Raw genomic sequence first — 57,671 nt, forward strand, 5'->3', positions numbered from 1 at the left:
GATGGGGCCTCGCTTTGCGAGGCCCGCGATAGGCGATAAGCCAGAACTGGGGTCAGCCGGCCCCTCGAGCGATCTGTTCGACCTGGTTCAGGTGTTCCACGCGCCGTCTGAGTTCCGCGGCGAAGGTTTCGCGTTGGCTGAGGCGCTCTGGTCCTCCGCCGGCCAGCAGGCCGCGGTTGTCGGCGAGGCTGATGGCGTGTTCGAACAGCACGGTCGAGATCGCCTCAGCGCTGGCGATCCGCTTCTGAAGCCGGTACTGCTCCCCGAGGACGAGACAGGTCTTGACCAGCGCCTTCCTGTCGACGTCGCGCCGGTAGTCGGCCTCTACCAGCGCGTCAGCCACCAGGAGATACGACTCGAAAATCGGACGGAGCACCCAGTGGGCCGCGTTGGGACGGATGGCCCGCAGCACCGATTTGCGGTCACCGGTCGTCAGTGCCTCCCGCCAACCGGGAGCGTGGCCGTCGAGGTCCGCGGCGATCTCCGCACGGAATGCCTCCCGCTCCGAGAAGAAGAACTCGAACTTGAGCATGTCCCGAAGTGCCCGCACCTCATCCCAGAACGACTCGATCGGCGCCGGCTCGTCCTCGGCGGCCGCCACCACGGCCATCTCGGCGATGGCGGTGGTGATGAAGAAATGGACGATGGTGTTGCGGTAGTACGCCGCCTTCAACGCCTGCTCAGGCCCCACCGCGTAGACGGTCGCAGTTCCCCCCTCGACCTTTCGGATCACATCGTGGGCGGCGAGCGCGTCGAGAGCGCGCCGCACCGATTCCGCATCGCCGGAATCGAGCCTTTCCGTTACCGGCAGCCCGCGCCGCTCGACGAACGCGGCGAATTCCCGCAGCGAGTCATGGGTTTCGTCGACCGTGAGTGCCCGGTCGCCTGCACCGAGCAGCGCCAGCGTGACCAGCGAGATCGGTGTGATCGGAGTCACCCGATTGATGCGCACCGCCACCTCGAAGGCGAGTTTGGCGACCTCGAGGTGCGACGCCTCGGGATCCGGCGTCGTTCCCGGCTCGTAAGGATCGAGGGTCGCTGCCAGCGAGATGGGCTCGCCGAAATTGACATAGATCCGCCCGTAGCGCCGGCGCATGCTTCGCAGGACGCGCACCATCCATCCGAAGGACTCCTTCTCCTTCGCTGCGCCGCGCTGCTCTGCGGCGTGTGCCCCCACATCTTGAATCTGGTCGTAGGCGATCGAGGTGGGTACCAGCACGACGTCCTCGCAGGACCCGCGGCGCCATGAATCGGCGACATAGGCGAGCATCCCGTACTTGGGCTCGCGGAGCTTCCCACTACGGCTCCGGCCACCTTCCAGGTACCACTCGAGCGGAAAGCGCTTGGAGAGCAGATAGTCGACGTACTGCTTCAGCACGAACTTGTAGGACTCGTTGTCCTTGAAGGCCCGCCGGATGAAGAAGATCCCATGGTGCCGCAGCAGCGGTCCGATGGGGAAGAAGTTCATGTTGATGCCACCCGCGGCGTGGTTGGGCGGCATCCCGTTCTCATAAAGCACATAGGTCAGCGCCAGATGGTCCATGTTCGACTTGTGGCTCGGGAGATATGCCAGCGAGTGCTGTCGGCCGAGTTCCTCCAAACGGGCGAGCGCCTGCTCGTCATAGACGATCCGCTGGTCATATCCCTGCGTGTAGACGAGCCTGATCAGCGCGGCAACCAGGTCGATGACGAAGGTGCTGGGCGTGGCGGCGATCTCATCGAGGTAGCGAACCGACCGGCGGGCGAGCTCCTCGACGTCCTCCCCGGCCCGGCGCGCCAGGTCGCGCAGCCCCGCCTGGAACGATGCCCGGGTGACGAGGTCCTCGCGGAGGAACCGCGGCACCTTGTAACGGTTGCCATGCATCCTCCGCTCGGCGACCTCCAGGGCAAGGGCGCCTCGCAGGGCAACGAATTCGGCGAATCCATCTCCATCCGGCCGCCCCACTCGCGCCTCCACCCACTGACGCCGCAAGTCGGCCAGTGGAGCCGGTTCACCGGTGATCACTCGAGCTCGGTCAGGGCGGAGCCACACGATCAGCCGCTGCAACAGCCGATTGGGATCCCGCGGATCTCCGAGGGTCACCAGGTCGAGCAGCCGGGGGACGCGACGTCCCCGCAGTGGCGACAGCCAGGCCACCCGCACCGGTACCAGCAGCGGATCGTCGGCTTCGTCTATCGCCCGCTGCAACGCTTCGACACCTCTTCGGGAGCGGCGCCGGGAGGTCGGAACAACCACGGCTCGGCTATCCCCGCCGGGTGGTCGGTGGGTCTGTAGCCATTGGTCTATCAGCCGGCGCTCCACCGGACCGGAAGCGTCGACGAGGAACCATATGGGTCGTCCCCCGGGGTCCGGCCATGGGGTGTCTCCCGGCGGCGGGACGGCGTGGAGAGACATCGCGCGAGTGTACGAGGCGTTCGCTGGACCGGACGGTCAGACGCCGGGCAACGCGAGCGAGAAGACACTCCACTCGCCGGCCCGCGCGTAGGTGAGTTCGCCCTCCATCAGCCGGGCAAGATGCCGCGACACAGTGAGGCCGAGGCCCACAGAGTCGGTGCGCCCTTCCACCTGGTGAGCCCGCTGGTAGGGCTCGAAGATGTGGTCGCGGTGCGACTCGGGCACTCCGGGACCATCGTCGCACACATCGAGCAGCCACATGTCGTTGACGTTCCGCGCCCGCACCACGATCCGGTCACCCCCGTATCGGTCGGCGTTGGTCAGCAGATTCCTCACGACCTGACGGACGCGAATCGGGTCGGCCAACACCTTGACCTCTCCAGTGCGTTGGAGGTCGACCAGCTTGCCAATGCGCCGCCCCCGCAGGACGGAGTCCACCTGGTCCCACAATTCGAACGCCACCCGGTCCACCGGCACCTGGCCGTGGTCAGCACGCGACGCCACCAGCAGGTCCTCGACCAGGTCGCCCACCTCGGTGGCCTGCTCATCGATGAGGTCGACGAAGGCTTCGATCTCATCCCGTTCCATTGAGGGAGCACGGCCCCTGAGCTCGTTGGCGAACCCGACGACCGCAGTGAGGGGTGTCCGCAGTTCGTGGCTCACGATCGCCACGAACTGGTCCTTGGACCTGACCAACTCCCGCAGTTGCTCGGTGGCTCGCACTCGATCGGTGACGTCGTAAGACACCCCGATCACCCCAACGACACTGCCGCCCTCGCGGGTCGGGCTGTAGCGGGTCTCGAGCACCATGGACCCGATCTCATCGGTCGCGGTGAAGGTCTCGCCGGCGAGAGCGCGCCGCATATTGCGGATCACCGACGCCGAGTCGCGCCGCATCTCGAAGATGGATCGGCCCACCGCCTCACCGGCCGCCTCGCCGAGCGCCTCGAGTGCGTGACCCTCAGAGTGGGTGAACACCCCGTTGGCGTCGACGGCGAACAGCAGAATCGGCGCGCCCGCCATCACCGTGCGGAGCCGCTGTTCGATACGCCGCAGCGCATGCTCGGCCCTCTGCTGCTCGGTGGCGTCCACAAAGGCCGCCAGGACCCCCCTGTAATCGGGACGAACGCCAATCACCGGAACCAGCGACCGCATCGTGCCGACATGCTCCAGGCCGGCGAGGTCGGAGACAGCCGCGCTCCATTCGGATTGTCGCTCCCCCCGCCGGATTCCTTCGACCAGCCCGGTGAACGCCGAGCGTCCCCCGGCGGCGGCATCGAGTGAAGGCATCGGCCAGCCGTCGGGAGAGTCGCGCAGCCCGATCAACCGTTTCCCCGCCTCGTTGACGCTGCGAACCGCCACTTCGCCGAGCAACTGATCGACCGCACCGGCGTCGTGTGCCACACCGTGGGTCGTCAACACATCGACCACTGCGCTCAGGTCGAGTTCCCACATGGGCACGGGCGATAGGTCGAACAAGCTGCGGTAGTGATCCTCGCTCTGGCGGAGCAGCGCCTCGCCGCGAACGCGCGCCGAGATGTCGGCGACGTTCACGAACACGAATCCCGGCTGATCGCCCTCGTCGATCATCGACATCCCGACTACACCGTGGGCGGCGCCCTCACCGGCTCCGAACCGGCACTCCTGCTGGATGCTCACCGTCAGCCCGGCGACCAGGGTGTCGAACAGCGCGGCCTGCTCGGCTCGGTCCTCCTGGTGGACGGTCGCCAGCCACGGGTAGCCGACCAGACCCGACTCTTCGGTGCCCGTCAGCTGGCACATGGCGTGGTTGACGCGACGAATGACCCCCTGGAGGTCCACCACCGCCATCGCCACCTGGGTCGTGTTGAACGCGGCGTGCAGGGTGCCCTCGGCCCGGATCAGCCGGTCGACGACATTGTCCCGCTCGGCGCGGAGTTTGAGGACCGGATGGGCGACGATATACGAAGCGAGGCCTACGGCGAGAAACACCAGTGAGTTGACCGCGGCGTCTTCGAGCGGAACCCGGGCGAGCCCCAGGTGGGCCACCGCGGTGTACGAAACCGCCACGATGATGGGAGCGAACCTCGAGTGGCGCCGTGCCAGTGAGAAGGGCATCACCGCGGAGAACACTCCGAGCCAGATGACAAAGCTGAGCGATGAGGCTCCCGAGAACTGTTCGGAGACGAGAACCAGAGTGCCGGCCGCAAGGGCGGTTCGGATGAGGGCGATCTCCGGATCGCGCTGTACCAGGCCTACCGCGGCGAGAGCGCCGAGAACCAGGAGGATCCCGGCCAGGGACCACTCCCAGACACCGGTATCCCGAGCGGCCCAGACCCATGCGGCATTCGCCACGAACAAGGCGACCGCGATCGGCTCGGCCCGGCTCAGCGCCGAGCCTGCCGTCCTCTTAGAGGCGCTGACGACCGTGGCTAACTCCCGATTGCTTCAGGCTTATCGGCGTGCAACCAGGGCGACTGAACGACGGATTGGCCCGACGCGCTACTTCGGGCCCATACGGGCACCGGCGTCGAGCCGGATCACCTCTCCGTTCAAGAGGGGGTTCTCGACGATGTGCGCCACCAGGGCGGCGAATTCATCGGGGTTACCCAGGCGCTTGGGGAACACGTGGATCTGGGCAAGCTGCTCTTTGAGATCGGGACTGGCCGCATCGAGCAGCGGGGTGTCCATGATCCCCGGAGCGATGGTCATCACCCGGATCCCCTGCGACGCCAGGTCCCGGGCAAGCGGGAGGGTCATCGCGGCGATGCCGCCCTTCGAGGCGGAGTAGGCCGCCTGACCGATCTGCCCCTCGAAGGCGGCGATCGAAGCGACATTGACGATCACGCCTCGCTCGCCATCCTGATTCGGCTGGTTGGCGGCCATCACCTTGGCGGCGCGACGAGCCACGTCGAACGAGCCGATCAGGTTCACCCGGATCACGAACTCGAAGAGCTCGAGCGGGAAAAGGTCGCCGTCGCGCGTGATCACCCGATGAGCGGGCGCCACCCCCGCCGCATTGACACACAGGTCGAGACCACCCAACGCCTCGCCGGCGTGGGCCACCGCAGCCTCGACATCCGCCGGCGAAGTGACATCGGCGGCGACGAACACTCCGCCGAGTTCAGCGGCGACCGATGCGCCACTGGAAGACTCGAGATCGAGCACACTCACCGAGGCACCGCGAGCTGCCAGCCACCGGGCGGTGGCCCCGCCGAGCCCGGAGGCCCCGCCGGTGATAAGGGCTCGCAATCCATCGAGTTTCATATGGAATCCTCCCGTATCCGGCTCCAGGCTCCAGCTCCAGCCCCGGCCAGACACGATACCCGGCGGTCCGACGCGTCTGGCTGGGGCGGTGGCAGGGGCCGGGGCTGCCGAGCGCAGCGAGGCTTCCTACACGTGCCCTGGCGGCCGAGGAATGTCCGCGAACGCCCGGCCCCGGTCTTCGAGGATGCCCTCGGCGATCTGTTCCAGCGAATCCATCAGCCACAGGTAGGCGGCCCGGCCTTCGCGGAAGTCAGCTTCCGCCATGCCCTGGATTCGTCCCTGCTCCTGCAGTTCGCGTACTCCACGGAAGTTGTTCCTGGGCTCCGTGGTGTAGACACCGAGCGTCTTTCCGCCACGCTCGTTCACGATCGAGAAGGAAGGCACATCGCTAGGACCGTCGGCGATGTAGATCATGTTGCGAATCGGGACCCGACGCTGCTCCTGACCCATGCGGTTGTTCACATCGATCGTGGGGTTCTTGTTCACGCCCTTGTTGATCTCGAAGAGGGCCCGGGTCTTCGAGGTGTTGTCGATCATGTACGAGACGTGGCTGATCGCCGCCTTGGCCGCATCGACGTCGAGTCTCTCGCGGTAGCCGGGTGGCGCCTGGCGTTCGATGAAGCTGTTGGCCCAGATCCCATCGAGGTGAGAAGCGAGCGGGCTTCCCTCGATCATCGGACGGATACCGGTCGACACGACGTAATGCTCGACCGTGATGCCGTCGGCCATGTATCGCGGATCGGTGGCGATTCGCTCCCTGGTCGCAGTGAGGAAGTCGGGCATGCCCGGAGCGGGGGTGAGATGGCTACCGAGCTCTTTCAGCTTGGCGTTGGTGAGGCCGGAAAACACCCCCGACTCGACATAGGACAGGATGTGGAGCAAATAGGCAATGTCGCGGGCGACGATTTCGCCTCGCTTCGCATGGAACTCGACCAGCCCGTCGACTTCCGCCCAGAAAGTCGGCTCATCGACGCCGTACTCATCGAACAGCACTTCCTGCTGATTGCCCGGGATGAGCGTGCGATCGAAGTCCCACAGGAAGGCGATGACCGTTTGGGTGAACAGGGGTACCGGCATGGCACCCGTCAGGGTACTTCGGGGCCCCCGAACCTCACGCTCTCACCGTCGGGCCACCACGGCTGCAGGGTGAGCGGAGTACCGCGCAATTCGCGATGCGCCTCGCCCATCCGCGCCGCAGGGACGATCACGGTGATCGCCCAATCGCAGGAAGTCACCCGGGAGGGGGCCGCCAGCGCCGCCAGCTCCTGTGAATCGCTGGGGAACCATTCGACCAGGCCGCGCTCCGGAGCAAGGACCGCTACCCCGTCGAGGGCGGGTTCGCCGAGGAAGGCTGCCAACGGCGTCTCGATCACAGATCCCTCATAGTGGAGGTGAATCGAGGCGGCGGTGGTTGCAGCCATCTGGTGGGAGCGATCGGTTGCTGTGAGAACCACTGCCCATCCCCTCGTTCGTTGCTTACACCAGTGTAGTTCGATAAGAGAGCCAAGAGTCAAGAGTCAAGAGTCAAGAACCAAGAGTCAAGAGTCAAGAGTCAAGAACCACGAAGGTCACGCTTCACTCCTAGATCCCCTCTTACTGGAGACTGGAGACTGGAGACTGGAGACTTCCCTAGATCCCAAAGACTCCGGTCTCCGTAACTTCCAGCTCCATTCCCGTCTTGAGTCGATCGAACAGCGCCCGGTCGACAACGACGACCGGGCAGGTGATCCCGTAGAGCTCCTCGGCGACGATGGCGCCGACCAGCACGATGTCGTCGGGGATGGACAGGACGATCGCCGCCGGAGAGGTGCCGAGGCGGATCGCCTCGGCCAGAACGCTGGAGGACGACGATGATCCCCGGCCTCCGGGCATCACCAGCACCCGCCCGGTGACCACCTCGCTGAGCTGGGGATGGCGGGCGTCGATGATTGCTCCCGTACCCGGGTCGAGGCCTCCCCACATCGAAAGCGGCTCGTCGAGCACGAGCGCAAGGCCCGAGGCGACGCCAGGAAGCAGGCTGCGGGTGCTCATGCCCACACCGACTCGTCGCGTTTGATCGTCCCGGCAGCCGCGGACGCCACGCACTCCTCGAGGCTGCCGAATGCCACTTCGACTCCGAGGTTTCCCGGCGCGTAGTAGGCCCATTTGCCCGAATTGGTCATGACCACACCGGTGGCGTCGCGAAGGATCGGCGTGATGTAGGTACAAGTGTCGGTGACGATCTCCACGCCGGCATCCCGCAAGGGGGTCACCAGGCCAGCGGCCGCCGCTTGGGCGAGAACGTCACGGCTGGTGTTCACGAAGAAGTCGACAACGAACCGTTCCCCGACGACGAGCGGGGCGAGCCGCTCGAACTCGGCGAGCGAGAAGTGCGGAGTGCCGACACTCACCGCGGCGAGCGGTCCTTCGGTGGCGGTCGACAGATCGTTTCGCGCCTCCCGCAGCATTGCCAGGTCGATGTCGACCTCGAGTTTCGGGGTTCCACCACCGAGGGCGGCATCGAGCGTGGGAGCTTCGGGCGTGCGACCGACGGCATGGAACATCGCCACTCCGCCCGATGAGGCGGCGGCGGCTCCGAGAGCCTTCAACCCGTCCTCGGGGGCGTCGGAGGGGAGGCCGACGATCGCGGGCAGCAGGCTCCCCGTCATTCGTCCCACCAGGTGGCCGAGGATCGGATAGAGCAATTCGCTGTCGCAGACGCGTTCGGGAAGCGCCGCGATGCGGAAGACCGCCTCCGCCCTGCGGTGCTCGTCGAGGTGGAGACCCGCTTCCGGCACCCGGCCGGTGATGGCGGCGCAGATGTCGATGAAGTCGCCATACCGATCGGTGCGCGCCCCGAGCACCGAGTTGGCGAAGACGATCGCGTTCGACTCCGCCCAAGCGATGTGCTCGCCCTGCGCCGGACGGGTCGACTGATAGGGGGCGCAGGTGAAGGTCGGTCTGCCCCCCATCGATACATAGACCCGCATCAGGCGCCGACCGCGTTCGGCGAGCAACCCGTCCCCTCTGAACAATGCGGGGTGCAGCAGGTCCAGCGAGGAAACGTTGAGCGTGGTGGGAACCACTACCCGGCCGCCGCTCGCCGAGAGTCGTTCGGCGAAGTCGAGCCCTGCCTCGCCGTGATACAGGCACGAGTCGATGTGGGCACCGGTGACGTCGATCATCCGGGAGGCCCTCGCAGCCTCCGCCATCCTGACCAGGATCCGCATGGCGAGAGCGACCGCGTCGCCCCGCTCCCCGCCGAGCATGGCTTGGTCGGTATCCGTCAGCCTGAGCATGTGGTCAGATCAAGCATGTCGGGAGTATGGCCCAGCAGTGACCTGCCACCTGCCACCTAACTGACTCACTACCGTCCACGAATGTGAGTGACTACGAGATCCAGCGGATCGAGGCCGCCGAGGCGCGGCCGCTGCGGCGGGCGCTGCTCCATCCCACCCAGCCGCCCGGCGCGGTCGACTACGAGGCCGACCATCAGCCGGTGGCACTCCATGTCGGCGCCTTCAAGGATGGGGTGCTGGTCGGAATCGCATCGGTACATCCCCAGCCGATGCCGGGATCTCACAGCACCGGGGCGGCATGGCGTGTCCGTGACATTGCCGTCGAACACGGCCACCGGGGCCGTGGAGTGGGGGCGTGGATGCTCGAGCGGTGCCTGGAGCACGTGTCCACCAACTCAGGGGTGATCATCTGGTGCACTGCCCGAGTTGGGGCCTACGGCTTCTTCGAGCGCATGGGCTTCGCCCGATCCGGCCCTCCGATCGAGGACCCGGCCGAGGGCCCGCAATACACCCTCTATGCCGAGGTTCCGCCGCTCGAGCGGTCCTGGAAGATCGGCTGACGCCGGGCGCCGCGACGTCTCGGATTGATTCGACCAGTCGGGTTGTCAGCTCTTGGTGGGCTGCGGAATGCGGGCGGGCCGGGGTACCGGCTGGAAATGGGTCCAGCAGAGTTCGTTCTTGTTGTACGACGAGATCCGCGTGGTGCAGCCCTGGTGGATGCACACCCGCTGTCCCCCGTACGTCTTGCGGGGTCGGCCCCCAGTCAACTTCGAGATCGAGTGTTGGCTCACGCCCTAACGATGCCATGAACCAGCAAGTTGTTCAAAGTGGCCGGAGGCGCAATGAGCAAAGGGGTGAACGGGTCCGAAGGGGTCTGGGGACTCTTGCGGAAGGCGGAGGGCGGAAGGCCGCCCGGACGACATGGGCCGGCCGGCAGCAGAAAGCCCTCTCTTATGGCACAATTCCGCCACGGAGAAAGGAGGTGGTCCACACGTGATTGACAGTATTCGCAGGACTCCGGAGGTGGTCGGGCGCTGAGCGGCCACGGGGTGGCCGCTCCCGGGTGCTGAACCCGGACGTGGCGACTCCAACCTGGACCACCGGAATCGGGAGGCCCGTGAGCTGGTCCCTCACGGCGGCGATGACGCCGAAGTGCCTCCCGGTTCTTCATTTTCAGGGGCGTGGCGGATTCTCGCCCCCAGGTACAGGGGCACCCCCTGCCACAGCACCATCAGCGCGCCGGCGACCACCAACACCCACCCGGCGATCGGTCGCCAGCGGTCGAAATCACTCTCGGCCCTTCCCACCGTGCCGCGGGCCTCGTCCACCCCCACCCGGTATTCCTCGAAGAGGACCGCCGCCTCGGCGAACTCCGCCTGCATCTGACCGAGGCTCGCCTCGATCTGGTCGAGGCTTTCCCGTACCGCAACCAGGTTCGTGCGCCCCTCATCGAGGAGCCGTCCCTGCTCACGCAGGCTCTCGGGAACCTCCGCCAGTGAGAGGTCCATCTGCCGGAACGCCTCACCCAGCGTCATCTCGGAGTCGAAGCCGATCCCGAATATCGCCAGTGCCTCGATGGTGCGGTCGAGCACGTCGGCGACCTCGATCAGACCCGGAAACGACCCCTGTAGCGCGTCGAAGCTGTCCGCAAGGTCTACGCCGATGACTCCGGACATGTCGGTGAGCGCCGTCTCGAAGTCGATCAGGCCGTTGCGGAAGTCGTCCATCCCCTCATCGACGGAAGCAAGGCCTTCGTCGGCGGCGGAAAGAATCGACTGGGCCGTATCGATGCCTTCGGCGGTGGACTCGAGGACGTCGGCGACGATGGCGGTGCCGTCACCAACATCGTCGGTCAGGCCCAGCACCACGAAGCCGAGCACGACCACCGCGACCCCGACAACGATGCCGGCGATGCCGAGCGCGGTGAACCCCCACCCGAGATAGCGGCCCCCCCATTCGTTGTCAGGCATGCCTAATCGTAAGCCGCCGAGCCGCGCTCCGGGGCTCGGTCAGAATTGCAGCGCGGCCGCGGCCCAATGGAACCCGGCGCCGAAAGCGGTGAGGATGACCAGGTCGCCGGCGCCGATGCGGCTCTCCTCACGCGCCTGCGCCAGGGCAAGGGGCACCGATGCCGAGCCGGTGTTGCCGAAGCGATCGACGTTCACGAACATCCGATCCTCGGCCAACCCGAGCCGGGATCGCACTGCTTCGAGGATCCGCAGGTTCGCCTGGTGCGGAATCACCAGGGCCACGTCGTCCAGTGACTTGCCGATCTTCTCGAGCAGACTCTCGGTCGAGGCGGTCATCCGGCGCACGGCCTCGCGGAAGACCTCACGGCCGTTCATCACGATGTCGTGCTGGCCACCCTTCTCCGCTTCCGCGGTGGTGAAGGGGCGCCGGGTCCCCCCGGTCTCGAGGGTGAGGATCCCGGCACGGCTTCCATCGGTACCCGAATTCGCCCCGATCAGTTCGGCTTTGATGTCGCCCCGGCCGACCACGACCGCCCCGGCGGCGTCTCCGAACAGGACACAGGTGTTCCGATCCTCCCAGTCCATCAGCCGGGAGATGAGCTCGACCCCCACCACCAACACGCGGTCGGCCCCGGTCATCACCCGCGACTTCGCCACGTCGAGCCCGAGTACGAAGCCGGCGCAGCCACTCCCTCCGAGGTCGAAGGCCGGGACCTCACGAGCGCCGAGGCGGTGCTGGAGGAATGCGGCGGTGTCCGGCGTGTACACCTCGGGGGTATCGGACGCCACGATTATCTCGTCGAGATCGGTCGCCGCCAGACCAGCATCGGCCAGCGCCTTGTCGGCGGCGGCGGCGGCGAGGTCGAGGGTCGTCTCGTCGTCGGCGGCGTAACGGCGCTCCTTGATGCCAGTGCGCTCGGTGATCCAGGCATCATCGGTATCGACGAGCTTCGACCAGTCGTCATTGGTCATGACTCGCGTGGGGGTGTACGAACCGAAACCCAGCAGACCGATGCGACTGGTCACTACACCTCTTTCGGCTTCTCCTGGACACGTTACGCCGCCATCGAAGGCCGCGCGGTCCGGCGCGCGAGCACGGATTCGGAATGGCCGCGGGAGCGGGGGAGAATGTGACCCGGTCAGCCGAATGGAACTCGCACTCACCTCTCTCGGGATCTTCCTCTTGCGCATCGGCGATGTGTCGATCGCCAGTGTCCGCATCGTCACGCTCATGCGCGGCCGCATCGTGCTGGCTGCAGTGCTCGGGTTCTTCGAATCGCTGTTCTGGGTGAGCGCGGCCGCGATCGTGTTCACCAACCTCGACAACCCGGTGCGTATCGTCGCGTTTGCCGCGGGATTCGCCGCCGGCACCCTGCTCGGCGGCTACATCGAGCGCTGGTTGGCGATGGGCACCGCATTCATTCGTATCGTCGCCCCCATCGACTCGCCCGCGGTCGCCCCCGCCCTACGGGAGAGGGGGTACGCGGTCACCGTCGTCAATGCCGAGGGCCGCGACGGTGAGGTGCGAGTGACGTTCCTGGTGCTCCCCCGCCGCCAGGCAAGGCTGGCCATGGGGATCATCCACACCACCAACCCGGCGGCGTTCGTGACCATCGAAGACATCCGGATCGCCGAGGTGGCGCGGCGATATCGCGCCAGCACGGTCAGGAAGTAGCCGGCCGGCGGACGGATGCGGTCCGACTCTGGGGGTCGTAGCATCTAGCATCCACGTACAGGAGGAACATGCCGACTCGCGTCGTCATTCTCGGGGCCGCAGGCAGGGACTTTCACAACTTCAACGTCCTCTACCGCGACAACCCCGAGTTCGAGGTCATCGCATTCACCGCCACCCAGATCCCCGACATCGCCGGGCGGAAGTACCCGACTGAGCTCGCCGGCAAGCTGTACCCCAATGGGGTCGCGATCCATCCGGAGGAGGACCTGGAGAAGCTGATCACAGATCACAAGGTCGATCTCGTCGTCTTCTCCTACTCCGACGTCTCCCATGAGCATGTGATGCACCTCGCGGCGCGCTCGGTGGCCAGCGGGGCGGCCTATCACATGCCGGGCGGCGAGACGATGCTCCACTCCAAGAAGCCCGTGATATCGGTGACTGCCGCTCGCACCGGGTCGGGGAAGAGCCAGACCAGCCGCAAGATCCGGGGAATCGTCGCTGCATCAGGCAAGACCGCTGCCGCCATCCGACACCCGATGCCTTACGGGAACCTGGTCAAGCAGCGTCTGCAGCGGTTCGAGACCTTTGCCGACCTCGACAAGGCCGAGGCAACGATCGAAGAGCGCGAGGAGTACGAGCCCTACCTCCTCGACGGCGCGGTGGTATTCGCCGGCGCCGATTACGCGGCCATCCTCGAGGCAGCCGAGGCCGAGGCCGAGATCATCCTTTGGGATGGCGGCAACAACGACACGCCGTTCATCGCCCCGAACATCGACATCTGCGTGCTCGACCCGCATCGGGCCGGACACGAACTGCGGTACTGGCCGGGTGAGGCGAACCTGCGTCGCGCCAACGTGATCGTGATCAACAAGGTGGACTCGGCCAAGCCCGAGGACCTGGAAACCGTTCGCCGGAACATCGCGTATGCCAATCCCGACGCCACCGTCATCGAGGCCGAATCGCAAGTGCGGGTGGACGACCCCTCGACGATCAAGGGCAAGCGGGCGCTCGTCATCGAAGACGGCCCAACCACCACCCACGGCGACATGGGTTTTGGCGCCGGGCTCATCGCGGCGAAGCGACATGGGGCGTCCGCGATCATCGATCCGCGCAAGTACGCGGTCGGTTCGATCGCCACGATGTTCGAGACGTACACCCACCTCGCCGACGTGTTGCCGGCGATGGGTTACGGAGACAAGCAGCGGATGGAACTCCGAGAGACGATCCACGCGGCAGCCAAGGACGCCGATGTGATCGTGATCGGAACCCCGATCGACCTCGCCCGGGTCCTCGACCTCGAGGTTCCCAGCGTCAGGGTCTTCTATGACCTGGTCGAGGTGAAGGGCCCCACCCTGGAAGAGGTGCTCAAGCCCCTGCTCGGCTGACCTCCATCGAGGAATCGACCGGGTCGAACAACACCTGGCGGACTTCGGGCTCACCAACGTGATGCGGTGACCTACTGAGCGCCGCCGACCCCCGTCGGTGGGATGATCGTGGTCACCACCGGCTCCCGCGTCGTGGTGGTCGCGTTCGGGTCGGTGGTCGTGGTGGCACCGGCGACGGTGGTGGTCGTCGTCGCCCCACCCGACACCGCCGACCGTTCCAGCGACCCGCCGATGGCGTAGACCACGCCATCGGTGCCGGTGACGAACACGACCCCGTCGAGCACGGCCACCGACGACACGATGGCGTTGCTCGTGTGCCACCTCCAGAACACCTCGCCGGCGGGATCTTCGGGGTTGAGGGCGAGGGCGAACACCGTGCCCGCGTTGTTGCCGAAGTACACCGTGTCGCCGGCGACGATCGGCGCCGACTGAATCAACGCCCCGGAGTGGAAGATCCACTCGAACGCCTCCGGGTCGTTGTTGTTCAGGTCGATCGCGACCAGGCTCGGACCGTTGGGCACGAGGAGCAGATCACCCACGATGACCGGGGTGGCCGACACCCCGCCAGTGAACTGGTAGACGAACCCACGGTTGGCCGGGCCTCGATCGCAGTCACCGAGGTTACGCGGGTACACCTGGCCCTCGGCGGTGGCTATATAGACGACGCCCCCCGAGATGATCGGGCTGTAGTCGATGTTCCCCAGAGCGGCCGACTCGCAGATCCCCTCGCCCGTTTCTGCGTTGATCAGGTACAGGCGACCTTGTGAGCCCCTCGTCGTCACGTAGACGATGCCCTCGTGGTAGGCCGGCGCAGCACGCACCGGCCCCATCGCATCGCCTTCGAACTCGGAGAAGGTCCACTCGATCTCCCGGCTGAGCGGCAGCATGGAGATGATCTCGGCGGAGTTCGGCCGGCTCGACGCAACGATCACTCGGGAATCCACCATCACGGGAGCGCCGACGATGCTCCCGTTGGTGGGTACCTCCCAGAAGGGTCCAGTGCCGGCGACCAGCGCGTCGCGGAAATAGACGGTCCCACTGGCGTCGCCGAACGCGATGATCGTGCGGGCACCGCCCTGGCCGCCGACTCCCCCCTCGGCCACCCCGCCCACCGCGGGGGTGGCCCGCAGGGCGTCACCGGCCGAGAAGTTCCACAGCTCCGAGCCGTCGGTCATGTCGAGGGCATACAGCGTGTTGTCAGAACTGGCGATGAACGTCCATTGTCCGAAGGTGATGGGCGAAGCCACGATCGGATCGGCGGTGGGGAAGGTCCAGTAGGCACCTTCCGCAGTACCGACCCCTCTGGCCGCCGGGCTGACCCCGGATCGACCGTTGTCGACGCCGTAGATCCAGCTGCCGAGGAACCGATTCTCCGGCGCGGCGAGACGGCGGTCCTCGAGTGCAAGCGTGGTCGTGGTCGTAGTGCCTTCGGTGGTCGAAGCCGCCTCCGGAGTCGTCGACTCGGGGGCAAAGAGGGTCACCATCGTGAAACTGACGGCACCGGCCAGCGCGACTACCGCCGCAGCCGTGGTGATTCGCCGGGCCCACGACGTCACCTGACGCCGGCGCACCAGGCCCTGGGCGCGACGTTGGGCAGGGCTGAGCACCTCGTATCCGGCCAGTCCCGCCTCCGTCACGACCTGGGCCCACTGGGCGGTGAGGGTGTCGGCCGCGGCCTGGTCGTCGACGACCTCCACGCGCAGAGCGGCAGCGACATGAGGCAGTGAGGTCCACTCGTTTGCCCAAGACTCGGGCAAGTGGTGCATAACCCCTTGGGCGGCAAAGGCGACCGCCTGGCCACCGGGGTCGGACCACAGCGAAGCGGCATCGGCGGCCCGGATGGCCACCGTCGGCAGTCCCAGGTCGATGGCCAGGCCCGCAGCGGAGAGGGCGAGCTCGGGATCCTTCTCCCGCTTCGAGCGCTCGATCATCAGCTCGACGGACGGGAGGTTCCACCTTGCCTGGAGCAACTCGTCGGTCAGATCTTCGACGGCCTTCTTCGGCCACGGCGCATCCTTCGGCAGGGCGAGAAGTCGGACGACCTCGATCTCCTTGCGCAGCCGAAGACCGTCGACACCTTCAGGGGTCACTGCCAGGGCGGCACCGGCTTCGGCGGACGCCTCGTCGAGTCGCCCGAGCCCGGTGAGCGCCCGAGCGCGGAGAATCCTGGCGCGGTTCTCCCACGCGGGAAGGTCAGACAAGGCGTACTGCAGGACCCGGTCGGCAGACCCCAAGGCCTCCTCGCACCTCTCGAAGTACAAGGCTCCTTCGGCGCGGGCGATCGCGGCGAGGAACGAGATGACCGGGGCGCCCAAGTCGTAAGCGGACGCCTCGGCGCGCCCTACTGCTTCCAATGCCCCCTTGGGGTGCCCTGAGGCAAAAGCGGCTCTCGCCCAGTAGACCTCTTTGTCGGCGTGGGAAAAGGGTCCTTCGAGTTCGAGGGCCTCGCCGCGGAGCCGGTCGAAGCTGGTCTCGGCGTCTCGTGCCTCGCCACGATCGAGCTGGACCCAAGCGCGATTGACACGCCCGGTGAACCGCTGGCTCTCATTCCCATACTTGGTCAGGATTTCGAGTCCGGTCTCGAGGACCCGGTCCGACTCGCGGGGGAAACCGATGCGGCTCAGTACTCGACCGCGCAAGGTGAGCATCGACCCCGCCTCGGCGGGGGTGCCGGCGGCCCACGCCTCGCCCTCGCCCAGGGCGGCGTAGGTCTCGGCGCGCTGGGACTCCTGGAGGTCGTCGGCAACCACCGTCGTAAAGCGCAGAGCATCCACTCGCTCCAGTCCTTCGAGCCAGCGGACGGCCAACTCGAGGTCTTGCATGGCATCGTGCGAGCGTCCGGTGGAACGAAGATGCCGGGCGCGGATGAGGTGGAGCTTCCCCTGAGTAGGCCGATCGAGCCCGGGGGCGTGTCCTTGGGCATCGAGTGCAAGGCCCGCCAGGTCGGCAGCCGCCCGCGGATCGGCGCCCGCAGCCAGCGCCGCAGAGGCGAGGGGATCGCGCGCCTCCTGCCAGCGTCCGCCGGTCGCATACAAGCGGCCGATGTCGGCCGGGCTACCCCCGCGGGCCGCGATCACTTCGGCAAGGGACGCCGCCAGTTGGCCGTCGCGAACCGCTGATGCATCGCTGTCGTCGGCCTGCGAGCCAGGGGCGAATCCGCCGTCACGGAATTCGAGCTGTTCGCTGGCTACCAGAAGCTCACCCTCATCGACGATCGAACCAACTTCGACGCCGAGTGCCGCCGCCGCTTCTTCGGGTCTCAACGGGCGGGGTGAGAGGCGCGCGAGCGCCCTCAGGTCACGACTGACATTGGCCAACTTGCCCACCCCTTTGGTCCGAGAGGCTCACGACGATCATGGGGACATTACTGATTCGCCGGCCTCGCTGGAGCGGGCGCGATGAAGGGGCGGGGATAAGCCCGCCCCTTCAATCAGCCTTGGGTTCAGCCCCCGAAGAGCTCGGCCCAATGCTGCGCCACCTCGGTGTCGTAGCTATACGAGTAGCCGCAGGCCCACACGAAGCCATCCTCACCTGAGATCAGATACCGCTCACCCACTTCGAGCTGGGTGCCTACCAGGGCGATCGACCCGTCGTCGACCAGGATCCCGGCGTCGAGAGTGATCGTGTCGCCCTCGCCGCCCTTGAACCACTTGTGGACCTCGAAGGTCGCCAGGTTCTGGGGGAAATCGATGTCACCGCTGCCGGGAATCGTCTCCACCGAGACCAGTGTGCCGTCGAAGGCCACATCCAGACCGAGGAGGATCGCATCCTCGTACTGAATGCACATCTGGGCGCCACCGCCCAGCGCTGCGCCGACGACGACTTCCTCGGGAGTCTCGTCCTGCCCGAACACCGCGTAAGCGCCCACCGCCATCGCGACGACTGCCGCTGCCGATGCGGCGAAAGCGACGGGGCGCGCCCACGCTCGCTGTCTCCTGATCGGCTCCTGTTCCATCACATCCATGCTCGTAACCTCCTGGAAGAGGGCCCTTGCCTGGGCCCCACTGGTGTCGTTCGGCACCTCCAGCCGGTTGAGCGGGTCGGCGCGACGCAGTTGCTCGATGGGATCTCCCTCGAAACCTTGTCTGCTCATTCCCGTGTCACCTCTCCCAACTCTGTGCCATTCACCACTCCAGGTGTGCGGATGGCACCCTCGGATTTCACCTGATTCGGATTTCTTGTCCCGCGACGCTCCCATTCGCGGGCGAAGCGCTTCTTGGCTCGGTGCAGCCGAACCGCCGCAGTCGTGGGCGGAATGCCCAGCACCATGGCGATCTCGGGCGAGTCGAGGTCATCCCACACGTTGAGGGTGAGGATCTCCCGGTCGTCCGGCTTCAAGCGGTCGAGGGCCTCGTGGACCAGCTCGAATCCGCCATCAGATCCCGCCGACTGCTCGCAGAGCCGGTCGTGCAGGCGGTCCCGGCGATCGGCCGAGCGGTAATGGTTCGCCAGCGTGCGCCGGGCCACGCCGTAGAACCACGGGGTGGCACGCTCATCGGTCGGGATGTCATCGAGCCGGCGCCAGGCGGTGGCGAACACCTCGGCGACGATGTCGTCACTCTCGGACATCGACCGAGTCCGCCGGGCGACATAGGCGACGATGCGCGGATAGGCGCCGTCGTATAGGGCGCGGAATCTCTCGACCCGTTCAAAGTGGGCCGCGCTGATCGTGTCGCTCACCCTCCTTTGAGTGCGAAACAACGAGTTTGGTTCCCGGGATTGAGCGAGGTCACTTCCGGGTAGGGAAGGGGGAAATCTTATGGGAGGAACCGACATGAACCGCAGCCCGATACGACGCGTCCTCGCGGGACTCATTCCCCTGATTCTCGTGTTCAGCCTGAGCGCCTGTGCGGCGGAAGGCGAAGTGGACGTCACCATCGGCGACGGCGGCGACGGGGGTTCGGTGGACGCTTCTGGCTTCCTGCAGGGGATGCTCGACGGCTTCATCTCCCCGTTCACCGGAATCGCCTCGTTGTTCGACAACTCGGTCGAAGTCTTCGATGACGGCAACGGCAACGACTACACCTTCGGATTCATCCTGGGTCTGCTGATAATCGTGTCGCTGCTCATATCCCTCCTTGGCGGAGGCCGCCGGTACTACTCGCGGAGGTAGGCGCGCTCGAGGTGCAAAGGTCCACGGGAGGCCCGACAAAGCCGACCGTGGACCTTTCGCTCCCCTCCAGACAGCCGAGGCGGCCCGCGTAAGCTCCCGGTCCGACTGCAAACGGAGGACCCATGGCAAGCCGCCCGTCCTCGAACTCGATTGCCCTCGCGGGCGAGTTCGCGGTTCTATCCCAACTCGCGATCAACGGAATCGACGGCGGCCTGACACTCGGTAATACCAAGGGTGTTGACATCCTCGTGTCCGACCCAGACACGAACGACATGTACCAGCTTGAAGTGAAGACGCACTTGGTCGCCGATGGGACTGGCGCAACAGGAACTCGGGGGTACTGGGGCCACAACTTCGTGTGGTTGATGGACAGGAAGCATGAGAGCCCTGGCTCGAATTCGCTCTTCTACTGCTTTGTGCTGGCACGACGTTCAGAGCCGTTCCGGTTCTTCGTCGTTCCGTCCGACGTAACGGCGCACTATGTCCGAGGGCAGCACGCCCTTTGGCTGAGCGGCGACGAGAAGCGTAGAGACAACACGCGGCGGCAGTTTCGCCTTGCCCTTTCGGAGTCTGGATATCCACTGCCTACACCCATCGCCGCCAGGTACGAGGACAACTGGTCGTTCAGTCGGCAGTCCTGGCTCACGGCACCGTCACCCGACGCGATGGATCCACAGATACGAACCGATTGATGTTGCACCCTCACACGTAGAGCGCTACACCTCGGAAGACCATCGCGGAGACCCAAACTCACACAGAGCATGGATCGGCCGCTGGAATCGCAGAACTACGCGGCCACCTTGAGGAACTCGTCGATTGTCTCGAAGAGTCGGTCCAGGTCGTCGGCGCCGAACAGAACGTCGGGGCCCTCTGGGGCGTAGGCCGTGAAGGGGGACTCGTAGATGCGGCGCTTCTCGACGAAGCCGTGTTCAGTGAGGTAGTTGATGATCAGGTTGACGAACTCGATCTGGTTTCTTGTGTACTGGGCCTCATCGAGGAAGTCCGCGAACGCACGCTTCGCGGCCGCGCGATCGAGCCCGACCAGTGACCGGATGAACAGTCCGAAGCTTCCGACTCGCTCAGCCGCCGTGGCGAACAGCTCCTCATCGCCCAGGCCCGCCTCGAGAAGGGTCCGCTGGAGTTGTGCCAGGTCTCCGGCGGCAATCGGCTCGCCGTTGCGGACCTTCACTACGGCTGGGGTGTCGAGGTGTTCCTTCAGATAGTGCTGCACCTTCTTCTCGAATTGGGCGAATCCGCTGCCACCGGCACCGCCTCCAGCTCCGAATATGGCAACCTCGTCGCCCTCACCGATCGCGTCGTCGAAGTCGGAGTACACGACGTTCTTGCGTGCCTTCTCGATCAGCGGGACCAGAAGTCGAAGCCGCTTCCTGACTTCTTCGAGCATCGGGTAGGTGGCATCTACCCACCACTCGTCCTCCTGCACCGCAAGGATCAACTCCAAGTGCTCGGCGATCACCGGGATCGCCTGCTGGTCTTCGAGCAGCCCTGCGATGCGCATGACCATGCCCCTCTGGCGCTCGAATGGATCGCCTCGAAGGAGCCTGAGCTGCGCGTTGAGGACCAAGACGTCGAACCGCTTGGCGTCTTCGTGCTCGGGGTCGAGCTGGTCGGGAAGATCGGCGAGCGAGTCCGCCAGCGAGGCAAGATCCTCCACCGACATGGTCTCCCATGCGTCGGATTCGCGGAACCGTTCGACGAGTTCGAGGTGTGGTCGCACCAGAAAGTTGTCCGGGTTCATCGACGCGATCTTGTCGCGGAGCACCTTCGCCAACACAGATCGCTCGTCGTCGTGGACTCCAAGCGCGTCCAGCGCCTGGATCAGCTCGAGTCGGGTCTTGAAGATCTGCACACTGAGAGGCAACCCGACAGCGGTCTCCGCGGACCCCAGTGGATGGCTGAAGTACTCGAGGTTCTGGCAAAAGTCGAAAATGCTGAAGGCGGTCTTGTGCTGGCCCGGGCCGAACAGATCGGGGCACAACCGCGTTCCGCGACCGATCATCTGCCAGAACTTCGTCTTTGATCTGACCTGTTTGAAGAACACGAGGTTCACGCACTCAGGTACGTCGATCCCGGTGTCGAGCATGTCCACCGAGATCGCGATATGTGGTGACTTCTCCTTGATCGAGAAGTCGTCGATCAGGCTCTGCGCGTACTTGGTGCTGTGCGTCACAACCCGGGCGAAGTTGCCGTTGTCGAGTGCCGGGAAGTGGGTGATGAACCGCTCGTAGATGAACTCCGCGTGTTTCTGGTTCTTTGCAAAGATGATGGTCTTGCCAAGCCGATCGCCCCCGGCAACCTTGAGACCGAAGGTCATCAGGTGTTTGAGCACCTTGTCGACGGTGTCCTTGTTGAACAGCCACTTGTTGAGTTGGGCGGCCCCCACTTCGCCGGGGGGGTCAAGCACGTTACCGTCCTCGTCTTCGCCCCAGTCCAACTCGTCCCACTCGTCCTTCTCGTCCTCGGAGAGATCGTCGTACTTGATTCCCGACCGCACGAACTTCAGCGGTACCGACACCGCCTGAGGCGGAACCAGGAATCCATCATCGATCGCCTGTTCCAGTGAGTACACATCGGTGGGGACGCCTGTCTCGAGGTCGAACAGGTCGTAAGTGTTCTTGCTGACCTCGTCCTTCGGGGTGGCGGTGAGGCCGACGAGCAGAGAATCGAAGTAATCGAAAATACCCTTGTACTTGCGGTACACCGACCGGTGGGCCTCGTCGATGATCACCAGATCGAAGTGGCCGACCCCGAAACGGCGGGTGCCGTCGGGCTTGTACTCGTCGATCTTCCCGATCATCGTCTGATACGTCGAGACGTAGATCCGCCCGTCCTGGTCCCCCTCGGTGACCAGATTGACAGCGGACGAGTGGGGCAACTGGGTCTTGAAGACGTTGACGGTCTGGTTGACCAGGGCTGTGCGGTCGGCGAGAAACAGCACACGCTTCACCCAGTTGGCACGCATCAGTAGGTCGGCCAACGCAATCACATTGCGTGTCTTGCCGGCACCAGTGGCCATGACGATCAGTGCCTTGCGCTGCCGATCATTTTCGAAGTGCTCTGCCACTGCCCGAACAGCACGGCGGTGGTAGTACCGCTCCACGATCTTGCCGTCGATCTCCACCTCCGCGAGCGGGATTCGAGATTTGCGGCGTTGCACCAGCAGGGCCAACTCGTCCTTGGTGTAGAAGCCCTGGACCGGCCGTGGTGGGTAGTAGGTGTCGTCCCACAGCCAGTGGTCATATCCGTTGGAGTAGAAGATCACCGGGCGCTGGCCCGTGGTCGCCTCAAGACAGTCGGCATAGAGCTTGGCCTGTTGCTGGCCAGTTTGCGGGCTCACCAAGGTTTTCTTCGCCTCGATCAGCGCAAGCGGCAAACCGTCATCACCCCACAGGACGTAGTCGACGTAGCCGATGCCCGAAGCCGACGGCATGCCGTGCACCTCGAACTCGCGGTCCCGCGCATCGGTGAGGCCCCATCCGGCCTCTGTTAACAGGGCATCGATCTTGAAGCGCCGGGTCTCCGCCTCCGACCAATCGAACTCCTCCGCAGGAATCGCAGCCGCGGCCTTCTTTGCAGCAGCAATCTGGGCGATCAGTGCCGCTCGCTCAGCTTCGAGATCCTCAATGGTGCGACCTGCCTCAGCCAGACGCAGCCTTGCCTCCTCAGCGTCGGCTGCCTCGGCCTCCAGCCGTTCTTCGAGCTCCTGACGCTCCTTCAACGATGCGGAGTGGCCGACCTCCTCAGGCTTCAGGAGATTGGGGTCGAACCGAAGACCGTGGTCCGGCTTCTGAGCACGGCCGTAGGTGAACGCCAACCAGAAACAGAACTGGAAAAGCGCCGACACCACCTCGACCGCTTCAAGACTCGTCGGCGGCTTTGACTCATGGACCGCCCGATTCCCGGCGCGCTGAATCTTCTTCGCCACACGGAACACATGACCATCGGCGAGCGCCTTGAATGCTGGCTCGTTCACGTACGCGTTCAGGGCAGCCTCGTACGGCTGCGGCAGCTGCCCATCATGCGCGTACACCCACTTGACGCCCGACTCCAACGCCCGCCGCGCATGGATCGCCGCCGCCCCCGGATCAGACAGCGCATATCGCTCCGCCTTCTCGGCTGCCTCAAAGGCAGAAGGGAACTCAGCCCGAAGAAACGAGAACTGCGACTCGCTCACAACTCGCCTCGGAAAGCTCGCTGCTGGAGGGAGGCGAACAGGGTGTCGAGCCGAGACTCCGAATCACGCAGCTCTGCCACCCGCCGATCGACCGAGCTCTTCGATCCGGCGAAGGACCCTTGCAGTGAAAGCGGAGGCACCGGAATCTCAGCCCTGCCGATAATGCCCATGTTGAGACCCGGCATCACAGCGCCCCGCGTCGCTCCTAGCTGGCGGCGGACGTCGGGGTGGATGCTCAAGCAACCCCAAAGGTAATCAGGAAGGCACCGACCCTGGTCGAGGGTTATGCAACATAGGTGCTTCGTATTGATGGCAGTCGGTATGCCGTCAGGTACAACGGCAACTCTCCCGCACGTCGCCATGATGGTCACGAGTACGTCGCCCGGGAACACGGTGTACCGCTTCAGATTCTCGTACTTCTCGTGAGAGATGTAGCGTCGCTCTCCCCACGCGAATCGGTTCTGGACGGCGTTGTCGATGCCAAGGACGGCAACGCCGGCGTCCGTGAACTCCGAGTGGAGAAGCTGGCTGCCGAATGGACCGGTCCGAATCGATCCCTTCGTCGGAGCGGCCAGCTCGTCGATGGTGGAGACAGTCCACTCACTCGTGCCGGCCTTGACGAACATGTCGATGAAGATGGCCTCGGTGAGGGTGTCGAGCTTGGCGATGGCTTGGCGGCGCTTGGCTCGGAGCGCATCTGCCGCGTCCAACACCGCCGCAATCCGCCGCTGCTCCTCAATCGGCGGCAGCGGGATCTCAAGCTCGGCCAGGCCCCCGTTGGTTATTGCAGGCTGTATGGCCCCGGTGCATAGACGGTCCTTCGCAGTTTGAAACTCGCAACTCAACAGGTAGTTGCGCAAGTACGCGGGCTCCAAGTGACCCGCCCGCGCTCGCAAGATGACGAATCCCGTGGAGAGGATGAGCAACTCGTCGCTCGCACTGAACTCTCGGACCTTCGTTGTGCCGCGCATCCGCGCCAGACAGACGTCGCCAGCTCGGACTTGTAAGTTTGCCCGACTCGGTCGCTGGTCATAGGTGACTGAAGCGGACTCCAGGCGTCCGTCATCGTGAAGGTCTCCGGTGGCAACGTACGGACGGGTACCTTGAAAAGGCTGCACCCGATCAGGCGCCAGATCAGCAACATCCAGAAGTGGCACCTTCAGGTGGGTCATCCGAGCATCGCCCTGAGCTCGTCAAGTCCCTCTTTGATGTCCCCTTCCAGCGCGGCCAAGTCATCGAGGATCTCTACCGGCGCCGGATAGTCGATCCCGTCGTACACGATCTCCTTGTAGCGGTTGATGCTCAGGTCGTAGTCGTTGGCCACGATGTCGGTCTTGGGGACGCAGAATGACTGGTCGGTGCGTGCCCGGGCGCGTTCCGACTCGTCGCGGTCAAACCATCGGGCGAGGGCATCGGGAAGGTTGTTGCGGGCGTGCTCGTCCTTGGTCAGCGGCACGTCGGGTACGGCGCCGAGCTTGCCTTCCGGGAGCAGCGGGGTGCGCTTGTCGTCAAGGCTGTATCCGTCGGCTTGGAGGTCGTAGAACCACACATGGTCGGTGCCGCCTGAGTCGGTCTTGGTGAACAACAGGATGGCGGTGGAGACCCCGGCATACGGCTTGAACACGCCCGATGGAAGCGAAACGATGCCGTCGAGTTTCTGGTCCTCGACCAGGATGCGACGCAGCTCCTTGTGGGCCTTGGTCGAGCCGAAGAGCACGCCGTCGGGGACGATGATCGCTGCCCGTCCGCCCGGCTTGAGGAGGCGCAGGCACAGCGCCAGAAACAGCAGCTCGGTCTTCTTGGTCTTAACCACCTGGAGCAGATCCTTGGCAGTGCTCTCGTAGTCGAGCGACCCGGCAAAAGGTGGGTTAGCCAATACCAGCGAATACGCCTCGATATCGCCGGCGTGATCCTCGGCCAGGGAGTCCCGATACTCGACCTTCGGGTTCTGGACGCCGTGGAGTTGCATGTTCATCGACCCGATTCGCAGCATCGTGTTGTCGAAGTCGTACCCGTGGAACATCCCGTTGTGAAAGTGCTTCGACTTCTCGGGATCGGTCAGGGCAGACGGGTCAGTGCGCTCGATGTATTCACGCGCTGCGACCAGGAACCCACAGGTGCCACACGCTGGGTCGCAGATCGAATCGGTAACAGTCGGCGCCGTCATCTCCACCATCAATCGGATGATGTGACGGGGCGTACGGAACTGCCCGTTCTGTCCGGCTGAGGCGATCTTGGACAGCATGTACTCGTAGACATCGCCCTTGGTGTCGCGGTCTGCCATGGGGACCGCATCGAGCCCGTCGACTGCCTTTTGGAGCAGGGCCGGAGTGGGAATGGTCAGGCGAGCTCCGGCCATGTGCCGGGCATGCGAGCTGTTGGCAGCCCGGGCCTGCAGGAATGGGAACACATACTTGTCTACGAGTTGGTACAGATCCTGGGGGTTGCCGAGATCCTTGAAGCGAGACCAGCGCAGATCGGAGTAGGGGCGGCCCTCTGCCATCCCGTCGGGCTTGAACTCCTTACCCTCAGGAAAGATCACATCATCGAGAGGCTCGCCAGTCCGGTTGGCCTTGTTCTCAGCCAAGGTCTGCCGCTCGTCGAGACCTTTGATGAAGAGTAGGTAGGTGAGTTGTTCCATCACCTCGAGGGGGTTGGAGATGCCCCCCGACCAGAAGTCGTTCCAGACGGCGTCGATCTTCTGCTTCAGATCCCCCGTGATCACGTCGTCGCCTCCTCCGCCCCGGCATTGCCTCTGCCTCTACATCGCGCCAACACCAAATCACGCCGTCTTGAGGCTGGCCACCTGGCTCGAAAACTCCGGGTGCCGGCGACGCCAATCGTGCATTATGACCGTGCCGAGAGCCCTCCATCGGCCCGCACTACCCTCAGCCTCGGCACCGGAACGCGTTTCCCGCCAACGAACGCGCGCACCCGCCCTCGTAGGGACGGGCGCGAAACCCGGGATGCGTTGACCGCCTAGCGGCGTGGTCGGGGTCCGGAACGTGGTTCGGCGATTTTCGGAACGCTCAGCACGAGCGCCAGGGCACAGCCAGCCCCTCAGCTCACATGTGGGAAGGTCGACAGACAAGGCCTCGGACATGGCATGCACGGCACTCCTGAGACTGCCGTGCATGTGGATCTCCGCCCACGAACGGTTACGGGCCGGGGATTGCTCGCTTGAGAAACTGATCGAATAGAGGCACAGTGAATGCGGTGTCACCGTGAGCAGGGCTGTAGATCATCCCCTTCTTGATCAACCCAGAGCGCCGCGGGGCCACACTCTCAACCCGCACTCCCAAAGCCTGAGCGATGTCTCCGCTTCGTTGGGGGCCGGGGCCGAGTTCGGCCATTGCCCGAACGTACTCCCGCTCTTTGGGCGTTAGCCGGTCGAGGCGTACCCGAAAGAAATTCGAGTCCAGCGCCGATTCCACCAGTCGCGTCGCAGCTTCAACATCCTCGAACTTGATCCTCTCAACGGACGCCGAGTTCCAGGCGTGTTTGCCCCACTCCTGAAGAAAGTAGGGGTACCCCGCAGCCCGGCGAACCATGGCGGTCAAGGCATCTTCTTCAATCACGACCCCTGCCGCTTCTGCCGGTACCGCAAGAGCTGCCCGCGCCTCGGCGTCCGGTAGGGCGCCGATGAGCGGAAACTCGAACAGCCTCTCCGAGTAGGACTTTGCCTCACCCGCGAGTCCAGGCAGCTGTGGGAGTCCGGCTCCCACAAGTACTACTGGCAGGTTCAACTGGGTAGTCCGGTGGATACCCACGATCAGGGCAGCTAACTCCTCGGAGTCGAGATACTGCACTTCGTCCACCGCGATGAATACCCCGAGTCCGCGGTCAGCGCCAGCTTCCCCTGTCGCGACCAGCAGCTCGGTCAGATCCTCCGAGAGGACCCCCGAGTCTCCCGTTCCCCGAATCGGGTCCACATCGATCCTTATTGAATGACCGTCGGGGAGTGTCAAGGTGAAGCTCCCAAGGACCCCGAGAGCCTTATTGACAGCCCGGGAGACCGGACCGGATGACAACGAAGCAAGGATCGCGCGCACCTTCACGGCCAGAAGCGTTGGGAAGCTGCCGGTTTCCGGAGCTTCGAGGAAGCCTGTCTTGTAGCCTTCGTCGCGGGCGATCTCCTCAAAGCGATTCAGGAGCACCGTCTTGCCCACTCCACGGAGGCCGGTTGGCATCAGGCTCTTGTCCGGAAGCCCGCGCAGCGCACGCCTAATGGTTATCCCGAAGCTGTTGATCAGTTCGTCTCGGCCAACCAGGGCGGGCGGACTGGTCCCGGCGCCTGGGCGGTAGGGGTTTTCAAGCGGGTCCATGGCCAAACCTTATCAAGCTTATTCGGTGGACGGATAAGGTCTGTTGAGATGTCGAAGCCGACATGAGGGAAGACGAGTTCGGAGCCTCGACTCCGACGAGAACACCCTCGATCACTCCGTATGGCAGATCCCCGGGCCTCCGCCGCCCACGACCGACGACTCGCGCGCGAGAGCGCCGGTCCACCACTTGCCGAATAAGGCAGGCGCCACTCCTAAGGCCCGGAAACCAGAAAGAACTATCGGATTCAGATAAGTCCTTAGTAGAGCTCCCGCCACCCCGGAAGACCATCTCGGAGCCATTACCCTCCCCCAGCAGTGGCCTGGGCCCAGTTTCGCGCCACGAAACGCGCCCACCCGCCCTCGTAGCTCAGTGGAGAAGAGCAACGGTTTCCTAAACCGTGTGCGAAGGTTCAATTCCTTCCGGGGGCACCCGCACGCCGTTTCTTGTCACACCCGAGTGGCACATTGCAAGCCATGGAACGGCACTATCTCATCGAGGCGGTCGGGTTTGCCCGTAAGGCGAATCAGGCGTTGTCGCCTGGCCGCTGTTCGGAGGCTGAGGCTCGGGAGATGCTGGGGCGGTATGCCGAGTTGGAGAAGCTCGCCGCGTTCGGCAAGACGGCGTTGGCGGCCCGGCTCGGTGATCCTGGTCGGCTTGCCCGGGCGTCGGGAACGTCGATAGGCAAGGCCCGTGAGGCAATGAAGACGGCCCAGGCGGCGGAGGCGACGCCCGAGTTGGGGGCGGCGTTGCGTTCGGGGGCGGTATCGCTTGATCAAGCGACGGAGATCGCCCGGGCGGAGTCCGCCGCCCCGGGCTCGGCCGGACCGCTCCTGGACAAGGTGCGCGCCGGAGCCCCGTTCCATGTGCTCCGCGAAGACGCCCGACGGGTCTGCCTCGAGGCTCAGAGTTCCCAAGGCCTGGCACAGCGCCAGCACCAGGGCCGATTCCTCCGACACGGGATCACCGAAGACGGATTGATTCGTTTCGAGGCCGAGCTGGAGCCGCATGTGGGGACACCGCTGGTGAGCCGTCTCCAGGCCGAAGCCAAGCGGCTATCCCGCCAGGAGAAGGCCTCCGAGCCGTTCGAGCGATATCTAGCCGATGCCCTTCCCGCGGTTGCCGCTGGTGGCCCGGGCCGGAGCCACACCGAGATGGTGGTCCTGGTCTCCCATGGCGTCGCCGAGCGGGGCTGGCAGGACGTCCGCGACGACGAGTTCTGCAAGATCCCCGGCGTCGGACCGATCGATCCTGGCGTTGCCCGCACGATCGCCGGCGATGCTTTCCTCACCGGGCTCCTCTACGACGGCGAGGACCTCCGCCAGGTGCGTCGGTGGGGTCGGCACATCCCGGTCGAGGTTCAGGTCGCTCTCGGCCTCGGCAACCCGCCGGAGTTCGACGGGGTGAAGTGCATCGACTGTGGCAACCGGTTCTTCATCGAACGCGACCACATCGAACCCCGCGCCAGTGGAGGGGAAACCGCCCTCGACAATCTCACCGACCGGTGCGAACCGTGCCACCACCGGAAGACGGCACGCGATCGCGAAGCGGGAGTACTCGGGTCGCGGCCACCCCCGCGACGCAAACACTCGGGAGTCATGGCCAACGGCCCACCCTGAACCGGAAGTCTGGCCGGGACGAGAACGCTCGATCGAGCCGACACACATCCCCCCAGCCCCGATCAGCGGCTACGAGTCCCGGATGGTGCCCATTGCAGCCAGCGCTGCCAGGAACGGCTCGACCATCGACTCGTCGGTGTGGAGGTGGGCCGAGAGACGCACCTGCAACCGCTTGGAGGCGCGGACGGCCGAGACGCCGACCACCACGCCATGCTCGGAGAAGCTCGCGTGAAGCGCCCGTGCCGCCGCAAAGGGGTCTCTCACGGGCGGGCCGATCGTGAAAGCCGCCATCGACCCGACCATCGACTCGGGACCTGTCGGCACGAGACCGCTCACCTCGTTCACCCGGGCGCGCATCGAGTGCATGACCGAGCGATTGCGGTCCATGACCTCGACCCATCCGCCCGGAAGCATCCCGGCAACCGCGCTGATGGAGAAGGGGACCGACAGGTAGGCCGTCGGGTCCGCCGTCCCGCTCCAGTCGAATCGGGCCCGGAACGATGTCTGGCCCTCCTTGGCGTGCCCGGCGCCGTGGCTGACCACCAGGGGCCGCGCCCGCTCCTGCCAGGCCTGGTTCATCCAGACGAACGCCGAGCCCTTGGGGGCGCACACCCATTTGTGCCAGTTCCCGGTGTAAGCCGCGCACCCGATCGCATCGATGTCGAGCGGGAGCATCCCCGGCGCATGGGCCCCGTCCACGATCGTCTCCACCCCGCGCTCCGCCAGGGCAGCCACGATCTCGGCCACCGGCAGGATCAGGGCGGTAGCACTGGTCACATGGTCGATCATCGCCAAACGGGTCGACGGCGTCACCGCCGCCAGGATCGATTCCACGACCTCCCGGGAGCCTTCGACGGGGACCGGCAGGTGGGCGGTGCGAACGGTGACCCCGCGCTCGGCGGCGATCTCTTCGGCCGCGAGGGAGGCCGCCTCGTACCCGTGATCGGTCACCAGAATCTCGTCCCCCGGCTCGAACACGGCATTGCGGAGCAAGGTGTTGACCCCGTGGGTGGCGTTAGGAAGAAAGGCGTAACCGGCGGGGTCCGCGCCGACGAAGGCCGCCGACTCCTCGATCGCCCCCGCCAGCAACTCGTCGTACTCGCTCGTGACGAACCGCACGGGCTCGTGTTCCATTCGCCGCCGCAACTCGCTCTGGTGGTCCAGCACGGAACGAGGGCAGGCGCCGAAGGAGCCGTGGTTGAGAAATGTGACCGCCGGGTCGAGCGCCCACAGGTCGCGAAGAGTCGTCATGGGGTGATGCTCGCGCGTCGCCGAAGAGAATCAAGAATCAAGTCACCAGTCTCCAGTCACCATCCCCATTCGCCGCCGTCTGACTGGGGACTGGGTACCGGGGACTGGCTCAAGAATCTCACTTCCGCCAAGGGGATTCGTTCCATTGGCGGGTCGCCGTCGTGGTCCCCATGGCCTGCACAAGCGCCACCACCACCAGCACTGCGGCGATGAGCAGCAACCAGGGGAGGGAATCGGATCCGCTGCCGGCGACGCCCTCAGGTGGAAGACAGGCGGCCTGACCGCTCGCCGGCTGGGTCCAGCCCGCGGGGCACGGGCTCTGACCGATGGCTCCGCTGCCCGGGACGAAATGTCCCGGGTCGGCCGGGACGCACGCCTGCTGGCCGGGCCGAGGTTGGTAGGTGCCGGGAGGGCACTCGGTCGCGCTGGTCGCCGCAGGGCCGGACACGAACGAACCGGGGACCGCCAGAAGGCACTCGACTCCTCCACGATCCGGCTGGAAGGTGCCCGGGGTGCACCCCGTCTGCGCTGCCTGGCCCGCCAGCGGAACGGCGTACCCGGGATCGGCCTCGATACACGCCGACGCCCCGCTGGCTGGCTGGTACGAGCCGGGCGAGCAGGGCTGTTGGTTCACCGATCCGGTCCCTGATACGAAGTGGCCCGGTCCGGCGCTTACGCAGCTGTCGGAGAGTCGGTTCGGCTGGTAGGTGCCCGGAGGGCAAGGGATCTCTGCGGTAGCCCCCGACTCAGCGGCGAAATGGCCGGCCGAGGTCTCCACACACCGAATCGCCCCCGACTCGGACTGGAAGGTCGTCGGCTCACAAAGGATGAATTCGATCGCACCGGCCGTCGGCACGTGGCTGCCGGGCGGCGCCTCCTCGCAGTGGGATGCCCCCGCCTCGGGTTGGTAGGTCCCGGCGGCGCACAACCGTTGCGTGGCACCACCCGGCTCTGCCACGAACCGGCCGGGGTCCGCCAGCAAGCAGTAGGTCCCGCCGCCCGAGGGCTGGTAGGTGCCCGCCGGGCATGGCGCCTGGGTCACCGACCCTTCTGCCGCCACGAAGTGGCCCGGGTCCGCCGCATTGCAGCCGCTGGCACCCGTGGCCTGCTGATACAGCCCCGGCGGACAGGGGGCCTGCTGGATCGCCCCTTCGTCGGCGACGAAGTGGCCCGCCGCGGACGCGATGCATTCGGTCATCGCCGCGTCGGGCTGATAGGTGCCCGGAGGACAGGGAACGCAGTCGCTGCCATCGAACCGTTCCCCGGCGACGCAGTCGGCCTGCTCGGCGGCCGAGGCGGGCGGGGGGTCGACGGCAAGCCAAGCCGTCACCGCCAGGATGATGATCGAGGCCCCGGCGGTGGTCCTTCGCATGCGATCCCTAATCGTGCTCGTCGTCGTCGGGGCGGGAGGCCAGATGGAGAAGCATGACCGCCGGCTTGGTGGTCACCTTCACCAGATCGATCAGGCCGCGTCCGACCACTTTCGGGACCCGATGGAACTTGGGCCCACCCACGAATCCCCGGCGGGCGAAGTACAGCCATAGCCCCACCGCCACCACCACCATCGACCCCACCACGATGAAGTAGCCGTACCTGGTCCTCAGCTCCGGCATGTTGTGGAAGTTCATGCCGTAGATGCCGGCCACGAGCGAGAGCGGCAGGATGATGGCCGAGAACACGGTCAGGACCTTCATCACGTCGTTCGCCCGCTCGGCAACCGTGCTGCGATAGGTCTCCAAGACACTGCCGAGCAGCAGCCGGGACCCCTCGAGGACTTCGGCGAGCCGGTTGAAGTCGTCGAACACATGGCCGAGGCGGCGAGCCCCCCGGGGGGAGATCCCGGGAAGGTCGCCTCGGGCGATCACCCGGAAAGCCTCACGCTGGGCGACGACTGCCGACCGCAGGGTCTGGACGTCGCGTCGAAGTGCGAGCACTTCCGCAGGGACAGACGCTTTCGCGGCAAGGGCATGATCCTCGAGTTCGTCGATCCGCTCTTCGAGGCCGTCGGCGATCGGTTGAAACCGGGAAGAACCGGCTTCGGCCACCCTTGCCCAGAAGAGATCTGGGGCGAACTCGGCCATCGCTCCGGTGGCGATGATGTGCTCTCGGCCCCAGATAAAGGCCGGCAGGTCCTCCTGATGGAAGGTCACCAGGTAGTCATCGGCGACGAAGATGTCGTACTCGGTGGTTCGCAGCCGATCGGACGCCTCCAGGGACAGCCCGTGCCCGACCACGAAGGTGTACCCCGAATGGTCTTCGACCTTGGGATGCTGGCTCCAACTCAGAACGTCTTCTACGGCGAGGGGGTCGAAACCAAAATCGCCCCCCACCTGGTGAACCTCTTCGGGGATGAACCCGGTGACATCGAGCCAGACCCAGCCACCAGCGGATCGGACCTCCGCGAGCCGGCCCGGATCCACCTCGACGGCCTCGGTCGCACCGGCAGCAACGTGGAACAGGTGGCGCATGGCTTCGATTATCGGCCCAATGGCCCCGAGAAAGCGGTCTTTCCCCGGAGAGAGCCAGACGGCCGACCCACCCCATCTGGCATCATCAGCGCATGACAGGCACTGATCCGTGGGCGGGTGCCGCCCAACCGCGCCCCGACGCCCCCACGAGCCCCCGCCGCAGCCTGGTTTCAGGCCCCAATCTGCCCTATTTGTTCGTGGTCATCATTGCCCTCTCGTCGCTCACGGGCTTCCTGATACTCCAGAATCCATTTGGAGGCGACACGACGGCTGCGGCGCCGACGACCTCGGTCGCGAGCGATGCGACGACGACCACCGCCCTGGGGACGACCACAACCGGCGGCGACGGGGGCACCTCGACCACTGGCCCCCAGGAGCCCATCGGTGTCCTCGACCACATCGGCCTCGAGCTGCTGACCGACGGCCTGTCACAACCGGTGGGCGCGTGGTCCTTCCCGGGGGATGACCGGGTGTTCGTGATCGAACGCGGGGGACGGGTGAGGATCGTCGACGAAACCGGGCTCCAGGGGACCCCGTTTCTCGACCTGACCGATCGAGTCAACTCGGGTGGCATCGAAAACGGCCTTCTGGGACTGGCCTTCCACCCCGACTACCCGACCAATGGTCGCCTGTTCGTCTACTACACCTATACCGAGTCAGGGGACGATTCGCCCGACTCCCGCATCGCCGAGTTCCGCGCCGCCAACGGGAACGCCTCTACGGCCGACCGCTCCACCGAGAGAGTGATCCTCGAGGTCGAACAGCGGGGGATCCGCCACCGCGCCGGCATGCTCCAATTTGGCCCGGACGGGAACCTCTGGATCGCGTTCGGCGATGGCGGCCTCGGTGACTACAGCGCCCAGGACCTCGAGAGCCACCAGGGAAGCATCCTGCGGATCGATGTCGACACAAACGACCCTTACGCCATCCCGGATGACAACCCGTACGCCGCCGGAGGCGGACTTCCGGAGATCTGGACCTACGGCCTCCGCAACCCGTGGCGCTTCTACATCGACTCCGTCGACAACCTCATCTACATCGGCGACGTCGGCCAGGCGGGAGTCGAAGAGGTCAACGTTGCGTCGCTGTCCGACGCCGGGTTGAACTGGGGATGGCCCAACTTCGAGGGTGACAACTGCTACCTGCCCACCGACGGCTGCGACATGGGGGGCTGGGTCGGCCCTACTGCCTCCTTCGGGCACGAGGACGGGGCATGCTCAGTCACCGGCGGGATCGTCTACCGGGGTGCCGCGATGCCCGAGTTGGTGGGCCACTACTTCTACGCCGACTGGTGCATCGGCTTCATCAGGTCGTTCCGCTACGTCGACGGCGAGGCTACCCAGGAGAAGGACTGGACCGCCGACATTGCCGGTCTCGGCACCCTCCAGATCTCATCATTCGGCTGGGACGGCGACAACGAGCTGCTGGTGGTGGACTCGAACGGCGGGTTGTATCGGGTCGTACCGGTGAGGTAGCCGCCCATGTCATCGCGGCGTACCGCAATGCGCGATGCGCAATGAGCAACGCGGGTCGGCCGCGACGCGCCGCGCATCGCGCATCGCGCATCGCGGGCCGCGGAGCGAGCTTCACACCGGCAGCCCCAGGTCGCGTGAAATGAGCAGTCGCTGAATCTCGCTGGTGCCCTCGCCGATCTCCAGAACCTTGGCATCGCGATAGAGGCGGGACACGGGGGTGTCGTCGATGAAGCCCGCTCCGCCGAAGATCTGGGTGGCATGCCGGGACGCGGTCACCGCTGCCTCGGATGCGTACAACTTGGCGATGGCTGCCGCAGCGCGGTGGTCCATTCCTGAGTCGCGCAACCAGGCGGCGCGATAGGTCAGCAGCCGGGCCGCCTCGATCGCGACGTGCATGTCGGCGATGCTGAACGCCACGGCCTGATTGGCCCCGATCGGCTTGCCGAACGCCTCGCGTTCCTTGGCGTAGGCGAGGCTGTAGTCGAAACAGGCGCGCGCCACTCCCACCGACATGGCGGCAATGGCAATGCGTCCCTCGTCGAGAATCGACAGGAACTGACGAAGGCCCTGGCCCCGCTCACCCAGGATGGCGTCTGCCGGCACCCGGCAATCTTCGAGCCGCACCGGGTGGGTATCAGAGCCGCGCCACCCCATTTTGTGATAGCCCGGCCCCACGATCAGACCAGGGGTGCCGGCCGGAACGATGAACGCGGAGATCTCGTCCTGCCCGGTGAGGGCGGTGACGGTCACCAGCGAGGTGATCGCGGTGCCGGAGTTGGTGATGAACGCCTTCTCGCCATTGAGCACCCACTCGCCCCCGTCCTGCTGTGCCCTGGTGCGGGTGGCCCTGGCGTCGGAACCGGCGTCGGGCTCGGTCAGGCCGAAGGCGGCCAGGGCGCGTCCGGCGAGCAGGTCGGGCAACCACCGCGCCTTTTGCTCGGCGGTCCCGAATCGATTGATCGGGTTGGCTCCGAGGCCGACGGCCGCCTCGAGAGTGATCGCCATGGATGAATCCGCCCTGGCGATCTCCTCGACCGCGATACAGAACGTGGCGAAGCCGGCGCCCGACCCGCCGTACTCCTCGGGAAACGGCAGCCCGAAGAGGCCGAGGTCGCCCATCTTGCGGACCACCTCTAGAGGGAACTCGGCCGATCGGTCCCACTCGGCGGCTCGAGGAACGATCTCGGCTTCGGCGAAATCGCGGACAACGCGCCGGAAGGCCTCGTGCTCGGGTGAGGGGGAGAAGTCCAATGCGGGGCGGAGGATAATGGTGAAAGTGATGCTGAGGTTCACGGAGGACGCGCGGTGGGGGCCCACCGCCTACCGCCAACCGCCAGACGCGCCGGAATATGGCCGCATCTGTTGGGGGAGTCGCGAGTCGCTCCCCTATCCCCCGCCTTCTCTCGGGCCCACTATGGGGCCGGCGAGGCTGGAGAGGGAGCCGTTGATTCCGGCGGCGCGAGTGAGCGGCAGGCCGGTCTCGACGTCCACCAGGACGAAGGTGGTCGCGGGCCGGATGGCCGCCGGAACAATCTGTACCTCCTCGAGCGAGAACCCCCGCCAGGCAGTGCCCTCGACGACGACTCCCGACGGGAGCGGTGGGGCAGTGCGGAGCGGCGAACCGGACATGCACCGCACGGCAGGCCGGCCGATCTCGTCGATCAGCACCGCGGTGCCGCGCTGCAACACCGCCAGCCTGGTTGAGATGCGACCGTCAAGGTAGCCGTGGTCGGTGACCACCGTGTCGCGCAGCAACACCACCGGGGTCAGGGTCTCGAGCACCGTGGGGATCGCGGCGACGTCGATTCCGGCCGCGGTGGCCCAGGCCAGCCCGGCCTGTTCGTTCCGGGAGAGATAGGCCGCCAGCGCACCGACGTCACACACGTCGCCCCGTTCGACCGCGCCGTACGCCCCAGGACTGGTACCGACCCGGAACTGCGACCCCGTCTGGGTGGTGGCGGGCCCCGAGCAGGGGCCGTAGGGGCTCCAGTCGTATCCGCGCAGCGACCCGCCAGCGTCGGGCAATCCGATGGAAATCGCGACCGGACGGGATCCTTCGACGGTTACACACACCGCCGATCCATCGCCTGCTTGCAGCGTGAAACGGCCGTCGTCGTCGCGGCCATCCCCATCGGTATCGGAGAGATCGTCGAGTGCGGCGGTGGCGCCGAGAACGCGTTCGGCCACCCGTCGAATGTCGGTGACCGTCAACTCCCCGCTGGCGTCACGCTCCCGCATCAACTCGTGTCCGAAGTCACCCGCCGCCAGTTCGTCGGCCAACGAGTGACGGCGGTGCGGCGACTCGAGGGCAGCCGCATTGAGCGGGGGCAATGCGATGAGCAGCGGATCGACCGCGAGGTCGACCGCGATGGGGTTGGTGAAAGGTCCCTGGCCCGGGTCGTCGATTGTCTGCAGCACCACCACGCCGATCCCGCGCCCGATGGCGAACTCGACGCCATTCGACGGTTGACGGTCGCCATGGACCGTCAACACCACCACCCCGGCGACGGCGACGGCCAGCCCGAACGCAGTGATCGCGCCGAGCACGCGCAGAAACCCCGCCGACCCGAATTCCCCGTCGCCCATATGACCAAGAGTAGTTGACACGACTACGCATGGTGACAGCGTCCTCCCCTGCCGGCTTCGGCGGGGGGAGGGGGACCGCCCGCAGGGCGGGACGGAGGGGGCAGCGGAGACAGCGTGCGGTCCAACGACTGAGCCTCTCCAGAAACCCAGAGGTCAGCTGCCCCCCTACCCCGGAGGCCGCTACTGTCCCGCCACCGTGACCCACCTCTCCGCGCTGGTCGGGATCGTCGCCATCTCCTTCTCGGCGATCTTCGTGCGGCTGGCCGACGTGTCCCCCACTACGGCCGCACTTTTTCGGGCGGCGTATGCGATCCCATTTCTCTTCGCGGTGCACCTGGCTCGCCGCCACCCCCGGCCGCGACGGGCGCGGGTGTTGGCCTTCTCCGCCGGGGTGCTACTGGCCGTCGACTTGACGATGTGGCACATCGCCATCGAATACATCGGGGCCGGGCTCGCCACCGTCGTCGCCAACGTCCAGGTCGTCTGGGTCGGCATCGTCGCCTGGATGGTCTATCGGGAGAAGCCGACCAACACGGCATTTGCCGTGGTCCCAATGGTGCTCGTCGGCATTGCCCTGATCGGCGGCCTCGGCCGGGACGACGCCTTCGGAGCGCGTCCCCTCCTCGGAGCACTGCTCGCCGCTGGCGCGTCGATCACCTATACCGGATTCCTTCTGCTGTTTCGCGCCTCGAACCGCTCACTTGGCCCCACCGCCGGGCCCCTTCTCGAGGCAACCGCCGGTGCCGCTCTAGCCATGTTCTTGATCGCCCCTTTCGACGCGGGCTTCTCGCTGAAGGTCGAGTTTCCGGCACATGGATGGCTCATTGCGCTGGCGGTCATCGGCCAGGTGTTCGGATGGCTGCTGATCGCCGGAGCGCTGCCCCGCCTGCCCGCTCTGGAGACCTCGGTGATGCTGCTGGTGCAACCAGCGTTGACCGTCTTGTGGGCCCGCCTGCTCTTCGACGAGAACCTCGCGGCCATCCAGTGGACGGGGGTGGCGATCGTGATGACCGGTGTCGCCATCGCCGGAGCGCGCGGTTCCGTCCGCCCTCCGGCGGCTACTGAAGTTGCGGAAACCACACTCCCAGGTCCCTGAAGAACCGGGACCGCGGCAATGCGTCGTGGGCCCCCAACGACCGAGCCCGCACCATCGCCATGTCGTCGACGTGGGGCCCAAATGCGATGACCCGCCCGGCGGACCCGGATAGCGCACGGATGGCAGCGTCGGCGCCGGGTTCCTCCAAGTCGACAAACCCCACCGCCCACGTGACGTCCGGTGGAATTTCGCCGACCACATCGAGCCGATACCCGGCTGAAACCGCCTGCTGTTCGATCCGGGTGCGATCCATGAGATTGCGGGACACGAGCACGGCCGCGGGCCGAATCGAGGCCGCTTTGGCGGCGCCCCACTGAAGGTGGGCACGCCAGGCAGCCTCACCCAGGTCCTGCGACGAAGCCGGGGCGAGTCCGAAGAGGTCACCCGGCAGCGCCACGGCCGCTACCTCGTCTCGAGGGACCGCATCGATTCCATGCCGACCGAGCGCGTCCGTAGGAAACCGCATTGCCTCCTGGAAGAGCTCCAGTGGTGATCGTCCCTGTTGAGCGAACGGCAAGGCGAGCAGCTCCGAAAGCTCACCAGCGAGCCACTCCTCCCCCTCGCCGATCGATTCACCGACCGAGGGCCATCCCGCCGACTCGATCCGACTCTCGACATAGGGCCGATAGGCCGCAACGAACGCGCCGACGAGGGCTTGAGCAACCGATTGCACCAACCGAGCGTAAGCGAACTACTCCGAGATGTTTCCCCGCGAACCGCCAATCGCGCCCGAGCGATTCGACGGCCCACATCAAGCCGACGGTGCGTCGGGTGAGCGCCCTGAACGAGGCGGTAGAGTCACCCTCCAATCCCACTTGAGAGAAGGTAGAAATGCGCCGTCTGATCGTCTTGGCAGCGCTGGTGGCCGTCGTGGCCTCGGCCTGCAAGATCGAGACAAACTTCGGCGTCGTCATCAACGCAGACGGCTCCGGGACCATCAAGGCCGAGGTCGGCATGGACGACGAGGCCCAGCAGTTCCTTTTGACGGAGGGCGGCGACCCCTTCGAGGGCAACGACCTGTCGGAGGTGCCTGGAGCCGTTCAGACGACCGAGACCCGAGGCGATCTCGACTATTGGATCATCGAAGTCCCCGTAGCGGACGTGACCCAGATCGAGGAGGATGTCACCTCCGCCGAGAACTCGCTGCTGAGCGAGTTCGACGTCGAAGTCACCGACACCCTCATCACGGTCCGGGCCACCGCGGCGGCAGAAGATGCCATCGGCGAGGACACCGAAGGCTTCGACCCGTCGGTCCTCGAGGATTCGCTCTCCTTCAACGTCCGCATCACGCTCCCCGGCAAGATCCTGGAGCACAACGCCGACAGCCGCGAGGGCAACACCCTCATCTGGGCAGTGCCCATCCTCGGCGGGACACTCGACGTCCAGGCGCAATCGGATCCGAGCCAGCCCGAAGACGGCGGCGGAGGCGGCGGGATCCCGATGTGGGTGTGGATCGCCATCGCCGCCGCGGTCGTTGCCGGAGCCGTCTACTACTTCATGCAGCAGCAGAAGAAGGCAGGCGCTTCACCGGCGGTAACCGGCGAAATGCAGGCCGCCGCCCCGGCGGCCGACGACCCCTTCGCCGTTACCGCTCCGCCGGCGCCCGAGCCGCCTCCCCCACCACCCGCGAACGAGTAGTGCGACTGGTCGTAGTGGACTTGATCCCGGCCCTCCTCTCGTGGGAGGGCCGGGATCATTCCCGGGACCCCCAGGTGGCCCCCGACGCGGCTACCGCACTCGGCGACCTGTTCATGCGGTTCCGAATGGCAGGGGTGGTCGACGCCGCGTCCGAAACGAGCGGCAGCCAGCTGCGCGATCACCTCGGACGGAACGAATTGCTCGACTATTTCGACATGGTGGGAACGACCGCGGAATTCGGGCCGACGATGTCGCCGCGAGTGATGCGTCGCATCGTCCGGGTGCTCGGGGGTCCCGACGACCGGACCCTTCTCGTGACCGCCCGATCGGAACTGATCGAATCGTTCTCGCGGTCGCGGATCCCTCTCGTGATCACGACGATGGCTGAATTCGGGTCGGTGGTGGAAGTCGTCGACGGCCTCCTCGGCGGGGGCCGGATCAACCCGTGAAGACCTGCACGGTCATCAACCCGAGCGGACCCCGGATGACCGCGATCCCGACCGTCGCAAACTCGCTGCCGAGAATGTTGGCTCGATGGCCCGGGCTGTCCATGAGACCGTTGTGCACCTCGTTGGGCGTGGCCGCCAGCGCAAGATTCTCGCCCGCGAGTCGGTAGGAGATCCCCGCGGCACGAAGCCTGTCGCCGACGCTGCCGGTCCGGGGCGACTCGTGGGCGAAGTAGCCCTCGACATACATCTCGCGCGCGTGTCGCGCCGCCACGCCGGCCAGATCCCCGCTCCACCGCAGCGGCTCGAGGCCGGCCTCGACGCGGGAAGCGTTCACCTTCTCGAAGATCTCCTCCGCCGTGTCACGATCGCGCTCGAGGTCGTCGGGATCGACCGGAGGGATCTCCAACGACTCTCCGGGGCCGATGACCACCTTCCGATCTCCGACCAGTTCCCGGAGGTTCAGCATCGCCTCGACGATCCGGTCGCCGGCGAAATCGGCGAAGACGTCCTGGGGCAGTCCGTCCGGATCGGTGAGGGTCCTGGCGATCAGCGAGTCGTCGAAGTGGCCGGCAACAGTCGGCGGCATGGGCAGGATCACGCCGATCGTCATTACCAGGGTGGCAACGAACACCCCCCACGCGGCAGCCAGGCTCGCCCCACCCGCCCGGTTCACCCCGTTGAGGCCCGGCAAGCGGAACCGCCCCTCGATGAGCCTCGCGGCGATCGCGGCGCCGGCACCGACCACGAAGAAGACGACCGAGCCCCCGATCAGCCTTGCCACGGGCTCGGAGAACCCGAACAACGCTGACAACACCGAACCCACCAGGGGGGCGAGACGGAACGCAAGGATGATCCCGACGATCAGGCCGGCCAAATCGAAAGCCTCGCGTACGAAGCCCCGCGCCCACCCGCGAACGAGCAGGTAAGCGAGCAACAGCAGCGCAAGGAAGTCGATGAGCATCAGGATTCGAGCTCGATGCGCATGCGCTTGTTGCCCTTTCCCTTGCTCTCGGTCTTGACCACCGCCACCCGGCCGACCTCCGAGGTATTCGCCACATGGGTGCCACCGTCGGCCTGCTTGTCGATCGTGCCGATCTCGACGACGCGGATCGGGTCGACGGAGTCGGGGATCAAGTTCACCTTGGTCCGAATGAGATCCGAGTCCGCCAGTGCCTCGGCCCGGGGGATAAAGAGAACCTGAACCGGGTGGCCCTCGGCCAGGGCACCGTTGAGCCTCCGCTCGACCTCCTGGCCGAACTCCACCGACATGGTCTCGAGTTCGAAGTCCATCCGGGCAACCCCGGGCTCCATGTTCCCGCCAGTGACCTTCGCCCCCCAATCGCGCCAGATGACCGCAGAGAGGACATGGAGGGCGGTGTGGGTCCGCATCAGCCGGTAGCGACGCTCCCAGTCGATCGTCCCGGTGACCGTCGTCCCCGGCACCGGCGGATCACCATCGGGTAGGTGAACCACCTGCCCCTCGCGCTTGTAGGTATCGGCGATCCGAACCGATCCACCCGCCCATTCGAGCAGGCCGGTATCCCCCGGTTGTCCCCCGCCCCGCGGATAGAAGACCGTGCGGTCGAGAACGATCCCGTCCTCGGCCACTTCGACGACGATGCCAGCGGCCTCGCGCAGATAGGCATCAATGCCAGCCAATTCATCCGTCATTCGACCTCCTCCAGGTCGCGAAACCAGAATCTAACCGAGGGGGGTGACACGGCGGGCGCGGCGGATCGTCGTCAGCACGATGAGGGCGATGAGACCCAACCCACCAACCGCAAGCGGCCATATCGGCACCGACCGAGATGACGGCTCGGGTTCTGGCTCCGGAACGGTTGTCGTCGTGGTCGTCGGAACTGGGGGCGTGGCCAGCTCGATCTCGACGCTCACCGAACCCGAGGGGGTCTCCATCGCAACCAACCATGGCCCGGGTCCGGCGAGCGGAGTCTCGGGGCACTCGACCATGGTGGGGGCTGAAACGCCCCCCGCAACGATCGAACACGGCAGGGCGGAGCCTCCGTCGACGACCAGCACGAGTCCCTCGTCGGGCACATCCACCATCGCCCGGATCTCCGCTCCACATGCCACCGAGGCGGTGCCGCGCGTCACCGGCTGACACGACATTACGAGATCGGCCGGGTCGGTCAGCGCTTCCCTCCCGGTCCACAGCGCCAGGATCGCCTCGACCCGCCTGCGGTTCACGCTGCCGAAGACGGGCATGGACGTCGAGTTCATGATGGAGTCGGCCGTCGGCCGCACCGCGTCGTCGCCGTCCGAGTAGCACCCGGAGACCTCATACCCGACTCGGACCCGATCGGTGAAGAATGGGTCCACCCACAACGACGTTCGCTCCAACGCCGCGATGTACCGGTACACGAAGGGATCGATCTCGCCTTCGAGATCCCCCCACCAGTCCTCCGCAGTCGATTGGTCGGGGGCACAATTCGGATATCCGTGGGTCACACCCCGCTCTGGCTCGGTGTACTCGTCCCTGAGGTCGAACAGCGAGTGCCCCCACTCATGGGCGAGGGTCGTAGCCTCGCCCAGCGGCCACTCTCGGGGCAGCGACAGATACGCCCCGGCGAGCTCGAGGCCGTCACGTGAGATCGCGGTCGGCCCATTCGGGCTCGTGAAGGAGGTCCACCCGGCCTCCGACCGACCGAACCTGCCCACGGGATTGAGATGAAGTGAAGTCACCGCGACGTCGGGCAGGCCGAGGTCGGGTGCCGGCGGGCCGAAGCCGAACGGTGGGGCCGAGTGGACCAGCGCCCGCGGATCACCCACGAGATCATCAAGCACCCATATGTTGAACCGGTACCGCGCCGAGTCGAGCGGTTCGATCGAGAAGGGCCCGAACTGGATCGTGGCGATCAGTTCGGGCGGGGTCTCGTCCGACACGGGCCTCCCGTCGAATCCGAGGACCCAGGGCCCGTCCCAGGTCAGCAGCTGGCGAGCCAACTCGAGGGCATCCTTCACCGACTCGAAGCCGCTCGGGGCGAACACGATGTTGATGCGGTCCGCCTTCGGCCGATTCCATCCCGGGACCACCTCGAGCAGTTCACCGGTACCCACCTGGAACAACTGCCCCCCTGGCACAGGCACGCACGACTCGGCGGTGTCACCCAGGCAGGGGGTCACGCGATAGCGTCCTGGTGGCAGGGAGGCGACGTCGATTTCGATGATCTCGAACGCGTTGCGCTGTACCGCGCCGACCTCCACCATGTGCAGCACTTCGCTCCCGTCGCGATCGGTCACCAGGGCATACGCGGTGTCGGCGTTCACCGATGACTCGACCCATACTTCGAGGCGATCTCCCTCGATCACATACGGCTCCCGTCCATAGGTCGGGGTGAAGTTGACCCCGTGAGTCGACCAGTCGACCGCCTCGAACGACGCCAGATATGGCGACAGCTCACCGGAAATGAGGACGCGAACCGACCGGTTTCCCGTGAAGTAGTAGGCGTTCAGGCCGAGACACACCAACTCCATGGCTTCGACGACACAATCGGCCTGGTCGTCGTTCGCGTCGTCGAATTCGATGTCCTGATCGGCGACATGCGGCCCGAAATACGGGTCGAGCTGTCCAGGGCGAGCGAGGGGAAAGCGGCAGTCGACGAATTGGCCCTCGAGCACGGTCTCGGGAGAACACGCTCCCTGCATGACGTCATCGATCGTCAGATACCCCTCCACCTCGCCCGCGTCGGCTGGAGCCGGGCCGAGCGATTGGGTGACCACGGCACAAACCAAGACGATGGCAAGGCGAATGGGGAACGTGACCGACCTCCGGGTCGGGAGTGTAGGTCGGGGCTGGATTAGCTCTCGGGAGGGTCGTCGTCGCCGTCCAGGAGCCGGGTGATGAACGTGTCCGGCACCGGATCGTCGTCGATGACGGCTTCGCGCGCCTCTTCCCAGGACTCGCCGAGCATCCTGGTCCGCCAGTAATGGCCGACGATGATCTTCACCGCCGCCATCACGGGCACTGCGAGGAGAACGCCCCAGAACCCGCCGATCGACGCAGCGGCGATCAAGCCGAGCACGATGACGGCGGGGTGGATCCGAACGGTGGCCCGCAAGACGGTCGGGCTGATGAAGTGATTGTCCACCTGCTGGACGATCAGTGCCACCAGCCCGGCCCATAGCGCCGTCTGGAAGTCGGTGGTGGCGAGGGCCACCATCACACCCAGAATGCCCCCGACCCAGGGGCCCACGAACGGGATGATGTTGAGGAACCCGGCGATCATCCCGATCAGGAGCCAGAACGGAAGCCCCACCAGCCAGAAGCCGAAGCTGGTCATCACCCCCACGATGAGGGCAACCAACAACTGACCCCGGAGGAAGCCGCCAACCGCCGCACCCAGGTCCCGCCCGACAAACGAGATCTCGGCCCGGTGGTTGGGCGGGATCAACTCGAGGGTCTTTCGCCTCACCGTTGGCAGGTCGAGCAGCACGTAGAACGCGATCACCGGAGCGAGCGTGAGCAGAAGGATGGTCTCGAGCACGCCGAGGGTCACCTCAGTGATCCGGCCGAGGTGTTCGCGGAAGAACCCGTCCTCGGCGAACTCGTCTTCGAGTCGGTCGTAGTCAGGAAGGTCCACGTTGTCGAGTCCCAGCCCGGCGGCGAGGCTCTCGATGTCGGCGACGATCTCGTCGTAGATCCGGGGGAAGTCGTCGGCCAGCTCGGCGGCCTGGTCGGCGATGCTGGGGATGACGAGAAAGCCGATCAGTGTCAGCAGTCCGGCGAGGACGGCATAGGAGAGACACGATCCCAGCCACCGCGCGACGCCGCGTCGAGCGAGGAGGTTCACGATCGGGTTGAGCACGTAGATGATCGCGATCGCAAAGACGATCAGCGGCACGATGATCCACACCCGGGTGACGAGCCAAATGAGCGTGGCGATGAGGAAGATGGTGCCCAGCAGGCTCCACGCCACGACCCCGACCCGCCGGATCCCCGACCCGCGTTCCCGGCGCACCGTCAACCGCCGCGGTGGCCGTCGCCGAGGACCCGATCGACCCGCCGCTGGCGGGCTTGCTCACGCACTCGTCGCAGCCGACGAACGATGAGAGGCGCCACCCGCTCGGCAGCCGGGTCGTCCATCAGGCGACGCAGCGCCTGGTAATAGCGGGTGCTGCTCATCCCGAGGTACTCACGAATCGCCCGATCCTTCGGACCCGGATACGTCCACCATGATCCCTCGAAATCGAGCACGGCCTTGTCGGCATCTGTGAGCACAGTCAGAGGGTAAGGGGGAGGTGGGACAGAAACGGGGATTTGGTCAGCAGTCTCCAGTCGCCAGTCTCCAGTCGCCAACCAGAAGAAGCCACGGCTCCAGCCACAGCTACAGCCAGACAGTCGCAGGCAGCCTCTGCCTCCCGCCCCCGCCTCCAGCCAGAAAGAGCCCCAGCTTCAGCCTCGGCTCCAGCCAGAACGCCGCAACCGGCCCGGAATTGTCTGGCCAGGTCTGGCTGGGGCTGTAGCGGGGGCGGGTGCTGGGTCGGCAATTGCCAATCGCCAATTGCCACTCTGTTTACTCTGGCAGCGCGCCGGGTTAGCTCAGTTGGTAGAGCACCGCTCTTGTAAAGCGGATGTCGTCGGTTCGATTCCGACACCCGGCTCCGACCGGCTCCGGCCACGACCACGGCTCCAGCCAGAGCTGGTCCAACCGGCTCCGGCCACCGCCACCGCTCCAGCCAGAGACCGCGGGTTACCGGGTTGCTGGAGCCGGAGCCGGAGCCGGAGCGAGCAAAGCGGGTCACCGACGCGTGGGCCGGAGCTGGAGCCGTAGCCGGAGCGTCAGGGTTTGGGCCGTTCGGCCCAACCCCTGACCCGCGCCACCTCGTACATGGCCAGGGCGGCGGCGACCGAGGCGTTGAGGCTCTCCATCGCGCCGATCAGGGGGATCGACGCGATCACGTCGGCCCTCTCCCGCGCGAGCCGGCTGACTCCCTCCCCTTCGGCGCCCAGCACCAGGGCAATGGGTTCGGCCAGCAGTTCGAGCCCGAAGAGGGAGCGGTCGCCGTCGGCGTCCAGCGCCACCACCCACACGTTCAGCGACTTGAGATCGGAAACGGCGCCGGCGATCGACGACACCTCGGCAATGGCGAGGGCCTCGAACGCGCCGGCCGCCGTCTTGAATGCCGTTGCACCCAGAGGGGCGGCCCGATGCCGCGGGACCACGATGCTGGCGATGCCGGCGGCGACCGCAGTGCGGGCAATGGCGCCGACGTTGCGAGGGTCCTCGACATGGTCCAGGACGACCAGTGCCGGCGGGCTCCCCGCGGCAACCGCTTCTTCCAGCGACACCAGAGGAATCGGATCGCAGGATGCCAGGACTCCCTGGGGGGCGTCGGTGGTGGCGGAGCGGCGTACGTCTTCGACGACCTCGACGGGGACCCCACGCCGCTCTGCCTCGTCGACCAGATCGGCGAGCCCCTCGACGCGGCCCCTCTCGACCGTCAGCCGGCGCACCCGACCGGCGTCGAGCGCGGCGCGAACCGCGTGAATCCCCTCGACACTCTCACCGATGCCAGCGCGTGCCATCGGCACCATCCTCCAGGACGATCCCCATGGCCGCAAGGCGGTCCCTGATCCGATCCCCGGTCGAGAAGTCGCGGGTGGCGCGTGCCTCGGCCCGTTTGACGATCAGCCGACCGACGACGTCACGCGGTTCACCGCCGGGAATCCCCACCTCGGCTGCCAAATCATCGAGGCGAACGGCGACGTCGCCGAGCGAGTCGTACGGCTCGTCGATCCCGAGAACGCCCACGATCACATCGAATGCGGCGGTGATCGGCCCGGGGTCCTCGCCGGAATCGAGTAGTCGATTGCCCTCCCGCACGGCGTCGAAGAGGACGGCGAGCGCTTCGGCAGTGTTGAAATCGTCGTCCATGGCGGCCCGGAAGCGCTCGATCACATCGGCATCCGCACCGCCATACTCCCCCGCCCGGCGCCGGAAGGTCCAGAGGCGCGACAGTGACGCCTCGGCATCTGCCAGGAGATCATCCGCGAACTCGATGGGCTGGCGGTACTGCGCCCGAAGGTAGAACAGGCGGACCGCCTCAGGAGTGTGTGAGTCGAGCGTCTCGATCAACCCCACCACGTTTCCCACCGACTTGGCCATCTTCTCGCCGCGCAGCGTGACCATGCCGTTGTGGAGCCAGTAGCGAGCGAAGGGTTCGCGCCCCTCGCCGGCCTCCGATTGGGCGATCTCGTTCTCGTGGTGGGGGAACACCAGGTCGAGCCCGCCCCCGTGGATGTCGAACCCGAATCCGAGGACCTCGAGAGCCATCGCTGAGCACTCGATGTGCCACCCGGGACGCCCCGGGCCCCACGGCGAGTCCCAGACCGGCTCACCCGGCTTGGAAGCCTTCCATAGGGCGAAGTCGAGCGGATCGGACTTGTCGGGACCCGGCTCGATACGGGATCCACTCCGCAGTTCGTCGACGTCCCTGCCGCTGAGTTTCCCGTAGGCCGGAAAGGACCGCACCGCGAAGTAGACGCTTCCCCCGGCGGCGTAGGCATGCCCCCGATCCACCAGGTTCGAGATGAGGTCGATCATCTGAGGGATGTACTCCGTGGCGTACACCAGCGTGTCGGGTGCAGAGACCCGAAGTCGTCGATAGGAGTCGAGGAACTGTGCGGTGGTACGCCGCGCGATCTCGGCAGGAGTGGTGCCCGCTTCGGCGGCCGCGGCAATGATCTTGTCCTCGACGTCGGTGATGTTCGTCACGAACCGCACCCGGTACCCGCTCCATTGGAGATACCGGCGAATCACGTCGAACGCGACCGCCTGGCGGCCATGCCCCACATGGGGAGCAGACTGCACGGTCGGACCGCACACATACAGGCTCACCTCGCCCTCGATCCGGGGCTGAAGGATCTCGAGGGTGCGCCCGAGAGTGTTGTGGACCTGCATTCGGTCGATGGTATCCGAGCACCCGGTTCGCCCGGTCGCGCCGGACCTACCGGATCGTGACGACGGCCACTGCAGCGATGCCCTCGTCCCGCCCAAGGAATCCCATGCCATCGGTGGTCGTCGCCTTGCACGAGACGTCATCGACCGGCAAGCCGAGCACCCCCGCCAGGGAAGCGCGAATCGCCTCGCGGTGGGGTGCAACCCGCACCGTCTCGGCGAGCACCGTCACGTCGACCGCCGTGGCGGCGAATCCCGCTGACGCCACCCGCCCCACCACTTCGGCGAGGAGAGCCATGGAGTCTGCACCCTGATACCGGCTGTCCGCCGACGGAAACATCGTGCCCAGGTCGCCGAGGGCGGCGGCGCCGAGCAAAGCATCGGCGACCGCATGGGCTACGACATCACCATCCGAGGTGGCCGCGACCCCACGGTCGGACGCCACCTCGACCCCGGCCACCAGAACCCGGCCGGTGGCGGTGAACCGGTGGGCATCGAAGCCCCACCCCGTCCTCATGGGAGCAACGCCTCGGCGATCGACAGGTCGCCCGCGTAAGTGATCTTCAGGTTCGACTCCTCGCCGGGCACCATCACGACGGTCCCGCCCCACCACTCGATCAGCAGAGCGTCGTCGGAGGCATCGTTGTCGTCTGCGGCGTGGGCGGCGCGGAGCGACTCGAGCAGGAAGCCCTGGGGGGTCTGCACGGCCACGAGCGCCGACCGTTCCACGGTCTCGACCACCGACTCGCCGTCGACTCGCTTGATCGTGTCCCGCACCGGGATCGCCGGCACCACCCCGTCTGCGTCACCGACCGCGAGGCGATCGATGACCCGGCGAACGAGAGAAGGTGTCACCAGCGGTCGGGCGGCATCGTGCACCAGTACATGGCTCGCCCCGTACGGAACCGCGGCGAGGCCCCTCGCCACCGAGTCGCGACGTCGCAGCCCGCCTTCCAGTCCGCCCGCCCCCACGACGACGACCGACGCGGCACCCCCGGCGAGCAGCGCATCACGGCCCCACTCCCACAGGGCTCGACCGCCGAGAACCACCGTACCTTTGGAGGCGCCGAACCGTGCCCCTGAACCGGCGGCGACCACTATCCCGTGAATGTTCACGAGATCAGTTTTGCAAACAACATGCGGCCGACGGAGGTGCGAAGGGCTCCGGCGATCTCGATCTCGATGGTGGAGCCGACCTCGGCTGCTGCCCCCTCGATCACGATCATCGTGCCGTCATCCGTGTAGGCGACACCCTGCCCCGGCTCGGAGCCTTCTTTCTCGACCAAGACCTCCATCCGGTCGCCGGTGATCGGACCCGAACGGAGTGAATCGCCCAATGCTTGGAGGTCGAGCACTGCGATCCCGCGCAAGCTCGCCACCCTTGCCAGGTTGTGATCGGTGGTCACGAGAACGGCATTCAACTCGGAAGCCAGCGCCACCACCTTGGCGTCGACGTCGGGGAACTCGGGGAACGAGCGCTCATCGGCCACGAGCTCGACACCGGGCACCCTCCGGATGGCCTCCAACACGTCTAGCCCGCGGCGGCCGCGGCGGCGGCGATTCGCATCCCCGCTGTCGGCGATGCCCTGAAGCTCGTCGAGCACGAAGATCGGCGCCACCACCTCACCACGAACCAGGCCGGCCTGCGCCAGGTCGAGTACCCGCCCGTCGATGGCAGCCGAGGTATCGATCACGAACGACGGGGATCCCTCTTCGTTCGCTGAAGTGTCCCGAGACTTCAGACCGGCGGCGGCCAGCAGGTCTTCGGATCGGGCCGCAAACACCCGACCGCCATATGAGGCGACCACGATGACCACGAGAGCTCCTAGCGGCCATCCGACGAAATCCGGAAGCAACAACACGAGGGGAACGGCACCCACCACCCCGACGAGAAGACCGGCGATGAGCCCGAAGGCGCCGGCGAACAGCTGGGGACCGGTCGCCCGGGCAGCGATCTCGGGGGCCCGGTCGAGCCCACGGCGGACCAGCCTGCCGATCAGGCCGCCGGCGACGTATCCGATGCCGGCACCGATGACCGCGCCGAGCACCACGGCGGTGTCGGGATCGGCGGCGGACCCGCCCAACAGCTGCGGGGCAGCGGTTCCCAACAGAAAGCCGGCTGCGGTGACGGCCAGCGTCACAACCAATCGAACGGCCTCGATTATCAAGCCGTGATCCTTACTCGTTGTCGTCCTCTGAATCCACACTCGGAAGGGCCTTGTCGAGGCGCTTCATCGCTTCTTCTTCGGACAAATCGAGCACGAACCGAAGCTCTGAAGAGAGAATCAGCCGAGCCTTGGAAAGCATTCGCTTGAGTGCGGGGGAAATTCCCTTGGTCTGCTGGGCGAACGTGAGGTCGCGGACGACTTCGGCGACCTGATAGATGTCCCCGCTCTGGATCTTCTCCGTGAGCAGCTTGTACCACCTGCTCCAGTTCGCCCCGGCTTCCTCCGGCTCGGTCTTGAACACGGCCAGGACCTTGCGTGCCGCGGTCTTGGAGATCACGGGCCGGACACCCAGGTCGGCTGCCGACTCGACCGGCACCCGGAGGATCAGCTGGTCGATCGCCACCTCCAGCACGAAGAAGTCGGCGCGGCTGTTGTTGAAGAGGCGGCGCTCCTTCTTGGTGATCACCGCAGCTCCGTGATGGGGGTAGACCACCTTGTCGCCCACCTTGAACGGCGACACCACCTTTTTCTTCTTCTTCGGCGCTTCTGCCTTGGGAGCAGGCGCCGCGGCCCGACGGGGCCGAGCAGCGGGCTTCATGACTGCAGGCGCTGCGGGCTTCTTTACCGCGGGCTTCTTGGCGACAGGCTTCCTGGCGACAGGCTTCTTGGCGACAGGCTTCCTGGCGACAGGCTTCTTCGCCACAGACTTCTTCACCGCGGGCTTCTTGGCGACAGGCTTCCTGGCAACAGGCTTCTTCGCCACAGGCTTCTTCACCGCGGGCTTCTTGGCGACAGGCTTCTTGGCGACAGGCTTCTTGGCCACAGGCTTCTTCGCCACAGGCTTCTTCACCGCAGGCTTCTTCACCGCAGGCTTCTTCACCGCAGGCTTCTTGGCAGCCGGCCTCTTGACGGGAGCAGCCTTCTTGGCGGCCGGCTTGGCGGCCCGCTTCTTGGCCGCCGACGACGATCTGGTCTTCTTCGCGGTCATGCCTCTTCCGGGAGCAGGGGAACCCATACTGTACCGTGAGGTAGACCGGCCCCCGTCAACGATCCGCAGCGGTCAACGGTCAACGCGGACCCGACGCGTGGCCAGCCGAAGGCTGGCCCAAGGCGGCCGAAGGCCGCCCGTTGGCCATCGACTATCGAGCCTCAGTCTTCTTCGAGTTCCCAGCCTCGAGTCGAGTCGAGCAACCGATCGAAGTAGCGGCGAAGTTGCCGCGCGCGGGTGCGACCGACCCCCTCCACCTGATCGAGTTCACCGACTGAGGCGTAGAGCAGCTTCTGCAAGCCGCTGAAGTGGTTGACCAACGAGGACTTCACGGCATCCGGCAAACGAGGGATTCGCGACAGCACACGGAATCCCCGGGGACGAACCGGGCTCTCCATGGCTCCAACGTCGAGAAGGGAAGCAACCCGTGACTCCTCCGAGAGGTGCTCGGTGGACAGCCTCTCGAGCAAGGCGAGGGGCTGACGGTTCTTCGGCGGAAACTTCCGCGAGTAGTCGGAGTACACCAACTCGGCAACCGTGCCGACACCGGTGAGCAGGTCCTTGAGCTGGAGCTGAATCAGCCCTCCCTCACCGCCGAGTTCCACGGCATAGTGCTCGAGGTCGGAACCGATCCTCTGCACGAGAGCCGCCCGCTGGAGGAACTGGACGACGTCGCGGTTCACCACGATGTCATCCACCTCGAGTTGGGTGAGGCGGTCCTCGTCGTCGGTCAACCGGCGCCTAAAGCGTTCGAGGGTGAGGAGGTTCTGGTTCGCCTGGGCGAGGAGGGTGGTCGGGCTACGCAGCTCGAAGTGCAGAGCGCCGACATAGACCGTCACGCTTTGACGGCCCTCGCTGACGACGACCACCGCCTTCCCGGTCTGAATCGCCACCCGCTCGGCGGTGCGATGACGGGTGCCCGTCTCACTGGTCTCGATCGAAGCATCCGGGATCAGGTGGACGTTCGCCCGATAGATCACCTCCGCTGCCTCGTCGGTGACCACCGCGCCGTCCATCTTCGCCAATTCGGCGAGCCGGGCAGGCGTGAAGTCGGCACCGTCGAGGTGAAAGCCGCCGGTGCAAATGGCTTCGATGTCGCGCCCGTATCCGAGCACCAGCAATGCCCCGGTCTCCTGGCGCAGGATCAGCTCGATGGCATTCCGCAGCCGGGTGCCGGGGGCGAGCGCCCGAAGGACATCGAGGCTTGGGTCGCGTTCCGCCATCCACCGGCGAGGCTAACAAAGAATCAAGAGCCACCAGCCACCAGCCACCAGCAAGAGAGTCAAGAATCAAGAAGCCAGACTCAAGAGCCAGGGGCGGGCTTGTCTTGATTCTTGACTCTTGACTCTCGGATCAGGCCCAAGTCTCCCAACACCTTCTCGATGCGACCGCTGCCGTTGCCGGTGGGGCCGATGGCGATCGAGAGGCCGAGGCGCTTGGCTTCCGCCGACCGATGCTCGCCGTGGGCGACGGCCCTGATCTCACCCGTAAGGCCCACCTCGCCCCATGCCGCTACCGATCCGATGCTGCGGCCGAGCAGCGACGAGGCGAGGGCGATGCACACCGGCAGATCGGCGCCCGGGTCGCGAACTCGGAGGCCGCCGACGACGCTCACATAGACATCCATCGTGGCGAATGAAAGCCCGGCGTGGCGTTCGAGCACCGCCAGCACCTGATGCACCCGCGCCGCTTCGATGCCCTTGACCGACCGGCGCGGCTGCGGCAGGCCGCCGGCCGCCACCAGCGCCTGCACCTCGACCAGAAGCGGGCGTCGCCCATCAATGGCCGGGAATACCACGCTTCCGGGGACGTCTCCCAACTGGGCCGAGAGCAGCAGACCGGCCGGATCGGTCACCTCGGCCATGCCCGATTCCCGCATTTCGAAGAGCCCCACCTGATGGGTGGCGCCGAACCGGTTCTTGAGGCTGCGGAGCACCCGCAGACCTCGCTCGAGATCGCCCTCAAGGTAAAGCACCACATCGACAGTGTGCTCGAGCAACTTCGGCCCGGCGATGGATCCGTCCTTGGTCACATGGCCCACCAGCACCACCGGAACACCGGACTCCTTGGCGGCATTGATCAACCTCGCAGCAGACTCGCGGACCTGGGCAACTCCGCCGGGCGCGCCCCCGACCTCCCGGGCGGCGACCGTCTGGATCGAATCGACGATGAGCAGGTCAGGCAGCGTCTCCAGTGTCGCCTCGACGATCGCATCGACGTCGCGTTCCGCCGTCAACAGCACCCCGTCGGCGGCGACACCCAGCCGCCTCGCTCGCAGTCCGATCTGGTCGAGAGACTCCTCGGCCGAAGCCACCAGTGACCGGCCACCTCCGGCGACCACCGAGGCCGCCACCTGGAGCAGGAGAGTCGACTTGCCCACGCCAGGCTCGCCTCCCACGAGGATGGCGGCACCTGGGACCAATCCGCCGCCGAGAACCCGATCGACCTCGCCGATCCCCACCGGGGTTCGCACCGGCGCCGACTCGCCGAGGTCGCCCATCGTCACCACCCGGGCGCGATGCCGGGCACCCTTCGCAGACGAGCGCGTTGCCGAGTCGACCATGGTGAGGGCGCCGTCGGCACGGCACTGGGGGCAGAACCCCATCCACTTGGGGCTCTCGTACGCGCAGACGTCGCAGCGGTATCTCATCTACAGAGCAGATTATCGGCGAGGTATGACGAGGTCCCCGGGGTGGGGGGAGCGGCAGCTACTTGCCCGCCGATCGTGACATGGCGAAGACGATCAGCCCCACCGCCAGGGCGAACAGCACCTCCGCCCCGATCACGTTGGGGACGGTCCACGCCTCGGTTCCGGTTATTGCCGGGTGAATCGGTGCGATCTTTGCCATCCGTGGCACAATAACCCCGCCCGGGCGACGCCCTGTCACCCCGGTTACACCAATGGACGACGAATCCCTCGACACCTTCGACGACCTCTTCGAGCCGTTCGGGCTCGGAGGGGAACCCCACGACGGCACCCCCGCCCCTGCAGGCAGGGCCCCCCGGGAGACGGTCCCGGTGAGTTCCAACATGCCTGCCGACGACCCGGCGGCCCTCCGTGGGTCGAATACCTGTGCCTCGTGCGGCAGCCCGAACGATCCGAGCAATCGCCATTGCGATCGATGCGGGGCCCGGATCGTCCGGTCGCAGATGCCGGTGGCGCCTCAGCCAATGCTGCGAACCACTGCAGGGGCGCGGGCGCTGATCGTGCTCGCCGGGGTGGTGCTGTTCGTGGCGATGCTTGCTCTCGTGTTCAACGCGTTGAGCGGGTCCGACGATCCCGTCGTCGGATCGACCAGCACCGTCGGCTCCACCGCCCCGGTGGCCACGATCGCCCCGTTGACGCCGTTCCACATCGAATGCAGCACAGAACTGGCGTCGTTCCCGTGCACGGCACTTATCGACGGCGATCCGGACACCTCGTGGAACGCCGCCGAGGGAGAAGGGATCAACGCCACGATCACCTTCTTCTTCAACCCCGCCGTGCAGATCACCGAAATGATCATCCAGAACGTCGCCGACCAAGAACGCTTCCTGCGCAACCAGCGGATCCAGGGAATCGAGGTGAGCATCGACGACCTGCAGCAGGTCCACGTCGAGCAACTGGCCGACAGCAATGCCGAGCCGCACCGCATCGAGATCCGCAGCCTGCAGACCTCCAGCGTGGTGATCCGCATCACCAGCGCCTATCCGGGACAATCATTCGATGGTAGGGAGCCGTACCCGGAGCTGGCGGTTCAAGAAATCACCTTCTACGGCCGCCCCTCCCCCAGCGCGACGCCGAGCACCAGCACCACGGGGGGATAAGAAGAGAGTCAAGAATCAAGAACCAAGAATGCGCGATTCTTGCTCTTGACTCTTGGCTCTTCCGCTCGCCCCGCTCAGGCGGGGCGGTTCAGAGCTCCTGACCCTTTTCGTACGGTCTGCCGTCGGCGGCGGGCATGCGGAGGCGCTGCCCGGCGAACACCAGGACGATCAGCACCGTGGCGAACGGCAGTGCGTTCGGAAGCCACGACGGCGCGGTCTCGGTCAACAGATACCAGATCAGGAATCCGGCGGCCATGCCGCCGGCAAGGAGGGCATCGACTCGCTTCCCCTTGCGGATCGACAAAACCAGCATGGCCGCCAACCCGACCACGATCAGCAACAAAAGGGCATGGGTCGAGCGACCGTCGAGATCCCGTAGCGCGGTACCGAAGGGATATCCGAACAGGAAAGCCGCAATCAGAATGCCCCCCGGGCGCCAGTTGCCGAAGATCAGTGCCGCCAGCCCGATGTATCCGCGGCCCTGCACCTGCCCCTCCCGGTAGAACCCGGTCAGCTCCATTGCGATGAAGGCACCGCCGAGGCCCGAGAGGGCTCCGCTGATGATCACGCCCTTGTACTTCTGCCAGTAGATATTGACGCCCAGCGACTCGCCCGCGGTGGGGTGCTCGCCGGCGATGCGGAGCCGCAGCCCGAACCGGGTCTTCCATACCAGCCACGCGGTAGCGGGCACCATCGCCAGCGTCAGCAGCGCGAAGATCGTGACACCGGCGACGAATCCCCGCGCGAAGCTGGCCATGTCCGAGAGCCAGAAGATGTCCCAGCGGTCGATCACCCCGAGGATGTCGGGGGTCTTCCACCCAAAGAGGTCCCCTCCGGCGAGGAATGGGAGGGTGACCGTGCCGAGACCGGAGATCGAAGGCGATTGGGTGATCGAGCCGCCCGAGTAGTTGACGAAGAGCTCCGACGACATGAACCGGACAACGCCGGGGGCGAGGATGTTGATCGCGACGCCGGAGACGATGTGATCGACCTTGAAGGTCACCGTGGCGATGGCGTGAACCAGTCCGCCCAGCGCCCCGCCCACCAACCCGTAGGCAAGACCCATCCAAGGACCACCTTGGATCACTCCCCACGCCCCGAACCAGGTGCCCAGCACCATCATCCCTTCGAGGCCGATGTTGACCACCCCGGCCCGCTCCGAATAGAGGCCACCGAGACCGGCGAGCAGGATCGGCATTCCCCAGCGCAGCATCGCCCCCGATGCGTTCTGCGAAGTCAGGCGCTCGAGACCGCCCGGTTCGAATGCCTGCACCGCCGACAACACCAGGATCCCCAACGCGGCGGCCAATCCATAGCGCATCCAGCCGGGAAGGGCGCCAAATCTTCGCGCCATCGTCATGCGCCCTCCTCCAACGCCGCCAGGGCGGCGGCCGCATGCCGGGTTTCCTCGCGCTCGCGGAACCGTCGAACCGACTCATAGGCGACCACCGCGGCGAGCAGGATGATGCCCTGCATGATGATGACGATCTCGCGCGTCGCCGACCCGGTGATCTGCAGGATCGGTGATGAGACATCCATGAACGCGAACAGCATCGCCCCGATGGCTATCCCGACCGCATGGTTCCGTCCCAACAACGCCACGGCAATGCCGGCGAACCCGAGGCCGGGAAGGAAGTCGGCGTCGAAGCGGTGATTGCGGCTCAGGATGTCGACCATTCCCACGAGGCCAGCCATCGCCCCGGAGTAGACCATCGCCATCACGATCATCCGCCTGGCCGACACACCTCCCGCCCGGGCGGCGCCGGGGTTATAGCCGCTCACCCGGAGGTCGAAGCCGAGCCGGGTTCGGTTCAGAAAGACGTGGAAGACGATGCCGGCGACAATGGCGAGGATGACGACCGAGGACAGGTGGCGGCCTCCTGCGATGGGTCGGGTGAAGATTTCGAGAAGTCCGTTGAGGTCGGGCAGCCGCCCCGACGCCGGAATGAACTTGGTGCCCGAGTTGGGGGTGAGGGGGCCGTCACGGAGCTCCACCGCCAGCCAGGCGATGATCCCGCCGATCGCAATGAAGTTGAGCATGATCGTCGAAATGACCTCGTTGACCCCGCGGGCCACCTTCAGCCAGCCCGAGAGCCCCGACCACGCTGCCCCCACCAGCATCGCCACCAGCACGATCATCGTCACGTGGAGGAGAGCCGGGAGGACGATGTTGGCCCCGATCACCGCGGCAAAGAAGGCCGCCAGCTGATACTGCCCTTCGACGCCGATATTGAAGAGGTTCATGCGAAACCCGATCGCGGCGGCGATGCCCGACAGGTAGAGCGGCGTTGCCCGATTGATCATGTCGACGATCGTCTCGAGGCGTCCTCCGTTGCGGATCATGTCCCAGTAGGCCGCCACAGGGTCGCTCCCCGACATGATGAGGACGATCGACGAAAGAAACACCGCAAACGCCACGGCGATTGCCGGCGCCGCCAGCGCGAGAAGCGCCCGCCTCCCCAGGCCGGAGATTCCGCGTCCCGGAGGGCGTGGCGGCTTGGTGGGCGAATGGGGCTGAGGGGACTCGGTCATTCGCGGCCCCCGCCGAGCGCGGCTCCGGTCATGTACGACCCGAGGTCACGCGGGGTCACCTTCTCGGGATCAAGCGTCGCCACGATCTTCCCGCGGAG

The 57,671-nt window shown here is 66.0% G+C and carries 51 protein-coding genes and 2 tRNA genes (1 of these 53 running past the window's edge); 13 read left to right on the forward strand and 40 right to left on the reverse strand.

Features of this window, described 5'->3' with window-relative positions; all coding sequences use genetic code 11:
* Nucleotides 1-52: 52 nt before the first annotated feature.
* From WD184_01075 to WD184_01105, 7 genes are all read right to left on the reverse strand, one after another.
* Nucleotides 53-2,395 carry a glycerol-3-phosphate 1-O-acyltransferase gene (locus WD184_01075; GenBank protein ID MEX0825341.1) on the reverse strand — a complete coding sequence of 781 codons (2,343 nt, stop codon included), beginning with the start codon at nt 2,393-2,395 and terminating at the stop codon, nt 53-55.
* A gap of 36 nt (nt 2,396-2,431) precedes the next feature.
* Complete coding sequence (locus tag WD184_01080; protein MEX0825342.1) at nt 2,432-4,729, reverse strand: PAS domain S-box protein; 2,298 nt, start codon at nt 4,727-4,729, stop codon at nt 2,432-2,434.
* A 147-nt stretch (nt 4,730-4,876) separates the two neighbouring features.
* Nucleotides 4,877-5,641, reverse strand: a complete 765-nt coding sequence (locus tag WD184_01085; GenBank protein MEX0825343.1) for an SDR family NAD(P)-dependent oxidoreductase — start codon at nt 5,639-5,641, stop codon at nt 4,877-4,879.
* Nucleotides 5,642-5,767: 126 nt separating this feature from the next.
* A complete protein-coding gene (locus WD184_01090) occupies nt 5,768-6,718 on the reverse strand; it encodes an HAD family hydrolase (protein ID MEX0825344.1) in 951 nt (316 codons plus the stop codon).
* A gap of 8 nt (nt 6,719-6,726) precedes the next feature.
* Nucleotides 6,727-7,095, reverse strand: coding sequence for a hypothetical protein (locus WD184_01095; GenBank protein MEX0825345.1), 369 nt, complete (start codon nt 7,093-7,095; stop codon nt 6,727-6,729).
* 175 nt (nt 7,096-7,270) lie between these two features.
* Nucleotides 7,271-7,672 carry a DUF126 domain-containing protein gene (locus WD184_01100; protein ID MEX0825346.1) on the reverse strand — a complete coding sequence of 134 codons (402 nt, stop codon included), beginning with the start codon at nt 7,670-7,672 and terminating at the stop codon, nt 7,271-7,273.
* Entirely contained in the window at nt 7,669-8,919 is a 1,251-nt protein-coding gene (locus WD184_01105) for an aconitase X catalytic domain-containing protein (GenBank protein MEX0825347.1), read from the reverse strand. The genes WD184_01100 and WD184_01105 overlap by 4 nt, the downstream gene beginning before the upstream one ends.
* Before the next feature lie 83 nt (nt 8,920-9,002).
* On the opposite strand from WD184_01105, the gene WD184_01110 reads away from it, so the two are divergent.
* A complete protein-coding gene (locus WD184_01110; GenBank protein ID MEX0825348.1) occupies nt 9,003-9,479 on the forward strand; it encodes a GNAT family N-acetyltransferase in 477 nt (158 codons plus the stop codon).
* 45 nt (nt 9,480-9,524) lie between these two features.
* Here the strand turns inward: WD184_01110 and WD184_01115 are convergent, their stop codons facing one another.
* The 3 genes from WD184_01115 to WD184_01125 all read right to left on the reverse strand — a co-directional run bounded on the left by WD184_01115 (nt 9,525) and on the right by WD184_01125 (nt 11,915).
* Nucleotides 9,525-9,710 (reverse strand): hypothetical protein, encoded by a 186-nt coding sequence (locus tag WD184_01115; GenBank protein MEX0825349.1) that lies wholly within the window; start codon nt 9,708-9,710, stop codon nt 9,525-9,527.
* 339 nt (nt 9,711-10,049) lie between these two features.
* Entirely contained in the window at nt 10,050-10,889 is an 840-nt protein-coding gene (locus tag WD184_01120; protein MEX0825350.1) for a hypothetical protein, read from the reverse strand.
* A gap of 39 nt (nt 10,890-10,928) precedes the next feature.
* Complete coding sequence (locus WD184_01125) at nt 10,929-11,915, reverse strand: ketoacyl-ACP synthase III (GenBank protein MEX0825351.1); 987 nt, start codon at nt 11,913-11,915, stop codon at nt 10,929-10,931.
* 121 nt (nt 11,916-12,036) lie between these two features.
* Between WD184_01125 and WD184_01130 the strand changes: the two genes are divergently transcribed.
* Nucleotides 12,037-12,564: a DUF5698 domain-containing protein gene (locus tag WD184_01130; GenBank protein MEX0825352.1), complete on the forward strand. Its 528-nt coding sequence runs from the start codon at nt 12,037-12,039 to the stop codon at nt 12,562-12,564.
* 68 nt (nt 12,565-12,632) lie between these two features.
* Nucleotides 12,633-13,949, forward strand: coding sequence for a cyclic 2,3-diphosphoglycerate synthase (locus WD184_01135; protein MEX0825353.1), 1,317 nt, complete (start codon nt 12,633-12,635; stop codon nt 13,947-13,949).
* A 71-nt stretch (nt 13,950-14,020) separates the two neighbouring features.
* On the opposite strand, the gene WD184_01140 is transcribed toward WD184_01135, so the two are convergent.
* From WD184_01140 to WD184_01150, 3 genes are all read right to left on the reverse strand, one after another.
* On the reverse strand, nt 14,021-17,212 hold the full coding sequence (locus tag WD184_01140) for a PQQ-binding-like beta-propeller repeat protein (GenBank protein ID MEX0825354.1): 3,192 nt from the start codon (nt 17,210-17,212) through the stop codon (nt 14,021-14,023).
* A 179-nt stretch (nt 17,213-17,391) separates the two neighbouring features.
* Nucleotides 17,392-18,042 carry a hypothetical protein gene (locus tag WD184_01145; GenBank protein ID MEX0825355.1) on the reverse strand — a complete coding sequence of 217 codons (651 nt, stop codon included), beginning with the start codon at nt 18,040-18,042 and terminating at the stop codon, nt 17,392-17,394.
* Complete coding sequence (locus WD184_01150; GenBank protein ID MEX0825356.1) at nt 18,039-18,629, reverse strand: sigma-70 family RNA polymerase sigma factor; 591 nt, start codon at nt 18,627-18,629, stop codon at nt 18,039-18,041. The genes WD184_01145 and WD184_01150 overlap by 4 nt, the downstream gene beginning before the upstream one ends.
* 94 nt (nt 18,630-18,723) lie before the next feature.
* Between WD184_01150 and WD184_01155 the strand changes: the two genes are divergently transcribed.
* Both WD184_01155 and WD184_01160 read left to right on the forward strand, forming a co-directional pair.
* Entirely contained in the window at nt 18,724-19,062 is a 339-nt protein-coding gene (locus tag WD184_01155) for a hypothetical protein (protein MEX0825357.1), read from the forward strand.
* Between the two features lie 122 nt (nt 19,063-19,184).
* Nucleotides 19,185-19,754 (forward strand): hypothetical protein, encoded by a 570-nt coding sequence (locus WD184_01160; GenBank protein MEX0825358.1) that lies wholly within the window; start codon nt 19,185-19,187, stop codon nt 19,752-19,754.
* Nucleotides 19,755-19,849: 95 nt separating this feature from the next.
* Here WD184_01160 and WD184_01165 read toward each other — a convergent pair whose 3' ends face one another.
* The 4 genes from WD184_01165 to WD184_01180 form a co-directional block, all read right to left on the reverse strand.
* Entirely contained in the window at nt 19,850-23,257 is a 3,408-nt protein-coding gene (locus WD184_01165) for a DEAD/DEAH box helicase family protein (protein MEX0825359.1), read from the reverse strand.
* Complete coding sequence (locus WD184_01170) at nt 23,254-24,429, reverse strand: restriction endonuclease subunit S (protein ID MEX0825360.1); 1,176 nt, start codon at nt 24,427-24,429, stop codon at nt 23,254-23,256. Before WD184_01170 ends, WD184_01165 begins: the two co-directional genes overlap by 4 nt.
* Complete coding sequence (locus tag WD184_01175) at nt 24,426-25,982, reverse strand: class I SAM-dependent DNA methyltransferase (protein MEX0825361.1); 1,557 nt, start codon at nt 25,980-25,982, stop codon at nt 24,426-24,428. The genes WD184_01170 and WD184_01175 overlap by 4 nt, the downstream gene beginning before the upstream one ends.
* Before the next feature lie 433 nt (nt 25,983-26,415).
* Entirely contained in the window at nt 26,416-27,582 is a 1,167-nt protein-coding gene (locus tag WD184_01180; protein MEX0825362.1) for an ATP-binding protein, read from the reverse strand.
* A gap of 356 nt (nt 27,583-27,938) precedes the next feature.
* Between WD184_01180 and WD184_01185 the strand changes: the two genes are divergently transcribed.
* Nucleotides 27,939-28,011: transfer RNA gene (locus WD184_01185), tRNA-Arg, on the forward strand.
* Between the two features lie 45 nt (nt 28,012-28,056).
* The gene (locus WD184_01190) at nt 28,057-29,199 is read left to right on the forward strand and encodes an HNH endonuclease signature motif containing protein (GenBank protein MEX0825363.1); all 1,143 of its coding nucleotides are present in this window, start codon (nt 28,057-28,059) and stop codon (nt 29,197-29,199) included.
* Nucleotides 29,200-29,268: 69 nt separating this feature from the next.
* On the opposite strand, the gene WD184_01195 is transcribed toward WD184_01190, so the two are convergent.
* The 3 genes from WD184_01195 to WD184_01205 form a co-directional block, all read right to left on the reverse strand.
* Complete coding sequence (locus tag WD184_01195; GenBank protein ID MEX0825364.1) at nt 29,269-30,450, reverse strand: aminotransferase class V-fold PLP-dependent enzyme; 1,182 nt, start codon at nt 30,448-30,450, stop codon at nt 29,269-29,271.
* 118 nt (nt 30,451-30,568) lie between these two features.
* The gene (locus WD184_01200) at nt 30,569-31,822 is read right to left on the reverse strand and encodes a hypothetical protein (protein ID MEX0825365.1); all 1,254 of its coding nucleotides are present in this window, start codon (nt 31,820-31,822) and stop codon (nt 30,569-30,571) included.
* 7 nt (nt 31,823-31,829) lie between these two features.
* Nucleotides 31,830-32,918, reverse strand: coding sequence for a magnesium transporter CorA family protein (locus WD184_01205; GenBank protein MEX0825366.1), 1,089 nt, complete (start codon nt 32,916-32,918; stop codon nt 31,830-31,832).
* A 92-nt stretch (nt 32,919-33,010) separates the two neighbouring features.
* Between WD184_01205 and WD184_01210 the strand changes: the two genes are divergently transcribed.
* Entirely contained in the window at nt 33,011-34,393 is a 1,383-nt protein-coding gene (locus WD184_01210; GenBank protein ID MEX0825367.1) for a PQQ-dependent sugar dehydrogenase, read from the forward strand.
* A 111-nt stretch (nt 34,394-34,504) separates the two neighbouring features.
* Here WD184_01210 and WD184_01215 read toward each other — a convergent pair whose 3' ends face one another.
* Nucleotides 34,505-35,644, reverse strand: coding sequence for an acyl-CoA dehydrogenase family protein (locus tag WD184_01215; protein MEX0825368.1), 1,140 nt, complete (start codon nt 35,642-35,644; stop codon nt 34,505-34,507).
* Nucleotides 35,645-35,779: 135 nt separating this feature from the next.
* On the reverse strand, nt 35,780-36,979 hold the full coding sequence (locus WD184_01220) for a DUF6777 domain-containing protein (protein ID MEX0825369.1): 1,200 nt from the start codon (nt 36,977-36,979) through the stop codon (nt 35,780-35,782).
* Between the two features lie 196 nt (nt 36,980-37,175).
* Between WD184_01220 and WD184_01225 the strand changes: the two genes are divergently transcribed.
* The gene (locus WD184_01225) at nt 37,176-38,075 is read left to right on the forward strand and encodes a DMT family transporter (protein ID MEX0825370.1); all 900 of its coding nucleotides are present in this window, start codon (nt 37,176-37,178) and stop codon (nt 38,073-38,075) included.
* Here WD184_01225 and WD184_01230 read toward each other — a convergent pair.
* Nucleotides 38,038-38,748, reverse strand: a complete 711-nt coding sequence (locus tag WD184_01230) for a hypothetical protein (protein MEX0825371.1) — start codon at nt 38,746-38,748, stop codon at nt 38,038-38,040. The two genes, WD184_01225 and WD184_01230, sit on opposite strands and share 38 nt — an antisense overlap.
* A gap of 158 nt (nt 38,749-38,906) precedes the next feature.
* Between WD184_01230 and WD184_01235 the strand changes: the two genes are divergently transcribed.
* Both WD184_01235 and WD184_01240 read left to right on the forward strand, forming a co-directional pair.
* Nucleotides 38,907-39,713 (forward strand): hypothetical protein, encoded by an 807-nt coding sequence (locus tag WD184_01235; GenBank protein ID MEX0825372.1) that lies wholly within the window; start codon nt 38,907-38,909, stop codon nt 39,711-39,713.
* Nucleotides 39,713-40,162 (forward strand): hypothetical protein, encoded by a 450-nt coding sequence (locus tag WD184_01240; protein MEX0825373.1) that lies wholly within the window; start codon nt 39,713-39,715, stop codon nt 40,160-40,162. Before WD184_01235 ends, WD184_01240 begins: the two co-directional genes overlap by 1 nt.
* Here WD184_01240 and WD184_01245 read toward each other — a convergent pair.
* The 5 genes from WD184_01245 to WD184_01265 form a co-directional block, all read right to left on the reverse strand.
* The gene (locus tag WD184_01245) at nt 40,152-41,123 is read right to left on the reverse strand and encodes a CvpA family protein (protein MEX0825374.1); all 972 of its coding nucleotides are present in this window, start codon (nt 41,121-41,123) and stop codon (nt 40,152-40,154) included. The genes WD184_01240 and WD184_01245 overlap by 11 nt on opposite strands.
* Nucleotides 41,123-41,833, reverse strand: a complete 711-nt coding sequence (locus WD184_01250) for an alanyl-tRNA editing protein (GenBank protein MEX0825375.1) — start codon at nt 41,831-41,833, stop codon at nt 41,123-41,125. Before WD184_01250 ends, WD184_01245 begins: the two co-directional genes overlap by 1 nt.
* Nucleotides 41,834-41,863: 30 nt before the next feature.
* Entirely contained in the window at nt 41,864-43,900 is a 2,037-nt protein-coding gene (locus tag WD184_01255; GenBank protein MEX0825376.1) for a hypothetical protein, read from the reverse strand.
* A gap of 77 nt (nt 43,901-43,977) precedes the next feature.
* A complete protein-coding gene (locus tag WD184_01260) occupies nt 43,978-45,138 on the reverse strand; it encodes an AI-2E family transporter (protein ID MEX0825377.1) in 1,161 nt (386 codons plus the stop codon).
* Between the two features lie 2 nt (nt 45,139-45,140).
* Complete coding sequence (locus tag WD184_01265) at nt 45,141-45,398, reverse strand: DUF3263 domain-containing protein (GenBank protein MEX0825378.1); 258 nt, start codon at nt 45,396-45,398, stop codon at nt 45,141-45,143.
* A 310-nt stretch (nt 45,399-45,708) separates the two neighbouring features.
* Here WD184_01265 and WD184_01270 point away from each other — a divergent pair.
* Nucleotides 45,709-45,781 (forward strand) — tRNA-Thr (locus WD184_01270).
* Between the two features lie 178 nt (nt 45,782-45,959).
* Here the strand turns inward: WD184_01270 and rlmB are convergent.
* From rlmB to WD184_01315, 9 genes are all read right to left on the reverse strand, one after another.
* Nucleotides 45,960-46,706 (reverse strand): 23S rRNA (guanosine(2251)-2'-O)-methyltransferase RlmB, encoded by a 747-nt coding sequence (rlmB, locus tag WD184_01275; GenBank protein ID MEX0825379.1) that lies wholly within the window; start codon nt 46,704-46,706, stop codon nt 45,960-45,962.
* A complete protein-coding gene (gene cysS, locus WD184_01280; protein MEX0825380.1) occupies nt 46,684-48,081 on the reverse strand; it encodes a cysteine--tRNA ligase in 1,398 nt (465 codons plus the stop codon). The genes rlmB and cysS overlap by 23 nt, the downstream gene beginning before the upstream one ends.
* Before the next feature lie 46 nt (nt 48,082-48,127).
* Nucleotides 48,128-48,595, reverse strand: a complete 468-nt coding sequence (gene ispF / locus WD184_01285) for a 2-C-methyl-D-erythritol 2,4-cyclodiphosphate synthase (protein ID MEX0825381.1) — start codon at nt 48,593-48,595, stop codon at nt 48,128-48,130.
* A complete protein-coding gene (locus WD184_01290; GenBank protein MEX0825382.1) occupies nt 48,592-49,194 on the reverse strand; it encodes a 2-C-methyl-D-erythritol 4-phosphate cytidylyltransferase in 603 nt (200 codons plus the stop codon). Before WD184_01290 ends, ispF begins: the two co-directional genes overlap by 4 nt.
* Nucleotides 49,191-50,219: a TRAM domain-containing protein gene (locus WD184_01295; protein ID MEX0825383.1), complete on the reverse strand. Its 1,029-nt coding sequence runs from the start codon at nt 50,217-50,219 to the stop codon at nt 49,191-49,193. Before WD184_01295 ends, WD184_01290 begins: the two co-directional genes overlap by 4 nt.
* A gap of 37 nt (nt 50,220-50,256) precedes the next feature.
* Nucleotides 50,257-51,234, reverse strand: coding sequence for a histone H1-like repetitive region-containing protein (locus WD184_01300; GenBank protein ID MEX0825384.1), 978 nt, complete (start codon nt 51,232-51,234; stop codon nt 50,257-50,259).
* A 161-nt stretch (nt 51,235-51,395) separates the two neighbouring features.
* Entirely contained in the window at nt 51,396-52,457 is a 1,062-nt protein-coding gene (disA, locus tag WD184_01305; protein MEX0825385.1) for a DNA integrity scanning diadenylate cyclase DisA, read from the reverse strand.
* Between the two features lie 80 nt (nt 52,458-52,537).
* Nucleotides 52,538-53,884, reverse strand: a complete 1,347-nt coding sequence (radA, locus tag WD184_01310) for a DNA repair protein RadA (protein MEX0825386.1) — start codon at nt 53,882-53,884, stop codon at nt 52,538-52,540.
* A gap of 58 nt (nt 53,885-53,942) precedes the next feature.
* On the reverse strand, nt 53,943-54,083 hold the full coding sequence (locus tag WD184_01315) for a hypothetical protein (protein ID MEX0825387.1): 141 nt from the start codon (nt 54,081-54,083) through the stop codon (nt 53,943-53,945).
* A 52-nt stretch (nt 54,084-54,135) separates the two neighbouring features.
* Between WD184_01315 and WD184_01320 the strand changes: the two genes are divergently transcribed.
* The gene (locus WD184_01320) at nt 54,136-55,041 is read left to right on the forward strand and encodes a discoidin domain-containing protein (GenBank protein ID MEX0825388.1); all 906 of its coding nucleotides are present in this window, start codon (nt 54,136-54,138) and stop codon (nt 55,039-55,041) included.
* A gap of 88 nt (nt 55,042-55,129) precedes the next feature.
* Here the strand turns inward: WD184_01320 and WD184_01325 are convergent, their stop codons facing one another.
* The 3 genes in view from WD184_01325 to WD184_01335 are tightly spaced (at most 2 nt apart) and all read right to left on the reverse strand, a layout consistent with a single transcriptional unit that may run on beyond the window.
* Nucleotides 55,130-56,395 (reverse strand): ABC transporter permease, encoded by a 1,266-nt coding sequence (locus WD184_01325; GenBank protein ID MEX0825389.1) that lies wholly within the window; start codon nt 56,393-56,395, stop codon nt 55,130-55,132.
* A gap of 2 nt (nt 56,396-56,397) precedes the next feature.
* Nucleotides 56,398-57,573, reverse strand: a complete 1,176-nt coding sequence (locus tag WD184_01330; GenBank protein ID MEX0825390.1) for an ABC transporter permease — start codon at nt 57,571-57,573, stop codon at nt 56,398-56,400.
* A protein-coding gene (locus WD184_01335; protein ID MEX0825391.1) for an ABC transporter ATP-binding protein crosses the window boundary here: on the reverse strand, nt 57,570-57,671 show its end. Its footprint extends 1,425 nt past the window's final position; only the last 102 of its 1,527 coding nucleotides appear in the window; the start codon falls outside the window, past its right edge; the stop codon is at nt 57,570-57,572. The genes WD184_01330 and WD184_01335 overlap by 4 nt, the downstream gene beginning before the upstream one ends.

This window comes from Acidimicrobiia bacterium (assembly GCA_040878325.1).
Classification (GTDB): Bacteria; Actinomycetota; Acidimicrobiia; order Spongiisociales; family UBA11373; genus JAUYIV01.

Bases quoted from the DNA above. Each gene is read 5' to 3' on its own strand.
- cysS (MEX0825380.1), bottom strand. From the start codon at position 48,081: ATGCAGGTCCACAACACTCTCGGGCGCACCCTCGAGATCCTTCAGCCC.
- WD184_01145 (MEX0825355.1), bottom strand. From the start codon at position 18,042: ATGAGCAGACAAGGTTTCGAGGGAGATCCCATCGAGCAACTGCGTCGC.
- WD184_01315 (MEX0825387.1), bottom strand. From the start codon at position 54,083: ATGGCAAAGATCGCACCGATTCACCCGGCAATAACCGGAACCGAGGCG.
- WD184_01200 (MEX0825365.1), bottom strand. From the start codon at position 31,822: ATGCGAAGGACCACCGCCGGGGCCTCGATCATCATCCTGGCGGTGACG.
- rlmB (MEX0825379.1), bottom strand. From the start codon at position 46,706: ATGGCACGCGCTGGCATCGGTGAGAGTGTCGAGGGGATTCACGCGGTT.
- WD184_01120 (MEX0825350.1), bottom strand. From the start codon at position 10,889: ATGCCTGACAACGAATGGGGGGGCCGCTATCTCGGGTGGGGGTTCACC.
- WD184_01245 (MEX0825374.1), bottom strand. From the start codon at position 41,123: ATGCTCATCGACTTCCTTGCGCTGCTGTTGCTCGCTTACCTGCTCGTT.
- WD184_01235 (MEX0825372.1), top strand. From the start codon at position 38,907: ATGCGCCGTCTGATCGTCTTGGCAGCGCTGGTGGCCGTCGTGGCCTCG.
- WD184_01085 (MEX0825343.1), bottom strand. From the start codon at position 5,641: ATGAAACTCGATGGATTGCGAGCCCTTATCACCGGCGGGGCCTCCGGG.
- radA (MEX0825386.1), bottom strand. From the start codon at position 53,884: ATGAGATACCGCTGCGACGTCTGCGCGTACGAGAGCCCCAAGTGGATG.
- WD184_01190 (MEX0825363.1), top strand. From the start codon at position 28,057: ATGGAACGGCACTATCTCATCGAGGCGGTCGGGTTTGCCCGTAAGGCG.
- WD184_01105 (MEX0825347.1), bottom strand. From the start codon at position 8,919: ATGCTCAGGCTGACGGATACCGACCAAGCCATGCTCGGCGGGGAGCGG.
- WD184_01320 (MEX0825388.1), top strand. From the start codon at position 54,136: ATGGACGACGAATCCCTCGACACCTTCGACGACCTCTTCGAGCCGTTC.
- WD184_01195 (MEX0825364.1), bottom strand. From the start codon at position 30,450: ATGACGACTCTTCGCGACCTGTGGGCGCTCGACCCGGCGGTCACATTT.
- WD184_01325 (MEX0825389.1), bottom strand. From the start codon at position 56,395: ATGGCGCGAAGATTTGGCGCCCTTCCCGGCTGGATGCGCTATGGATTG.
- WD184_01075 (MEX0825341.1), bottom strand. From the start codon at position 2,395: ATGTCTCTCCACGCCGTCCCGCCGCCGGGAGACACCCCATGGCCGGAC.
- WD184_01155 (MEX0825357.1), top strand. From the start codon at position 18,724: ATGAACCGCAGCCCGATACGACGCGTCCTCGCGGGACTCATTCCCCTG.
- WD184_01180 (MEX0825362.1), bottom strand. From the start codon at position 27,582: ATGGACCCGCTTGAAAACCCCTACCGCCCAGGCGCCGGGACCAGTCCG.
- WD184_01100 (MEX0825346.1), bottom strand. From the start codon at position 7,672: ATGAGCACCCGCAGCCTGCTTCCTGGCGTCGCCTCGGGCCTTGCGCTC.
- WD184_01170 (MEX0825360.1), bottom strand. From the start codon at position 24,429: ATGACCCACCTGAAGGTGCCACTTCTGGATGTTGCTGATCTGGCGCCT.
- WD184_01330 (MEX0825390.1), bottom strand. From the start codon at position 57,573: ATGACCGAGTCCCCTCAGCCCCATTCGCCCACCAAGCCGCCACGCCCT.
- WD184_01090 (MEX0825344.1), bottom strand. From the start codon at position 6,718: ATGCCGGTACCCCTGTTCACCCAAACGGTCATCGCCTTCCTGTGGGAC.
- WD184_01210 (MEX0825367.1), top strand. From the start codon at position 33,011: ATGACAGGCACTGATCCGTGGGCGGGTGCCGCCCAACCGCGCCCCGAC.
- ispF (MEX0825381.1), bottom strand. From the start codon at position 48,595: ATGAGGACGGGGTGGGGCTTCGATGCCCACCGGTTCACCGCCACCGGC.
- WD184_01250 (MEX0825375.1), bottom strand. From the start codon at position 41,833: ATGACGGATGAATTGGCTGGCATTGATGCCTATCTGCGCGAGGCCGCT.
- WD184_01220 (MEX0825369.1), bottom strand. From the start codon at position 36,979: ATGGGCGACGGGGAATTCGGGTCGGCGGGGTTTCTGCGCGTGCTCGGC.
- WD184_01130 (MEX0825352.1), top strand. From the start codon at position 12,037: ATGGAACTCGCACTCACCTCTCTCGGGATCTTCCTCTTGCGCATCGGC.
- WD184_01205 (MEX0825366.1), bottom strand. From the start codon at position 32,918: ATGCGCCACCTGTTCCACGTTGCTGCCGGTGCGACCGAGGCCGTCGAG.
- WD184_01135 (MEX0825353.1), top strand. From the start codon at position 12,633: ATGCCGACTCGCGTCGTCATTCTCGGGGCCGCAGGCAGGGACTTTCAC.
- WD184_01300 (MEX0825384.1), bottom strand. From the start codon at position 51,234: ATGACCGCGAAGAAGACCAGATCGTCGTCGGCGGCCAAGAAGCGGGCC.
- disA (MEX0825385.1), bottom strand. From the start codon at position 52,457: ATGGCGGAACGCGACCCAAGCCTCGATGTCCTTCGGGCGCTCGCCCCC.
- WD184_01160 (MEX0825358.1), top strand. From the start codon at position 19,185: ATGGCAAGCCGCCCGTCCTCGAACTCGATTGCCCTCGCGGGCGAGTTC.